The organism is Methanopyrus sp. SNP6 (assembly GCF_002201895.1).
Lineage (GTDB): Archaea > JAADCQ01 > Methanopyri > Methanopyrales > Methanopyraceae > Methanopyrus.
On the sequence record NZ_CP019436.1, the window covers coordinates 1150541 to 1208078 of the forward strand.

General features: G+C 59.2%; 63 protein-coding genes, 1 tRNA gene and 1 other RNA gene (2 of these 65 cut by a window edge). 42 read left to right on the forward strand and 23 right to left on the reverse strand.

The features are described from left to right. Window positions 1-1477: the 3' portion of a radical SAM protein gene (locus BW921_RS06360; protein WP_148689041.1), read on the forward strand. 104 nt of this gene lie to the left of the window's left edge; only the last 1477 of its 1581 coding nucleotides appear in the window; its start codon lies beyond the left edge, outside the window; its stop codon occupies window positions 1475-1477. 143 nt (window positions 1478-1620) lie between these two features. Here the strand turns inward: BW921_RS06360 and BW921_RS06365 are convergent, their stop codons facing one another. The 3 genes from BW921_RS06365 to BW921_RS06375 are packed head-to-tail and all read right to left on the reverse strand — an operon-like array spanning window position 1621 to window position 4328. Continuing rightward, entirely contained in the window at window positions 1621-2664 is a 1044-nt protein-coding gene (locus BW921_RS06365) for an MBL fold metallo-hydrolase (protein ID WP_148689042.1), read from the reverse strand. 4 nt (window positions 2665-2668) lie between these two features. Beyond that, window positions 2669-3505 carry a 16S rRNA (adenine(1518)-N(6)/adenine(1519)-N(6))-dimethyltransferase RsmA gene (gene rsmA, locus BW921_RS06370; protein WP_148689043.1) on the reverse strand — a complete coding sequence of 279 codons (837 nt, stop codon included), beginning with the start codon at window positions 3503-3505 and terminating at the stop codon, window positions 2669-2671. After that, window positions 3492-4328 (reverse strand): THUMP domain-containing protein, encoded by an 837-nt coding sequence (locus BW921_RS06375; protein ID WP_088336056.1) that lies wholly within the window; start codon window positions 4326-4328, stop codon window positions 3492-3494. Before BW921_RS06375 ends, rsmA begins: the two co-directional genes overlap by 14 nt. A gap of 38 nt (window positions 4329-4366) precedes the next feature. Here BW921_RS06375 and BW921_RS06380 point away from each other — a divergent pair, with 38 nt between their 5' ends. Further along, window positions 4367-4768: a CBS domain-containing protein gene (locus tag BW921_RS06380; RefSeq protein WP_148689045.1), complete on the forward strand. Its 402-nt coding sequence runs from the start codon at window positions 4367-4369 to the stop codon at window positions 4766-4768. On the opposite strand, the gene BW921_RS06385 is transcribed toward BW921_RS06380, so the two are convergent. Then, window positions 4759-6021 carry a hypothetical protein gene (locus tag BW921_RS06385; RefSeq protein WP_148689046.1) on the reverse strand — a complete coding sequence of 421 codons (1263 nt, stop codon included), beginning with the start codon at window positions 6019-6021 and terminating at the stop codon, window positions 4759-4761. The genes BW921_RS06380 and BW921_RS06385 overlap by 10 nt on opposite strands. A gap of 18 nt (window positions 6022-6039) precedes the next feature. After that, window positions 6040-6621 carry a flavodoxin family protein gene (locus BW921_RS06390; RefSeq protein ID WP_088336059.1) on the reverse strand — a complete coding sequence of 194 codons (582 nt, stop codon included), beginning with the start codon at window positions 6619-6621 and terminating at the stop codon, window positions 6040-6042. A gap of 39 nt (window positions 6622-6660) precedes the next feature. Here BW921_RS06390 and BW921_RS06395 point away from each other — a divergent pair, with 39 nt between their 5' ends. Then, window positions 6661-7491, forward strand: coding sequence for a D-aminoacyl-tRNA deacylase (locus BW921_RS06395; RefSeq protein ID WP_236953824.1), 831 nt, complete (start codon window positions 6661-6663; stop codon window positions 7489-7491). Beyond that, the gene (locus tag BW921_RS06400) at window positions 7492-7998 is read left to right on the forward strand and encodes a hypothetical protein (RefSeq protein WP_148689048.1); all 507 of its coding nucleotides are present in this window, start codon (window positions 7492-7494) and stop codon (window positions 7996-7998) included. Here BW921_RS06400 and BW921_RS06405 read toward each other — a convergent pair. Together BW921_RS06405 and mtxX are read right to left on the reverse strand one after the other, a co-directional pair. Beyond that, a complete protein-coding gene (locus tag BW921_RS06405; protein ID WP_148689049.1) occupies window positions 7962-8792 on the reverse strand; it encodes a class I SAM-dependent methyltransferase family protein in 831 nt (276 codons plus the stop codon). The genes BW921_RS06400 and BW921_RS06405 overlap by 37 nt on opposite strands. Window position 8793: 1 nt before the next feature. After that, a complete protein-coding gene (gene mtxX / locus BW921_RS06410) occupies window positions 8794-9558 on the reverse strand; it encodes a methanogenesis marker protein Mmp4/MtxX (RefSeq protein WP_148689050.1) in 765 nt (254 codons plus the stop codon). Window positions 9559-10741: 1183 nt separating this feature from the next. Between mtxX and BW921_RS06420 the strand changes: the two genes are divergently transcribed. Continuing rightward, window positions 10742-11926, forward strand: a complete 1185-nt coding sequence (locus BW921_RS06420; protein WP_148689052.1) for an argininosuccinate synthase — start codon at window positions 10742-10744, stop codon at window positions 11924-11926. A gap of 73 nt (window positions 11927-11999) precedes the next feature. Here BW921_RS06420 and BW921_RS06425 read toward each other — a convergent pair whose 3' ends face one another. The 3 genes from BW921_RS06425 to BW921_RS06435 form a co-directional block, all read right to left on the reverse strand. Beyond that, complete coding sequence (locus BW921_RS06425; RefSeq protein ID WP_148689053.1) at window positions 12000-13118, reverse strand: ABC transporter permease; 1119 nt, start codon at window positions 13116-13118, stop codon at window positions 12000-12002. Further along, window positions 13103-13810 carry an ABC transporter ATP-binding protein gene (locus tag BW921_RS06430; RefSeq protein ID WP_168168818.1) on the reverse strand — a complete coding sequence of 236 codons (708 nt, stop codon included), beginning with the start codon at window positions 13808-13810 and terminating at the stop codon, window positions 13103-13105. The genes BW921_RS06425 and BW921_RS06430 overlap by 16 nt, the downstream gene beginning before the upstream one ends. 1388 nt (window positions 13811-15198) lie before the next feature. Further along, window positions 15199-15747, reverse strand: coding sequence for a macro domain-containing protein (locus BW921_RS06435; RefSeq protein ID WP_148689055.1), 549 nt, complete (start codon window positions 15745-15747; stop codon window positions 15199-15201). Between the two features lie 498 nt (window positions 15748-16245). Here BW921_RS06435 and BW921_RS06440 point away from each other — a divergent pair, with 498 nt between their 5' ends. The 3 genes from BW921_RS06440 to BW921_RS06450 all read left to right on the forward strand — a co-directional run bounded on the left by BW921_RS06440 (window position 16246) and on the right by BW921_RS06450 (window position 19359). Then, a complete protein-coding gene (locus BW921_RS06440) occupies window positions 16246-17175 on the forward strand; it encodes a calcium/sodium antiporter (protein WP_148689056.1) in 930 nt (309 codons plus the stop codon). A gap of 173 nt (window positions 17176-17348) precedes the next feature. Further along, window positions 17349-18374: an AmmeMemoRadiSam system radical SAM enzyme gene (gene amrS, locus BW921_RS06445; RefSeq protein WP_236953734.1), complete on the forward strand. Its 1026-nt coding sequence runs from the start codon at window positions 17349-17351 to the stop codon at window positions 18372-18374. 169 nt (window positions 18375-18543) lie between these two features. After that, window positions 18544-19359: a geranylgeranylglycerol-phosphate geranylgeranyltransferase gene (locus BW921_RS06450; RefSeq protein ID WP_148689057.1), complete on the forward strand. Its 816-nt coding sequence runs from the start codon at window positions 18544-18546 to the stop codon at window positions 19357-19359. Here the strand turns inward: BW921_RS06450 and fbp are convergent. The 3 genes from fbp to BW921_RS06465 are packed head-to-tail and all read right to left on the reverse strand — an operon-like array spanning window position 19348 to window position 21372. Continuing rightward, window positions 19348-20466, reverse strand: a complete 1119-nt coding sequence (gene fbp / locus BW921_RS06455) for a fructose-1,6-bisphosphate aldolase/phosphatase (protein ID WP_148689058.1) — start codon at window positions 20464-20466, stop codon at window positions 19348-19350. The genes BW921_RS06450 and fbp overlap by 12 nt on opposite strands. A 54-nt stretch (window positions 20467-20520) precedes the next feature. Then, the gene (locus BW921_RS06460; protein WP_088336074.1) at window positions 20521-20871 is read right to left on the reverse strand and encodes a nascent polypeptide-associated complex protein; all 351 of its coding nucleotides are present in this window, start codon (window positions 20869-20871) and stop codon (window positions 20521-20523) included. Between the two features lie 48 nt (window positions 20872-20919). After that, complete coding sequence (locus BW921_RS06465) at window positions 20920-21372, reverse strand: PUA domain-containing protein (RefSeq protein ID WP_148689059.1); 453 nt, start codon at window positions 21370-21372, stop codon at window positions 20920-20922. A 15-nt stretch (window positions 21373-21387) separates the two neighbouring features. Here BW921_RS06465 and BW921_RS06470 point away from each other — a divergent pair, with 15 nt between their 5' ends. The 4 genes from BW921_RS06470 to gatB all read left to right on the forward strand — a co-directional run bounded on the left by BW921_RS06470 (window position 21388) and on the right by gatB (window position 26042). Beyond that, on the forward strand, window positions 21388-22725 hold the full coding sequence (locus BW921_RS06470) for a TldD/PmbA family protein (RefSeq protein ID WP_168168819.1): 1338 nt from the start codon (window positions 21388-21390) through the stop codon (window positions 22723-22725). A gap of 5 nt (window positions 22726-22730) precedes the next feature. Then, a complete protein-coding gene (locus BW921_RS06475) occupies window positions 22731-23954 on the forward strand; it encodes a TldD/PmbA family protein (RefSeq protein ID WP_168168820.1) in 1224 nt (407 codons plus the stop codon). A gap of 160 nt (window positions 23955-24114) precedes the next feature. Then, window positions 24115-24615, forward strand: a complete 501-nt coding sequence (locus BW921_RS06480; RefSeq protein ID WP_148689062.1) for a hypothetical protein — start codon at window positions 24115-24117, stop codon at window positions 24613-24615. A 41-nt stretch (window positions 24616-24656) separates the two neighbouring features. Beyond that, on the forward strand, window positions 24657-26042 hold the full coding sequence (gatB, locus tag BW921_RS06485) for an Asp-tRNA(Asn)/Glu-tRNA(Gln) amidotransferase subunit GatB (protein ID WP_210400449.1): 1386 nt from the start codon (window positions 24657-24659) through the stop codon (window positions 26040-26042). Here gatB and BW921_RS06490 read toward each other — a convergent pair. Further along, entirely contained in the window at window positions 26039-26722 is a 684-nt protein-coding gene (locus tag BW921_RS06490) for a spermidine synthase (protein WP_148689063.1), read from the reverse strand. The two genes, gatB and BW921_RS06490, sit on opposite strands and share 4 nt — an antisense overlap. Window positions 26723-26750: 28 nt before the next feature. Here BW921_RS06490 and BW921_RS07815 point away from each other — a divergent pair, with 28 nt between their 5' ends. From BW921_RS07815 to BW921_RS06530, 8 genes are read left to right on the forward strand one after another with little or no spacing between them, the layout of a single operon-like run. Next, window positions 26751-26999, forward strand: a complete 249-nt coding sequence (locus tag BW921_RS07815; RefSeq protein WP_168168821.1) for a DUF2095 family protein — start codon at window positions 26751-26753, stop codon at window positions 26997-26999. A gap of 21 nt (window positions 27000-27020) precedes the next feature. Further along, window positions 27021-27872, forward strand: coding sequence for an AmmeMemoRadiSam system protein B (amrB, locus tag BW921_RS06500; protein WP_148689330.1), 852 nt, complete (start codon window positions 27021-27023; stop codon window positions 27870-27872). Between the two features lie 6 nt (window positions 27873-27878). Continuing rightward, complete coding sequence (locus BW921_RS06505) at window positions 27879-28301, forward strand: hypothetical protein (protein WP_148689064.1); 423 nt, start codon at window positions 27879-27881, stop codon at window positions 28299-28301. Next, on the forward strand, window positions 28268-30289 hold the full coding sequence (locus BW921_RS06510) for a minichromosome maintenance protein MCM (protein ID WP_148689065.1): 2022 nt from the start codon (window positions 28268-28270) through the stop codon (window positions 30287-30289). The genes BW921_RS06505 and BW921_RS06510 overlap by 34 nt, the downstream gene beginning before the upstream one ends. Window positions 30290-30303: 14 nt before the next feature. Continuing rightward, window positions 30304-30960, forward strand: a complete 657-nt coding sequence (locus BW921_RS06515) for a hypothetical protein (RefSeq protein WP_148689066.1) — start codon at window positions 30304-30306, stop codon at window positions 30958-30960. A gap of 3 nt (window positions 30961-30963) precedes the next feature. Further along, window positions 30964-31380: a translation initiation factor IF-2 subunit beta gene (locus BW921_RS06520; protein WP_088336084.1), complete on the forward strand. Its 417-nt coding sequence runs from the start codon at window positions 30964-30966 to the stop codon at window positions 31378-31380. Beyond that, window positions 31381-31725, forward strand: coding sequence for a DUF424 domain-containing protein (locus tag BW921_RS06525; protein ID WP_148689067.1), 345 nt, complete (start codon window positions 31381-31383; stop codon window positions 31723-31725). Continuing rightward, window positions 31722-32780, forward strand: coding sequence for a class I SAM-dependent RNA methyltransferase (locus tag BW921_RS06530; protein WP_148689068.1), 1059 nt, complete (start codon window positions 31722-31724; stop codon window positions 32778-32780). Before BW921_RS06525 ends, BW921_RS06530 begins: the two co-directional genes overlap by 4 nt. Here BW921_RS06530 and BW921_RS06535 read toward each other — a convergent pair. Beyond that, window positions 32766-33467: a TIGR02253 family HAD-type hydrolase gene (locus BW921_RS06535; RefSeq protein WP_168168822.1), complete on the reverse strand. Its 702-nt coding sequence runs from the start codon at window positions 33465-33467 to the stop codon at window positions 32766-32768. The two genes, BW921_RS06530 and BW921_RS06535, sit on opposite strands and share 15 nt — an antisense overlap. On the opposite strand from BW921_RS06535, the gene cofE reads away from it, so the two are divergent. Both cofE and thrC read left to right on the forward strand, forming a co-directional pair. Next, a complete protein-coding gene (gene cofE, locus BW921_RS06540; protein ID WP_088336514.1) occupies window positions 33466-34224 on the forward strand; it encodes a coenzyme F420-0:L-glutamate ligase in 759 nt (252 codons plus the stop codon). The genes BW921_RS06535 and cofE overlap by 2 nt on opposite strands. 51 nt (window positions 34225-34275) lie before the next feature. Continuing rightward, entirely contained in the window at window positions 34276-35487 is a 1212-nt protein-coding gene (thrC, locus tag BW921_RS06545; RefSeq protein WP_148689070.1) for a threonine synthase, read from the forward strand. 108 nt (window positions 35488-35595) lie between these two features. Here the strand turns inward: thrC and ffs are convergent. Continuing rightward, an RNA gene (gene ffs, locus BW921_RS06550) (signal recognition particle sRNA) lies at window positions 35596-35917 on the reverse strand. 54 nt (window positions 35918-35971) lie between these two features. Continuing rightward, the gene (locus BW921_RS06555) at window positions 35972-36454 is read right to left on the reverse strand and encodes a gamma-glutamylcyclotransferase family protein (protein ID WP_148689071.1); all 483 of its coding nucleotides are present in this window, start codon (window positions 36452-36454) and stop codon (window positions 35972-35974) included. A gap of 25 nt (window positions 36455-36479) precedes the next feature. Here BW921_RS06555 and BW921_RS06560 point away from each other — a divergent pair, with 25 nt between their 5' ends. From BW921_RS06560 to BW921_RS06575, 4 genes are read left to right on the forward strand one after another with little or no spacing between them, the layout of a single operon-like run. After that, window positions 36480-38138, forward strand: a complete 1659-nt coding sequence (locus BW921_RS06560; RefSeq protein WP_148689072.1) for a DUF2070 family protein — start codon at window positions 36480-36482, stop codon at window positions 38136-38138. Between the two features lie 10 nt (window positions 38139-38148). Continuing rightward, window positions 38149-39231, forward strand: coding sequence for a UDP-N-acetylglucosamine--N-acetylmuramyl-(pentapeptide) pyrophosphoryl-undecaprenol N-acetylglucosamine transferase (locus BW921_RS06565; RefSeq protein ID WP_148689073.1), 1083 nt, complete (start codon window positions 38149-38151; stop codon window positions 39229-39231). Window positions 39232-39238: 7 nt separating this feature from the next. Continuing rightward, complete coding sequence (locus tag BW921_RS06570) at window positions 39239-39805, forward strand: diacylglycerol/polyprenol kinase family protein (RefSeq protein WP_168168823.1); 567 nt, start codon at window positions 39239-39241, stop codon at window positions 39803-39805. A 1-nt stretch (window position 39806) separates the two neighbouring features. Next, entirely contained in the window at window positions 39807-40739 is a 933-nt protein-coding gene (locus BW921_RS06575) for a hypothetical protein (RefSeq protein ID WP_148689075.1), read from the forward strand. Here BW921_RS06575 and BW921_RS06580 read toward each other — a convergent pair whose 3' ends face one another. The 3 genes from BW921_RS06580 to BW921_RS06590 are packed head-to-tail and all read right to left on the reverse strand — an operon-like array spanning window position 40740 to window position 43471. Then, window positions 40740-41192: a hypothetical protein gene (locus tag BW921_RS06580; protein ID WP_148689076.1), complete on the reverse strand. Its 453-nt coding sequence runs from the start codon at window positions 41190-41192 to the stop codon at window positions 40740-40742. Next, the gene (locus tag BW921_RS06585; protein ID WP_148689077.1) at window positions 41189-42400 is read right to left on the reverse strand and encodes a radical SAM protein; all 1212 of its coding nucleotides are present in this window, start codon (window positions 42398-42400) and stop codon (window positions 41189-41191) included. Before BW921_RS06585 ends, BW921_RS06580 begins: the two co-directional genes overlap by 4 nt. Window positions 42401-42406: 6 nt before the next feature. After that, complete coding sequence (locus BW921_RS06590; RefSeq protein ID WP_148689078.1) at window positions 42407-43471, reverse strand: M50 family metallopeptidase; 1065 nt, start codon at window positions 43469-43471, stop codon at window positions 42407-42409. 34 nt (window positions 43472-43505) lie between these two features. Between BW921_RS06590 and BW921_RS06595 the strand changes: the two genes are divergently transcribed. The 3 genes from BW921_RS06595 to BW921_RS06605 are packed head-to-tail and all read left to right on the forward strand — an operon-like array spanning window position 43506 to window position 45227. Further along, window positions 43506-44180 carry a nucleotidyltransferase domain-containing protein gene (locus BW921_RS06595; protein WP_236953825.1) on the forward strand — a complete coding sequence of 225 codons (675 nt, stop codon included), beginning with the start codon at window positions 43506-43508 and terminating at the stop codon, window positions 44178-44180. 4 nt (window positions 44181-44184) lie between these two features. Continuing rightward, entirely contained in the window at window positions 44185-44808 is a 624-nt protein-coding gene (locus tag BW921_RS06600) for a hypothetical protein (RefSeq protein ID WP_148689080.1), read from the forward strand. A gap of 5 nt (window positions 44809-44813) precedes the next feature. Continuing rightward, window positions 44814-45227, forward strand: coding sequence for a MarR family transcriptional regulator (locus BW921_RS06605; RefSeq protein WP_157666104.1), 414 nt, complete (start codon window positions 44814-44816; stop codon window positions 45225-45227). Here the strand turns inward: BW921_RS06605 and BW921_RS06610 are convergent. Then, on the reverse strand, window positions 45181-45552 hold the full coding sequence (locus tag BW921_RS06610; protein WP_148689081.1) for a hypothetical protein: 372 nt from the start codon (window positions 45550-45552) through the stop codon (window positions 45181-45183). The two genes, BW921_RS06605 and BW921_RS06610, sit on opposite strands and share 47 nt — an antisense overlap. Before the next feature lie 97 nt (window positions 45553-45649). On the opposite strand from BW921_RS06610, the gene lysS reads away from it, so the two are divergent. Genes lysS through BW921_RS06635 form a run of 5 tightly spaced genes read left to right on the forward strand, consistent with a single transcriptional unit; the run spans window position 45650 to window position 50671 of the window. After that, complete coding sequence (lysS, locus tag BW921_RS06615) at window positions 45650-47317, forward strand: lysine--tRNA ligase (protein ID WP_168168824.1); 1668 nt, start codon at window positions 45650-45652, stop codon at window positions 47315-47317. Between the two features lie 50 nt (window positions 47318-47367). Then, window positions 47368-48399 (forward strand): radical SAM protein, encoded by a 1032-nt coding sequence (locus tag BW921_RS06620; RefSeq protein WP_210400450.1) that lies wholly within the window; start codon window positions 47368-47370, stop codon window positions 48397-48399. Next, window positions 48381-48908 (forward strand): hypothetical protein, encoded by a 528-nt coding sequence (locus BW921_RS06625; protein ID WP_148689084.1) that lies wholly within the window; start codon window positions 48381-48383, stop codon window positions 48906-48908. The genes BW921_RS06620 and BW921_RS06625 overlap by 19 nt, the downstream gene beginning before the upstream one ends. Further along, window positions 48877-50196, forward strand: coding sequence for a radical SAM protein (locus BW921_RS06630; protein WP_236953736.1), 1320 nt, complete (start codon window positions 48877-48879; stop codon window positions 50194-50196). The genes BW921_RS06625 and BW921_RS06630 overlap by 32 nt, the downstream gene beginning before the upstream one ends. A 19-nt stretch (window positions 50197-50215) precedes the next feature. Then, on the forward strand, window positions 50216-50671 hold the full coding sequence (locus BW921_RS06635; protein ID WP_088336104.1) for a 30S ribosomal protein S19: 456 nt from the start codon (window positions 50216-50218) through the stop codon (window positions 50669-50671). On the opposite strand, the gene BW921_RS06640 is transcribed toward BW921_RS06635, so the two are convergent. Then, on the reverse strand, window positions 50672-51340 hold the full coding sequence (locus BW921_RS06640) for a hypothetical protein (RefSeq protein ID WP_148689085.1): 669 nt from the start codon (window positions 51338-51340) through the stop codon (window positions 50672-50674). A 57-nt stretch (window positions 51341-51397) separates the two neighbouring features. On the opposite strand from BW921_RS06640, the gene BW921_RS06645 reads away from it, so the two are divergent. Beyond that, complete coding sequence (locus tag BW921_RS06645; RefSeq protein WP_148689086.1) at window positions 51398-52849, forward strand: B12-binding domain-containing radical SAM protein; 1452 nt, start codon at window positions 51398-51400, stop codon at window positions 52847-52849. On the opposite strand, the gene mvk is transcribed toward BW921_RS06645, so the two are convergent. Continuing rightward, window positions 52800-53786: a mevalonate kinase gene (gene mvk, locus BW921_RS06650; RefSeq protein WP_168168826.1), complete on the reverse strand. Its 987-nt coding sequence runs from the start codon at window positions 53784-53786 to the stop codon at window positions 52800-52802. The genes BW921_RS06645 and mvk overlap by 50 nt on opposite strands. Window positions 53787-53813: 27 nt before the next feature. On the opposite strand from mvk, the gene BW921_RS06655 reads away from it, so the two are divergent. The 7 genes from BW921_RS06655 to BW921_RS06680 all read left to right on the forward strand — a co-directional run. Next, window positions 53814-54671 carry a DUF2226 domain-containing protein gene (locus BW921_RS06655; protein ID WP_236953826.1) on the forward strand — a complete coding sequence of 286 codons (858 nt, stop codon included), beginning with the start codon at window positions 53814-53816 and terminating at the stop codon, window positions 54669-54671. Window positions 54672-54701: 30 nt separating this feature from the next. Continuing rightward, a tRNA-Arg gene (locus BW921_RS06660) sits at window positions 54702-54776 on the forward strand. A 43-nt stretch (window positions 54777-54819) separates the two neighbouring features. Beyond that, window positions 54820-54987 carry a hypothetical protein gene (locus BW921_RS07820; protein WP_157666110.1) on the forward strand — a complete coding sequence of 56 codons (168 nt, stop codon included), beginning with the start codon at window positions 54820-54822 and terminating at the stop codon, window positions 54985-54987. Next, the gene (locus BW921_RS06665; RefSeq protein ID WP_168168827.1) at window positions 54980-56281 is read left to right on the forward strand and encodes a Mur ligase family protein; all 1302 of its coding nucleotides are present in this window, start codon (window positions 54980-54982) and stop codon (window positions 56279-56281) included. The genes BW921_RS07820 and BW921_RS06665 overlap by 8 nt, the downstream gene beginning before the upstream one ends. Before the next feature lie 6 nt (window positions 56282-56287). Beyond that, window positions 56288-57022 (forward strand): proteasome assembly chaperone family protein, encoded by a 735-nt coding sequence (locus tag BW921_RS06670; RefSeq protein ID WP_148689090.1) that lies wholly within the window; start codon window positions 56288-56290, stop codon window positions 57020-57022. Between the two features lie 81 nt (window positions 57023-57103). Further along, window positions 57104-57487 (forward strand): DUF473 family protein, encoded by a 384-nt coding sequence (locus tag BW921_RS06675; protein WP_236953827.1) that lies wholly within the window; start codon window positions 57104-57106, stop codon window positions 57485-57487. Beyond that, window positions 57484-57538, forward strand: partial view of a transglutaminase-like domain-containing protein gene (locus BW921_RS06680; protein WP_148689092.1) — the 5' end (the start) only. It continues 734 nt past the right edge of the window; 55 of the gene's 789 nt are visible here — the first part of the coding sequence; it begins with the start codon at window positions 57484-57486; its stop codon lies off the right edge, out of view. The genes BW921_RS06675 and BW921_RS06680 overlap by 4 nt, the downstream gene beginning before the upstream one ends.

Sequence of the window (57538 nt, forward strand, 5' to 3'; positions counted from 1 at the left end):
ACTGGAAAACGATTATGAAGTGTCGTTGATTACTTATGAGGATTTACAAAAATTAGGACTAAATAATGTTATGGATTACGATATCGTAGGTGTCAGTATAATGACCGGTGACGAGCGGGCCGCCCGAAGGGTCTTCGATCACACACGGCCGCAGACGTTTCGGTTCATCGGTGGTCCCGGAGCCGCCGATCCGAACGCACTCCTCAAAACTGGGGCCGACGCGGCCGTGATCGGTGAAGCTGAGGAGACCCTACCTGAACTCTTGGAGGAGCGTGGACCCGTCCGCGGCGTGTATTTCCGGCGAGGAACTGAGGTGGACTTTCCGGGTCCTAGGCCCATTTCCAGGCGATTCACTCGTGTCAATCCGGAATACATCCGAGCCTACTCAAACCGGTGGGCTGCACGCGTTTACGTCGAGATCGTCCGCGGATGCAGCAACTCCTGCAGGACGACTCTTGAACTACCCGACGGCCGCAAATGTTCTGGATGTGGGAACTGCCGGGAAGGTGAGGGTGGAGAACGGTGGGAGTGTCCCGAAGGTATTCCACCGGGTTGCGGGTTCTGCTCAGTACCTTCGATCTTCGGGCCGGCTAGGTCGAGACCGTTGAACGAAGTGGTACGAGAAGTACGGGGACTCGTCCGGGAGGGGGTCCGTCGAGTAGTTCTCAGCGCATCCGATGTACTGGATTACGGTCGAGACGACTTACTGACGGATCCTCGGACTCCACCTCCGAACGTCGAGGCTCTAAGGCGCCTCCTGCGACGAACATCAAAGCATGTGGACGTGCTCTTCGTCGAGAACGTGAAAGCGTGCCTACTGAACCGGGAGGTCGCGGAGCTCCTCGGTGAGTACTGCCGAGATACTTCGGTAAGCGTAGGGGTAGAGACCGGGGATCCGAGGCTGCTCCGCGCGATCGGGAAACCCTACACGTTGAAGGAGGCGTTGCGCGCGATCCGCACCCTGCGGAGGGTTGGTTTACGGCCTCATGCGTACTTCGTTTACGGACTACCCGGGCAAACGATGAGGTCCGCGAAACTCACGGCTAAGGCCATGAAACGGGCCGTCGAGATGGGGGCCGAGAAGATCACCGTGTACAGGTTTCGACCGATTCCCGCCTCGGCCTTCGGAGATTTCCCTCCAGGTCCCAGTCCACGTAACGACGAGGCGAGTCGGCTCATCGCGGATACGGCGCGTCGTCTGAACGAGGCGCTGAAACGTAGGATGGTCGGGAAGAGAATCCGCGTCTACGTCGCCGAGCCCGACCTACGCCATCCTAGAGACGCGATAGGTTGGCCGGTGAAGGGTGGTCCGAAGGTCCGGCTTAAAGGATCTCGAGAGTTAGTCGGAACGGAGTGTGAAGTGGAAATTACGGGGGTGGTGTCGGACAAGGTGGTTTCAGGTAAAGTAGTGAAAATACTAGAAGAGATCGACGTGGAAGCGTTAGAAGGACGAGGAATTCCTAGCCGAGTCGGGTAGTATGGAGCGTAGGTATACCACCGCGCGGGCCACTACAGATGGTAAAGTTCACGTCTGGGTCTTCCCGAGCTACCGTGCCATCCGCCCACTCCTCTTCATTATCGTCGTTAGGTTCCACTAATGGATTCGGTTTCAGGAAAACGTTAAACGTTTCGGTCCTCGCCGCTCTCGGGCCGTGGTGAGAATTCCTTTAGCCGACACTCGGATGACGAGTACTCCCCAGGCCGAGCCTCCGCCGGTTTCCAATCCTCAACGTCCGAGCGCTCCACAGCGTACTCCGCGACTGCCTTGATGATCTCGGCGTAATCTACAGTACTCGAGCGTGCACAACATCGGGGACACACGAGCCTGACGGACTCGGAATCCTCTCCGTCGAGCGTAGGTGGATTCCCACACTCGGGACATCTCAGGTGTCGGACGAACCTGAACACCGGGCACCCTCTACCGCGCTCGCACCTCGTGCACATGTGGTACTCCCGGGCGCAGGGTACCTCCGCGCTAAGAGCGGGCTCGAGGTCGACGGAAAGCCCTAGGTGAGGCTCGATCACAGCCGCGTCGACGTCCAACTCCCGGATGAACCACGGGTCGTAGGCGATCAAGTGCACTGGTACCACGATCCGCGGCTTCACCTTTCGACACAGCAATTCCAGACCCGTTCGGTCCAGGTGCCCTGGCACGCCTGAACACTCCGAGATCAGGACGTCCGCCCGCGGTAGATGGGCGTCTAAGAACGTTTCGGTATTCACATCCCCTGTGAAGAATACTCGGATACCGTCCAGTTCCACCAAGTACGCCATGGCACCCGGACAGTGGCCGGTCTCTACGGTTTCTACCACGACTTCACACCGGCTTGGATCTTCCGGTCTGTAGCCGAACCTCCGCTCGATCCTCTCGGCCGCATCGGGGTGCGCGAAGGACTCCCCGTACTCGCCTCCGTGTTTGGCGTGGTCCGTATGATGATGTGTGATCAGTGTATAGTCTGGATCGGGCTCCCCGAACAGTGAGAACAAACCCGGTGCCGACTTCAAATCCTCTGGTAATTCGGCCCACGGAGGCACTCTCTTGTCGTATCCGGGACGCCAACCGCCCGGATCGAACAGGACCTCGGTGTCCGTCCGGGAGATACCCACGACGGCGCCAGGAGTAGCCCCGAACAATCGGACCGGTGACCAAATTTCGAGCTCCATCTACCTACCCCAGTGCACTCTCGATAGCGGCGGCGAGCTCTGCCACACGTTCTGGAGGTAGATGGAGCGGACGCTCGGATAGTATGTCTTTAGGGAGCCTTTCCAGTACCTTCCGAGCCTGCTTGCGATCGGCTGCCCACTCATGAGCGGAGAGAAGTAACGCGTTCCTCACCGTTTTGTTCTTGTGCTGGAAGAGGGCTCGACATACGGATTCCAAGGTGTCCAGATCCACGTCGGGACGCTCCTCCTCCGGCTTGGGTGTCAGTCGGACCACGGAGGAGCTCACGCGTGGGGGAGGGATGAAGGCACTACGTGGTACTCCCCTGAGGAGCTCTGCGTCCGCTAGTAAGTTCACCATCACGGTGAGTCGGCTGTATTTTTTTGATCCGGGTTCTGCCACCATTCGCTCGGCGAATTCCCGTTGGTAGGTCAACACCGCGACGTCGATGTCCAGCTCCAGAAGCTTGAACGTGATAGGAGATGAGATGTTGTAGGGAATGTTGGCCACGACCTTGTTCACGTCGTCCGGAACGTCGTACTCCAAGAAGTCGGCCCGTACTATCTCGAGGTTAGGAGCCTCACCTAGCTCTCGCTCCAGAATCTCCACCATGCGTCCGTCTAGCTCGACGGCGATCACTTGACCCGCTCGGGTCATCAGGTAACGGGTTAGAAGTCCGGGTCCGGCTCCTATCTCCAACACGACGTCGTCCTCGCGTATCCCAGCTGCCTCCACCATGAACTCGAGGATATTGTCGTCTACCATGAAGTGCTGACCCAAGCGTCGCCTTGGACGGATACCGTACTTGGATCGCAGGTACGCCAGGTACTCAACGCTTCTCAACGCCGACAGACACCCTCGGCCCCAAGACGTCTACGGTGACGACTGTTCTCGGATCGTCCAAGTCGACCTCGTGACCAACGGATGTGAGTACGTCCCCTATGAACACCTCGGCTTCACGTGAAGAGGAGAACGTCCCGGCTCGTGCGATCCGGGCCTTGACGGCAAAAGGATCGAGGATGTGGGGCTCAATGTCCTCGAGGATTCTTTTCCTGAGCCCGTCACGGTCGAATTCGCCGCTGATCAGGAACCGCCTGATACGGAACACGGGGAACTCTTCCTTAAGGAGCTCGACAGCCTCGTCCGGGTCGCCTCTAGTCACCATTATCTCGACTCGACCTGAGAGGTTCTCTGGGGCCGGGGCGATGTCTGCGTCTAGTCCACGCCCCGTCAGCAGGCAATAAACTCGGGCGGCTACGTCCTCCTCGGTGAGATACGGGTTACCCCCGAACGTAATGAGCACGTCCAGCCGGTCCACCGGATCGTAACTTAGCGGCTCATCAGGGTGGACTTCCACCACCTCCACGCCGCTCCTGGCCAGGTAGTAGGGGCCGAGACCTCGGCCTCGGCCGAGGTATACGACGCCCGCCACACCGGCTTCCGCTAGTTCTCGAGCGCAGTAAAGGCACGGTCTGGCGGTCACGAAGATGACCTTCCCCTCAACATCGTATCGTCGTACCAGCTTACGCTCGGCGTGCTCGTCGTTGGCTTCCTCGACAGCTACGATCTCCCCGTTCTCTAGCAGGACCGCTGTGACCGTGCGTTTCGGGATTTCGTTCAGGATTTTCTTCACATCCACTGTCTGTCCCGCTAGGCTCACCTTCATAACGTAACTCCCCTGCAACTGTCACGGGGAGATTCGAGATGCCGGAGCGCCTGTACGTTAGGGACTACATGGTCACAGGTGTCGTTCAGGTCCGGATGACGGACACCGTGCGAGACGCCGTTCGTGAGATGGTCCGAGCCGGCGTACATGGGTTGGCCGTTGTGGGGCCTGACGGTGAGCTAGTAGGAGTGCTGGAAGAAGAGCACATAATGGATCTCGTGGTGGAGCGGGGGAGGGATTGGGCGGACATCCTGGAGACGACCGTCGAGGAAGTGATGGACCCCGAACCGGCTATCGTAGAGCCGAACGACACCCTCCTCGACGCACTTGAAGAGATGGAGCGCAAGAAGACCACTCGAGCTTTCGTGTTGAGCTGCGAGGGAACGCCCGTCGGTGTCGTCAGCGTCACAGATGTTCTGAGTGCGATCGTTCAGAGCTGATTATCGGTAGTATACGCTCCTCCGCCATCTTCGCCACGGTGAGGTAAGTATCTAGCGACACTGGAAGCTCCGGTGCTGAACTTAGCTGGCTGGGTATCCGCGGGCTCTCCGGGATCACAGGGTGCCGGTCGTGTCTCCTCCCCGAGGGTCAAAGCTATCTCTTCGACGCGTAATCCCTCCCGTTTAGTATCCCCTTCGAACACCTCCACCACCCTCACGTTTGTGTCCTCCCGTATACACTCTGCTACCCAACCTTTGCATTCCTCACGCGTGCACAACAATACGATGTCCTCTACGCCTAGCTTCTCGAAGGCCTCCATCTGCGTCCAGAAGACGTAGTGACACTCGCCCTTCTCGTCCTTCCAGAGCTTCCTCTTGGACAGCTTGGTCCGTCGATGTAGGAACCACATGTACGAGAAATCGAACAGTGGCACGTTCAGGAGCGTCGACAAGAAGTACGCGTACAGACTACTCTGAATATCCACGTACCCTACCACGAGGTCCGAACTCCTCCATCCTATCTCGGCCGTGATCCCGTCGATGCCCCAGGCCATGACCCTCGGCAGGTACTTCCAGTTGAGCCACCACACTTTAACGTCTTCCGGTATTCCCTTGAGTGAGATCACTTTCTTCGCGGGGATCGCATCGAGTTCGACTATCTCCCGGCCAACACGCAGGTATGGAGAAACAACGGTGTCGGCTTCCACTTCCTCCACTAGGTTCGTTGGAGATGAGACTGCGTTCCTTGCGGCACAAATCGTCGCTGTCTTGGCTAATGCGAGCGCGAATAGTGCTCGTTTCAGCTCGGTGCGGCCGAACACGTACGAGATGCGGCCCATCGAATACTCCAGCTCGAGTAACGTGGGCGAGTCGACTTCGAAAATCGGTGGGATGGCTACCTCCGTCGGGGTCCCATCCCGCCTACTCGTCGAAACAGACATCTCACGAAGTCTGCGCCGGAACTCACGGACCGCGGAAAGTAAGCGGTCTTCCAGTCCGCGCTCCGGCTCTTCCTCTCTCTCAACGTGGACCCGGATCTCCGTCGGCCCTTCGGCGACCCTAGGTGAGATCGTTACGTTCTCGGGAACGTTAAGGCGGACTTCTATGGACTCGTCCTTTGAAAGTACCAGGAGATGTTCCCCGTGCCAAACGACTCGGCAGTCCTCGGGAACCTTGATTTCGGTAGAGTCGAGTGAGTCGAAGGCGTGAAAAAGGCAGGCGACTAGGTCGAGTAGTGGGTTATCCTCCTCCATTCCCAGACAGCCCGGTCCTTATCGACCCTTGATCAATTTGACAACTTCGCCCACACGACGACCGGTATTACGAGCCGTTTCGACGCCAGTTTCATCCTTCTCCACGTCTCCTGGCTCAAGTCCCACGCCCGCGCCACCGAAGTGTGCCGTGGGATCCGAGTCCCCGACCACGATCATGGCGTGGATCATGAAGAAGTTCTGGATGTCCCGTAGTGTGTGTTCTTGACCTCCGTTACGAGCACCTCCTACGGCGATGGCTCCCCCGACTTTGTCTTTCAACTCCCAATTCACTCGCAGTGGACGTGTTCTGTCCATCAACGCCTTCAGTTGCGCACTCACGCCGCCGTAGTACACGGGGGAGCCCACGATCATCCCGTCACATTCGAGCATCAGCTCGTAAACGTCGTGCATATCGTCATCTATGACGCACTCGCCAGTTCTCAGACACTCGCCACACGCCCTGCAGGGTGAGATGTCCATGTCCCGCACGGTGATGAATTCCGTCTCCTCACCGGACACTTCCTCCGCAGCCTCGAGGGCAACCCTCACGAGGTACTCCGTGTTCCCCTCTCTCGGGCTTCCGGATATGCCTAAAATCATCCCACATCGCACCCCTCAGGGGGTTTCGGGTTGAGACGTGTGGTGGTACTGTGGAACCCGGACGACCCAGCCTCTAAAAACATCGCGGAAAGCCTGACAGAGGACGCCGAAAAGCTCGATACCGAGGATCTCCAACACTACACCGTCGAAACCTGGGAACGTGACGGTGTCCGCTTCCACCTGACCGTCGCCCTCGGCGACCTCATCGAGGAGGACGAGGCACGAGAACTCTCCCGTAAATTCGACGTCATCGTGTTCGCCTCACGCCACGAGAGCAGGACCGAGAAACCCTCACTCACAGTGCACGTACCTGGTAATCCGACCCCTGAGGCCAAGTTCGGCGGTAAGCCGTTGGAGGTCTGTACGGCCGATCCTGAGGGTATGAAGGCAGCCCTCCTCGAGCTCAAACGCTTCCGGGATAAGCGTGGCCTGGATTACGACGTCTGCTACGAGGTAACGCACCATGGTCCTCGTGATCCGGGAGCTCCCTGCTTTTTCATCGAAATCGGTTCCGACGAGAGGCGCTGGGCAGATGAAGAAGCCGGAGAGGCGTGCGCCCGCGCGATACTCGCGACCGTCGATCCACCAGACGTCAAAGCCGTGGTCGGCTACGGCGGCGGGCACTACGCCCCCGCCCACACCGACGCGGCCCTCTCAGATCGGAAGCTCGCTTACGGTCACATCGTACCGGACTACGCCGTAGATCACGACTATCTACGGGATCAGTTCCTCGAGGTGGTAGACAAGACCCCTAGGGCCCGCGAGATCATCGTCGACGACCGTAACCTCGATCCTGGGATCGTGGAGCGGCTCGAGGATCTCGCCCACGATCGCGGTCTCCATCTCCGTGATGTCGAGGAGGTAAAATGAGTGATCCGTCGAGGTCAGAACTTCGAGGGCCCACCTGGACAGTATCGACGGATCGGCGCGATCGTTCGAGTCGGTCCTTACGCCCTATTCCTCACCGTCCGTGGCCCGAGACCCGCTCCTAAGAAGGTCCGCGTCGACGGGATCCGTTGTCCATTACTTCGCGAAGAACCCAAGATCAACGTCGCCGTCTACGCCTTCGAGTTCCCCGAGATCGTCGAACCGGACGAGATCGCCGAGCCCGAGCTCGGTGAAGCTACGCTCGAAGCCGGGGATGAATACCCCTGCCGTATCGAGGACGTCGACAGGAACAACCTCCGGATCACCATCCCTTCCTACCTCCCACGGCCCGGCGACGCCGGCGCCCCAATAGTTCAGAAAGGTCGTGTCGTCGGCATGCTCGCTTCCTATTGGATCAACGATATGCTCGGGATGGGACCACGCGCCGACATCGCACTCCGCGAGATCGTCGATTACTTCCGCCGTCGGACCCGTAGTTCCACCGCGTAGTGGTCCAACGCCGGGGAGAAACTCTTCACGCGCCGTACTTCCAGCACTTCGCCTTCAAAGCCATCCGGCAGCGCGTCCAGCACTTCTCGGGCCACCCGGTCCTCACCCCATCGCTTCTGGAACACCTCGTGTACGACCAAGATTCCATCGTCCCGTACCGCCCGACAAGCGTACGGAAGGAACTTCAGCGTCCCCTTCAGGTACCCCATCAACACCCGATCCACTCCCTGCACGAACCGTGCCACCTCTCGACAGTCCCCTAAGAACGCCTGTACCCTTCCCATTACACCGTTCAGCCTCACGTTCTCCACCAGGTACCGGTACGCCACTGGGTTCAGCTCCGCCGCCACCACCTTCGCACCCGCCAGTGCCGCCGGTAGCGTGAAGTGACCGATTCCGGCGAACATGTCGAACACCAGCTCCCCCTCCAGGTCCGATTCCAGCAGCCGGCGGCGCTCTTCCAGGTTCCCCCGAGCGAACATCACCCGCGTCGGATCCAATTTGAACCGGATTCCCAGCTCCTGGTGTATGGTCTCTGCGTTCCGATCTCCCGCTACGACTTCCCCCACTGGCTCCCGAAACGTTCCATTCACGAAGCGTAGCGCCACCACCGATCGGGCTCCGGTCACTTCACGAAGGATCCGTCCAACCTCCCGTCGGTACTTCCACGCCCGCTCATCGAACAACCGAATAATCACCACATCACCAAGCTCCTGCCAACGGCGTGGTACTGAGTCCGCAACCTCCGAAAGTTCCTCCTCCAACCTACGCACGAACTCCTCGCGGGACAGCACTTCATCCCCCCGCCAGCTCGGCCGCCAGTCGCAACGCCCGTACGTAGCCCGACGCCCGCTGCACTCGCGAGGTGTCCACGAACACCACGCCCCGTTCGAGCGCCGCTAGCACCGGCGCTCCGTAACTCCTGAAGCCCGCCACCAGTGACAGGCATCGGAACGCTAGGTTTCCCAGAACCCCGTTCACGAACAGTACGACGTCCCGTTCCAGTGCTTCTTCAACTAGAATTCCGACGTGTTCAACTTCCATCCCGCGCTCCTTCAACAACCGCGCGACCAATTCCCCATCCGCCAACCACCGATCGATCTCCGACCGCCTACCGAAGTCCTCCAGTCGTCCTGATGATACTACCGCGACCGATGGTTCCCGCTGAGTCAGCCGTCGATGGAACCTCGCGGCTAGTTCCCCCAACTTCACCAAGGATCCCACATCCCACCCCTCGTCGATTCCCACCGGGGTCAGCAACACCCGTCGATCCTCCGTTTCGAGCACCGTCGATCGACCAGTGAACGGCAGGTTCAGTGCGTCGATCAGCTCCCGTACACACCGTCCCGATACCGCCCCCCGCACCGCCGCGTCTAACCTACCCTCGACGAGGTCCTCCACTAACGCTCTTCCCGGGTCCTCCGCGCGTACTTCCTCCACGTCCGCGTCGAGTTCGACGTCGTGATACACTACGACGTCGATACCCGCATGTTCCACGGCTCTCAACACACGCTCCGTAGCTCCCGGCACCTCGCCGGACAGTGCTATCCCGATCCTCACACGAACGCCCCCGGCTCACCCTCCCTCCCCGGTGCACTTACCGTACACGGTTGGACACCACCGGTCCGTGGGTGGCACGCGACCGGGCGCTCCTCCGAGATCCCTACGGAGTGCCTGCCGACACGCGCGGTATAGTGGAACGATATCCCCACGTACGCCGGTTTTGAGACCGAGAGTCTTACGGTAATCACTTTAGACGGACGGGCACCGGTGGACCCAGTGGACTCCATCTACTGGCCGGAGGGTGAGGAGAGACGGCCCTGGCCGATGTCGATGATGAGGCTCGGGCAATTCCGATACCCTCGGTTGCTCCCGTCAAACCCTCACGAGCGAGGGCGGTGGGTGGTACCCGTAACGTACGGTCTCCGCACGGCTATCGTGGGTCATATGGCGATTCAATATGTTATATTAATCATGGAACATGCATGACTTGCGCACCGTCCATCGCCCGACGGTCCCACGTACCATCGATCACCGCGGAAGATGATGGGAGTGACGGGATTACGGGTCATTACGTGCGATCGCCCTGCCAATCGCCCGAAACGCTGTGTGTTTGTCGGAAAAGGAATCTGTTTCTGAAAGCTATTCGCACCGTGGCCGGTATAGTCCTTGAGTCGGCGGTACGATGGGCCCTCAAAGAACCTCCCATTGTCGGTCGAACGCATTCCACTGGAGATGAACGCAACGTCTTCGGGCCCTCCGGACCGCTCGCTCAGCTTCCTCGGGTTCCTCGGCCTCGGATCACCGAACAGGGAACCGTCTGGAAGCGGTGTCGCACGGTACTGGGTGGCGAGACTCCAGGTCGACCTAAAGGATAGCGATCGGGTGGGTCACGGGCCACGATGGTGGGTGTACCCTCGGGACCGGTCATCTCGAGGCCGAGCTCGACGGCTCTCATCACGGTCTCCGGCTCTACGTCGACGAGTAGCACGGAGGCTAGGAGCAGGCGGTGTCGGTACACCAGGGCAGCGTGTGGTCGGATGTCGAAGGTGAGATGGTGCTGGAGGAAGCGGCCGAGAAACGTCGCCACTACTTTTCGAGCTCCCGGCGGTTGTTCTCCCTCGATTCTGTCACTTCAAACCCCTGGAATCACGTCGCAACAGGATTCGGAACAGGCTAGCTTCCCCCATGGAACGGTGGACGTTTTAACGTCCGAGGCTACGGGACGTCGGGGGTGCGTGCGGTGTCGCGAGTAGTTCTCGCGTACTCAGGAGGCTTGGACACTTCGGTTTGCATCGAACTCCTGCGGGAACGGTACGGTTACGACGAGGTGATCACGGTGACTGCGGACGTGGGCCAGCCGGAGGAGGAGCTGCGGGAGGCGGAGGAGAAGGCACGGAAGCTCGCGGATGAGCACTTCACGGTCGACTGTGTGGATGAGTTCGTGCGCGAGTACTGCTGGCGAGCCGTGAAGGCGAATGCGACGTATGAGGGGTACCCCCTGAGTACGGCGCTGGCCCGACCGCTGATCGCACAGAAGGTCCTGGAAGTGGCGCGCGAGGTGGACGCGGACGCGGTCGCACACGGGTGCACGGGGAAGGGCAACGACCAGTTCCGCTTCGAGTCCTACCTGCGGGCTCACGGCGGTGAGGAGTTCGAGATCGTTGCTCCGGTTCGGGACCTGGACCTCACGCGCCACGAGGAGATAGCGTACGCCGAAGAGCGTGGGATTCCCGTCCCGGTGGACGTCGACAGTCCCTACAGCGTGGACGAAAACCTATGGGGCCGGTCGATCGAAGGCGGTGTCCTGGAAGATCCATCCGAGGAACCGCCAGAGGAGGTCTTCGAGTGGACCGTCAGTCCAGCGGAGGCCCCGGACGAGCCCGAGGTCGTGGAGATCGAGTTCGAGAGAGGCGTGCCCGTGGAGGTGGATGGGCGGGACGACCCGGTCGAGATCGTCCGGTACTTGAACGAGACCGCAGGCGGGCACGGTGTAGGCCGCATCGACATCGTCGAGGACCGAGTAATCGGATTGAAGTCACGTGAAGTGTACGAGGCTCCGGCAGCGGTGACGCTGCTCGAGGCGCACCGGGCGTTGGAGGCGTTCACCCTAACACGCCGGGAGCTGTCGCTGAAAGCATCACTGGAGGAAGAGTGGGCGCGACTCGTCTATGACGGGCTGTGGTTCGATCCCCTGCGCGAGCACCTGGAGGCCTTCTTCGACTCGACGCAGCGGCACGTGGAAGGGACCGTATGCGTGAAGTTGTTCAAAGGTTCCTCGATCGTAATCTCACGGGAATCCCCGCGGGCGCTCTACGAGGAGGAGTTGATATCGTACGAAGAAAAGCAGTTCGATCAGCGGACTGCTGAAGGTGCTGTAAAGCTACACGGGATCCAGGAACGGCTGGCTTTAAGACGTCGTGAGTGAGGCTCGGCGCGCTCCGTTCCGGTCATCTCCGCGGGTCCTCGATGCCGCCTTCTCACCTGAACGTCGCCCGACGTTACAGGTGCTCCCGTATCCTGTCGTACAGCATCGCGCCCGCCGCGATGAACACCGTCGCGAACCCCGTCAGGACGACGATGTCGATGGGATCCAGGTACCCAAGGAGGGCCGCCTTCCTGGCGGCGTCCCCCATGTAGTACATCGGATTCACCTGCGCGATCCTGTAGGCCCATTCCGGCATGACGCTGGGTGGCATGAAGATTCCCGATAGGAACATCATTGGGAGCGTCAGCGCCCCGGTGAGCATCTCGGCCACTTCGGACCTACCCGCCAGCGACGCCATCAGGAGGGCGAACCCTATCATGGTGGCGGCCGACAGGATCCCAACGCACAGCAGGAGGAACGGATGCGGTACCTTCGCGCCCAAGGCGAGTGCCGTCACCAGTACGATCCCGCAGCGGACGGCCCCCCAGAGACTCATGTTGAGGAACCTTCCTATCACGACGTCTCTGGGTCTTATAGGGGCGGCGAACAGCGCGTAAGTGACGCCTGTCTCTATTTCCTCCATCATGACGCGACCCATGCCGAAGATCGATCCCATGGTAGCCGCCAGCACCACCAGTCCCGGCACCAGGAAGTCGAAGTACTTGAGCCCCTTTACCGGAGCCTCGAAGTCGAACGGGTTCACCAGCACTCCCGAGGTCGGCAGCGGTGATGGTGCCGGCGTCCAGCGAAAGGCGGCTTGGAGTTCGCGCACTGTCTTCTTCATCTCCTCCGAGACGCGCTTGGCCCAGGCGCGTTGGATGACACCCCGCACGTAGGACGACCCCATAGGGTCCGAGGGGTCGTAGTACACCACGGCTTTCTCCAACGGGAACCCCTTCGGCACGTGCACGAAGACCGTTGCCCTTCCATCTTTGACCATCGTCTTACCTTCGCCGATGCTCCGGACGTAGACGACACCCATCCGGTGGTCGGACTTCAGCGCATCGATGATCGGGTCGAAATCGGAACTGTGGCTCAAGACGGCGACGGTCACGTGTCTGGGTTTGACGTCGTGGAACGCACCGTACATCACCAGGATCATGATCACGGGCATGATCAAGGTGGGTGCGAGCCTCCTGCGGTCCTTGAGCCAAGCCCTCAGGTCGCGGGCGGCTATCACTCGCCAGGACAAGAGGCGACCCCCTCGTAAGCCTCGAGCAAGGAGCCGTGACGTTCCATCACCCTGTCGAAGGGTTCGTCGAGCTCCTTGCGGCCCTCGAGGAAGATCAGCACTCGGTCGGGTTTCAGCTGCTCTACCTCGTAGACCTCATGGGAAACGTATAGTATGGTGACCCCACGCCTGTGGAACTCCCTCGTCACCCGTATCACGTCCTTACGCGCCATGGGATCGAGCTCGTTCGTGGGTTCGTCCAGGACGAGCATCTCCGGCTCCAGGGCGAGGGTGATAGCGATCGCGGCGCGCTTCCGCATACCGCCGGAGAGCTGCCCCACCTTCCTGTCCATGAACCGGTCCACATCGAGCATTTCAAGGGGTTCGAGGTTCGGTTCCCGACCGTACAATTTGGAGTAGAACAGAAGGTTCTCCCGGACGGTTTGCTCAGGGTACATACCTCCCTGCTGCGGGACGATACCGACCCTGCGCTTGGTCTCGGGGTCGGCGGGATCGCCTCCAAGTACCTCGATACGACCCGAGGTGGGACGAGTGACCCCGCAGACGATCTTGATGAACGTGGACTTACCGGCACCGTTGGGTCCCAAGATGGCTACCAACTCTCCCGTCTCTATCTCCACGGACACGTCGCGCAACGCCACGACCTCGCCGTATTCCTTCCTTAGGCCCTCAGCTGCTACGGCGGGTGGCACCCAAGACCCCCTCCGAGCCAGCACATGGTCCTCCTTCAGGAAGGTTTCACTCCTTCCACTCCGTGGAATCGGAGGATTGGGATTACCTAGGAGTACCGTGAAGTAAGTTGCTGTAAACACCACTACATATGATAAGTTACGTACTATCGCCAGCAAGCGCTCTGCTAAGTATCGCACTGTTTATGTACTATCTATTGATGATTGTCCTATAATAGTAATACGACCGTTCAGGATTAATGGAAGATATAGAACGTTTGAAGTTATGGACTGACGCATCCGCAACTCATCCCATTCAACACCTGTTATAACTTCGTTCGAATGTGAGGAACACTCCGCCGCTTTCGGGTTACCGATCGGACCGGCGTAACCCGTACGAATTCCCTCAGGCCATCCGGATCTGGTCTCGCTCGAGTCTTGAGTGGGTCCAGTAGTGCGCGGGCTCATTCCCACGGGGTACTGACCAGAGAGGGTGCCGGTCGAGTAGTTCTCCTATGGAATCCATGATCCTCGGTGAGTCGCCGGGCGTTGAGAGCTGGGCTCGACGGGTCAGCCCGCGTCGAGCCCGTTGTACAGGAAGCTTACCCGGAGAACTCGGATCCGTCCCATGGGATCGGATATGCGGTGGGGACGCCGTGACACACTCCGACCGGTAATGCCTAACTCGCGCATCTCGAGCCTGGAAAGGGTCCCCGGTACGACCTCGTCTCGACGGAATCCTCGGAACCCGAAAGAGTGGCCACGGCGTGCGATCACCCTTGGACGACTCTGAGGCGGTCGGGGAGATCGTCCGCGGGAGAGTGTATTCTCCACGCCATTACAGGTGAGGCGCTCGAAGAAAGCTCTGGTCGAGGTTGGACCGGAGCACGTAGTGTGGAACCGACCGGAGACGATTCCCGAACACTACTCTCGATCATCGCCGGGTGCCCCGACCTACGCCGGGACGAGAGTGTCACCGTCGTACCGGTCGAGATGGTGATGCGGCACCGTCGAGGAAGCGTCCCGATGACGCCGACGTGGGTACACCGGGTCACACGGTGATCGTGGAGGCTGCTCCGTAGGGCAGATCCGTCCGACGACACAGTTGAGAGTCGATGGCCCGGCATCAGTGTAGAATCGTTGATGTAGAACCGTCCGGAGCGACCGTTCCCGAGAGTATACGGCACTTTCACAGAGTTAATTTCCCCGGTGGAAAGCCAGTACTCTAACTAGTTCTCATCAGACGAGCCGGGAGCTTCCACCGCCGCGACGATAATGCTATCGATATTCGGTAGGGGTACTCCTGTCTATCCGTCCGGATGCAGTGATTATCGATGTCGTATCGCTAATGCGTCGTTCATGCACGACCGTCCGATAATAGTGATACGAGCGTCCGGAGTTAGCGATGTCGGTTACCCGACCTTTCGTTCCAACGCTCTTCGGAACGCCTTCGCCAACTCCTCTTCGTACCCTACCAGGTACACCGTCTTCACTCTCTCCAAGTTGGGTGCCAGCCTCTCGATGACCTCTACCATTGTCTCCGCGGCGTCCTCGTACGGCACACCACCAACCCCCGTGCCCATCCCCGGGAACGCGACTGACTCGACGCCGAGTTCCTCGGCCTTCCGAAGCGCGGCCTCTGTGGCCTTGCGTACGTTCTCGACACCGATCTTCTGGGCCGGTCGTTCCATCGTAGGCGAGTGTATCACGTAATCGGCGTCGAGATCACCCGCCGTGGTCTCGGCAGCTTCTCCGACCGGAATTGGTGCTTTCTCCATCGCCTCCCGCTCGATCTTCTCCCCACCTTTCGCCCTGATGGCGGCCGCCACGCCACCTCCCATAACGCCGCGGCTGTTAGCTGGGTTGACGATAGCGTCGGCGCTAAGCTCTGTTATATCTCCCCTTAAAACTACTACCTTTATACCTTCTAACTCGGACTCGGCGATCCTCTCGAGCGCCATGCGATCTACCCCCGGCTTCGGTGACTCCCGCCGTTTCCCCACACTTTTTGAACTGGCACGATAGTCTCCACCGGTCGGTCCCGGACTCCGTCGCAATCGTCAGCGGGCGTCCCCCCGTCGGGCGATGCTCGTCACCGGCCTGGACGCGCCCGGTGGTCGAACGCACTCTAAGACGCCGTCCTCACCGACCCGACTGGATGGTGTACGACCTTGGGTGCGAGGGTGGATGGTGATGGGTCACCTTTCCCCAGGTGAGGGGTCGGGACGCTCGCAGTTGGTCCTTTCCGGGTGTGCCCGGCGGCTTGCTCGCCCCTTCATCCCGCCCGGAACGGGCCGTCAGGGACGGCCTCAACCGATGTGACCGGGCTACCGACGGGCCGGATCATCGGAGGCGGCGGGGGGAGGCCGCCCGATCCTGACCGGCCGTGTTCTCAAGCCTCTGTAAACGGCTTTAAACGGTGTTCGGTCACCGCGTCCTCGGTCCGGGGGAACGGTCGGATGGATCCCTGGTTAGCGTTGGCGGTCATGGTTGGGTGTTTCATCGGGTTCCACTTCCTTTCGGAGCTGCTAGTGGACGCCACGGTGGCCGTCGCCCGGAAATACGGTCTCTCGGAGTCGGTCGCCGGGGCCACCCTCGCGGCGATCGGGACCAGCGCACCCGAGTTCGGCTCCTCGTTGAGCTCGATCATGCTCGAACACCCGAACGTGGGTGTGGGTACAGTCCTGGGATCGGCCGTGTACAACATCACCGTCATACCCGGGCTCGCGGCGCTCGCCGCTGGTGGTCTGACTCTCGAGCGTGCCGTGTACCTTCGAGACGTTCTCTTCTACCTCCTCGCGCTCGTGGCCGTGCTCGTCTGTCTCTGGGATCGGGTGATCCTCCGCGTCGAGGCACTCGCATGGGTGATACTGTACGGACTCTACGTCCTTCTGATGAAACGGACAGACGGGAACGCCCTCGAGGCCGAAGGTGGTACCGATGAAATCCAGCTGCGGAACCTCGTCGTCCGGATATCGGTGGCAGTGGTCGGAATCGCTGTACTCTCCGACCTGATGGTCCGGGCGACTGTCGATTTCTGCTGGGGGTTCGGTCTGTCAGAGTCGAAGGTGAGTCTGCTCTTAAACGCCGCGGGTACGTCGGTACCCGACACCTTGGCCTCTGTGCACGCGGCCCGTCGTGGTTTCGGGAGCTTAGCTGTCTCGAACGCCGTCGGAAGCAACACGTTCGACCTCCTCGTCTGCTTAGGGGTTCCACTGTCGCTCGTGCCCCAGATCTCAGTCCACGGGGAGTTGGGGCCGACGGCGCTGGCACTGGTCGGCTGCGTGGTGTTCCTGTACCTGATCACGGCGGACGGGAAGCTTCGCAGCGTGGAGGCACTGGCGTTGCTCGGGGCGTACGCGGCGTTTGTGGCGTATTTACTAGTATAAAGGATGGGCACTCTCGGCGCACCCGGGCACTTAAAGAACGGCTCCGGTACTCCGGTGGATCCGAAATCACGTACCCCGAGTGGGTTGCACCGGGGGATTAGTGCTAACTCGCGGGGTTGTCAGTACCTTACGGAGAGGATGGCGTAGGCCACGGAGCCATGGGGAGTCGCACCATGCATGATGACGCTATCCGCGAGTGGAGAGGGAAAACCTGGGAGGAGGTGGACGGGAAGGTACGATGTCTGGTATGCCCACGGAAGTGCGTGATTTCCGACGGGGAGCGGGGGTTTTGTCGAGTCCGAGAGAATCGGGACGGTGAGCTCGTCTTACTGATCCACGGGAAGGCCAGTACGGCGGTTCCGGACCCCATCGAGAAGAAGCCCTTGTTCCATTACAAGCCGGGTACGGAGGTGTTCTCACTGGGTACCGTCGGGTGTAACTTCCGGTGCAAACACTGTCAAAACTGGCAGATCAGTCAGGCGGGGCCGGAGGAAGTTCCGCTGGAAGAGTGGCCTCCGAAGCGGATCGTCGAGGCCGCGAAGCGTACCGGGTGCGAGAGCGTAGCGTTCACTTACAACGAACCGATCATCGGTCTGGAGTACACGCTCGAGACCTTCGAAGTCTGCCGTGAGGAGGGACTCGGGTGTGTCTACGTGACCAACGGGTTCGCGACAGAACGGACTGCGAAGATACTCGGCGAGGTCCTTGATGCGGCTAACGTCGACCTCAAGGCGTTCACAGAGGACTTCTACCGCGACGTCGCGAAAGCTTGTCTGGAGCCTGTCCTCCGGACATGCAAGATCTGGAAAGGTATGGACGTACACGTCGAGCTGACTACCTTGGTTATCCCCGGATATAACGACTCGGAGGAGGAAGCACGAGAGATCGCGCGATGGATACGGAAGGAATTGGGTCCCGATACCCCGTGGCACGTGAGCAGGTTCCACCCGGACTACAGGATGCTCGACGTACCACCGACACCCGTCGAGACCGTCGAGAAATTCGTCGAGATAGGCTACGAAGAAGGCCTCTACTACGTGTACGCGGGTAACGTTCCGGGCCACAAGTACGAGAACACGTACTGCCCGGAGTGTAAGGAACCGGTCGTAGTACGCCGTGGGTTCTCGGTCGTGAAGACGCACTTCACCGACGACTTCCACTGCAAGCACTGCGATGCTAAACTACACTTCGTGACCTGAGTCGGCCAATCGAGGCGTCTTCATCGCCTCCTCCTCGGCTCCAGACGGCCCACACTCGTCATCCTTCACGGTGAACCTCGCCGTTGGTCCGTTCCATGACTCCGCCAGTGTCGGAGAGCCGTCGGGCGGATGACCTTAAGGTAGTCGCTGTGGTGGTAGGGGTGAGAACGTGCGGGCTTACTTCGAGCTTGCCCGACCGGTCAACTGCACGATGGCCGCCTTGGGAGTGGTCGTAGGGGAGCTGATCGCGGGAGCCAGGCTCGACGTCGGGGCGACCCTCGCGCCGGTAGTCGCCGCGGTCGTATGTGCGGGGGGGAACGCCATTAACGACTACTTCGACGCCGACATCGACGCCGTGAACAGACCGGAGAGACCGATCCCGAGCGGTCGGGTGTCACCGCGGTCGGCTCAGATGTTCGCCCTCGGATGCTTTACCGCCGGAATCGGGATGGCTACTGTGATCAACCGGATGTGTCTCACGATCGCCGCCCTGAACTCTACCTTACTCTACCTATACTCATGGCGCCTGAAGGGGACGCCCCTCATCGGGAACGTCGTGGTCTCCTACTTGGTGGGTTCTTGCTTCCTGTTCGGAGCTGCGGTAGGTCAGCGGCCGGCGCCCGCGGTGTGGCTCTTCCTGCTAGCTTTTCTGGCGAACTTGGTACGTGAGGTCCTCAAGGACCTGGAAGACGTCGAGGGGGACGCGGCGCTCGGTCTCAAGACGCTCCCGATCGCGTGCGGCGAGAGGATCACTCTCCGAGTGGCGACGGTGTTCGCGATCGCGCTGGCCGTCCTCACGCCGCTACCATACTTGGACGGTGTCGTCGGGTGGCCGTATCTGGTCCTGGCCCTACCCGCCGCCGCGGTCATACTTCTGGCCTCGGTCCTCGCGGTCGTAGGGAACTGGGACGCGGGTAAGGCGCAGCGGGTGGTCAAGGTTGGGATGCTGTTGGGGTTGCTGGCCTTCCTGGTCTCACTCCTCTAGGTCCTCGAACCTGTCCTCGAGCTTCTTCAGTACGTCCGGTAGCGTCGTGTACTCCAGTTCCTCCTTAGACAGTAGGTGCGGCTGGAACGGTCCGTGTCTCCGGATGTAGTCCGCCACCTCGTTCGCGATCTCCCTCGCCCGGTCGAACGCCGGGTCCGCGAATAGGTCCTGCGGGCCGACCAGCTCTCCGTTCCTCAGCTGGAACCCGAGCGCTATGATCCTAGGTGGACCGTCGAACCTCGTCGGGTGCGCCTTCTCCTCCGACACGGGCATCAGCGGACCGTTGTGGCTACCCCTCATCCATCCGGCCACGAGGTGCGGGAACGTGAACGGTTCGAGCACCTCACCGACGGCCGGGAACCCGCTCTGGCACCTCACGATGGCGACCGGGTCGTCCTTACCAACGTACTCGCCGGCGATCAGGTTCAACCTCTCCGTGCTCGTCACGGCCGCGATGCGTTCGGCCTCGTCCTCATCCCCCTTCTTGTACACGCGCTTGATCGCGTAGCGCTGGGTTTGACCGATCAGGGCGAGCAGATCGTACATTTCCTCGGGACACTTCAGGACAACCTTCTTCTGGTCAATAACGTCGTGAACCTCGAACTCGAACCCGTTGTGCATGCTCGGATCCAGTACCAGACCGGCCGTGTTGTTCGGGTCCGCGAAGATCCGGAACAGTGGTAGGTTGAACGCGCTCGGCTCTGTCTTGTCGCAACAGAACACGATGATCGGCTCGCTCGGACGCTCCACCAGCTCCATCTCCGCCGCGCCCGGACCGAGCCCACGCACGTTGCCGCTGAACGCGTCGGACAGTAGGTCCTGACCTGCGCCGTACAACTTCAGGTCCTCCGCGACCTTCGTGGCCTCTTGGAACGCGTTCCATGCGAGCTCGTGCACCTTCTCGTCGTCTTCACCGCGCGTGTGCGTCATGATGAGATCGATGTCGTCGCCACACCGAGTCACGTAGTAGTCGATGATCACCTCGTCCACAGCGTCTTCGAGGACTCCCTCACAGGCCTCCAGTAGATCCGGATGTACCTCCGAGTGGCCCGGGAAACCTCCCACGTCCGCCTTGATCACGCTCACGGTGACCTTCTCCTCGGCCACCGAGACTACCCCCACCGGTCGGCCGTTACCGGTGTTAAAAGGGGCTTCGGTCGTTCACTCACCCTGCAACCGCATGATCGCCTCCGCGAGGTCTCCACCGGTCTCTTCGAGCGCCTTCCTCGCTTCTTCCTCGGAGACCCCGGCTTGTTCCGCGACTAACTTCACGTCCTCGTCTGTGAACGGCTCTTTCTCCGGCTTCTCCCGCTTCGCCTTCCCGGCCACTTGGTAAAATTCCTGATCCATGATCTTCATCCGTATGACCTGTGGCTTCTCGAAGACGAGCTTCGAACTGTCCTTTAGGTGGATCTCCACCCGCTCCACGCCGCTGACAGGTTCTTGCTCCATGCCCATCTCACGCATGAGTCTCTGTAGCTTTCTTGGGTCGATCTTGCCGCCTGGGAACAATTACAATCCCCCTCCCTACCCGGTCGGATCCGGTGATAAAATGGTTAACTAGAGGCCTCGACGCACACGGACCGCGACCCCGTGTTCGAAGTACTCGACCTCCCACCCCGAGAGCCTCATCTTGCCCACCGCCAGCAGCTCGTCGTCCTCCGAAACCACGAGGCACTCATCCCCCGGTCGAAGTTCCTCCCAGCCCCGGAGGGCGTACTCGCAGAAGAGGTCGCGACCCCTCCTCACGGCCTCGACCCACTCGTCCGCACAGACCACACGGTGCTCCGGCGGTTCCGTGGCGGAGTGTAGGCGTCTTGCTCCCTCCGGGGCCAGCGAGGCTAGACCGTCCGAGGCCCTTACGGTGCACAACCTTTCCCCGTCAACGAACACCTCGCGCGGGCGACCTCGGCGCACCCTCACCTTCACCTCGCCGTCGAGCATTGCGTCCGCGGCCTCACGCCCGAACTGATACGCCAGGATACCACGCACAATCTCCACGTAGCGGCTCATGGGGGAACCCACCCGTTGGATTCGGACGTCCTCCTGAGACACGCCGAGGAGGTTTCCGATGCCTGTGTCGTTTACGCCCTCGAGGGAGAACTCGTCGAGATCGAGGCTTCCAACGGAGAACTCAGGAAGGCCGATTCCGACCGCATCCGCACCTACGCCGTCCGTGTTCTCAAGGGAGGATCGTGGGGAGTCGCCTCCGGTCCCGATCCCGAGCGACATCTCATCGAGCGAGCTTTACGGTCCACCGGCGAAGGTTCCGTGAGGATCCCTGAGGACGTTCCGGCTGCCGAGGGATCGTACCGGTGGGAAGGAAAGCTCTCTCCGCTCGACTCCCTCGACGATGCCGCCGAATTATCAGTGGAGTTATCACGTGAGGTACCGTACGATTGCGAGATCACGTGCTCCGCCGGCTCCGTCCGGTACACGATCACATCCACTTGGGGGTCCGAGTGCGAGGCCCGACTCGACCGCGTGAACTTCTGGGTTAAAGTCAGCGGTAAGGGGACCGCAGGTAGGGAAGAGTATACGGAGCGGGACGGGGCTAATTGCGCCAGTATAGAGCTGTTCTTGGAGCGGGCGGAGGAGGTCAGAGACGAAGCGGTCCGGAGGCTCGAAGATTTGTTGGAGGCGGAGCCCGGTCCGGAGCGTGCGGAGTCGGTGATCACGGATCCCGAACTCTTCGGCGTGATAGTCCACGAGGCTTTCGGACACGCCGTCGAAGATGACCTCGTCGCGCGCGGAGAATCGGTGCTTCAGGATCGGGTCGGAGAGCGAGTCGCCTCCGAGATCGTGACCGTAGTGGACGACCCCACCGAGCGCGGTGCGTTCGGTTCTTATCCGTTCGACGACGAGGGAGTCGAGCCCAGACGGACCGTCCTCGTGGAGGAGGGTGTGCTGCGAGGCTACCTCACCGATCTTACTTCGGCAGCGGAACTCGACCTCGAGATCACCGGAAACGGTCGTTTGGAGTCGATCGGTGACCACGTGCAGGTTCGAATGAGCGTGACGTACGTCGAGCCCGGGGACGCGTCGCGGGAAGAACTGTTCGAAGAGGTTGGTGACGGCGCCGTCTATCTCCTAGGATCGAGAGGGGGGCAGACCGACACGGCCACCGGGAACTTCCAGTTCTCCGCCAAGCTCGGGTACGTGGTGGAAGACGGTGAGCCATCGCGCCCTGTCCGCGACGTGGGCCTGACTGGCGAGACCTTGGAGTTCATGAAGAGAGTCCGGATACTTTCTGATGAGCTCAGACTCCATCCGGGGTACTGCGGCAAGGGTGGTCAGTTGGTACCCGTGTCCGACGGCGGACCACACGCGCTCGTGGACGGTCCCTTCCACCTTAGATCGGGGTGATTACGTTGGACGACCCGTTGTCACGGTTCGAGCCCGGGCGGGCGGTCCTCCTCGATGTGAAGACCGAGCGGGTTGAGGTAGAACGTACCCACGACACGGGCGACCGCGGACGTGTATCCACCGACCGCACGATTGCCGTCCGCATATCGACCGACGAAGGGCTCGGTGTAGCGACGGTGGCCGACCCCGGAGATATAGACACGGCGATCGAGCGCGCACTCACATCGGCTGAGATTGGAACATCCGAACCCGTCGAGTACCCAGATTCCGTCGATCCCGCACATGTAAGTTCGTGCGACCTTTCTGCCGTTGACGAGGATGAGTTGTGGGATCTCCTCGAGGCCGTTGTGAGCGAGGTACCCGACGACGTAACCGTCACCTCAGTCTCAGTTACCGGCGTCCGACGTCGCGTGATCCTCAGGACTCCCTCGGATCAAGCCGAGCGTGATGAGTCTTCCGTCACCGTGAGTCTGGACGTCGTCGGCGAATTCTCCGGGTTTGCTTGGGATGCCTCCGTCGGTCCACAGGACATCGACCCGGAACTCCTTGCACGGGAAGCCTCGGAAATGGCCTCTGAGACCCCGAAGGGGCGGGTAAGCTGTGGCGAGCTCGCTGTCGCCTTCCACCCACGGGCGTTCTCGGAACTCCTCACTTACGTGCTGATACCGGCTCTCTCCGGGCTCGAAGTACTGAAAGGTACCAGCGGGTTTGATCGGGAGGATATCGGTCGTGAGGTCGGACCTGAGGGCCTGCGCGTCGTGAACGACCCGACGCTCGATCGCAGGCCCGGCTCTTACGCGTTCGACGATGAAGGCAGCACTCCGAAGCGTGTTGAGTTGATCTCCGACGGGATCCTACGCTCTTTCTACACCGACTTGTACTCCGCCGGACGGCTGGAGGTGGAGCCTACTGGAAGTGGGCTCGGAATTAGACGCCCGGAGCCGTCACCTGCGAACGTGATCGTCCACGGCGACGCCTCCACGGAGGAGGTGTTGGAGGAGGCTGATCTCATCGTGTATAGGACTCTCGGTGCTCACACGGCTAGTCAAGTGAGCGGGCGCTTCTCGGTGACCGCGCTGTGGGCGGAGACCGAGGAAGGGAGGGTCGCGCCTGTATCGGTTCGAGGTAACCTGTACTCGTCCTTGAGGCACATCCTGGTATCCGAGGAAACCGAGAGCACGGGTGTCGTCGAATCACCGTACGCGCTACTACGATGCCGGGTAGGATGAGTGTAGGTTGAGTAATCACTGTTTACTTCACGTGACCGTGCAAAGAGTTCAGTTCTACTTAACTACCAGGACCACACCAACAATCTTTCTATACCCACCGCCGGTCGCCGGCACCGGAACAGTAATTCCTGCGGGGGAATTTTAGTGGCGGGGGGGGCGAATGGGAACGTGTAGCCCGTACCGCGTGTACACCCTCCCGAAAGCCTTCGAGCGCTTTTATGAACCACGGTGGGGAAAATTTACTCGACGAAATGACCGGTGGTACTTCGGCACCCTTGAGCTAGAGCCGCTAACCGAGGACGATATAGAACTACGGGAGATGACCTTGATGGTGCCAATCTCCGAGGCCAATTTGATCAGCAACCACAAGTTCCGGAACAGGAAGAGGGACGCGGCCTACGCTTCGTACTTGGTGGGATCACCATCGACGGATGTGGACGACGTCATCCCAGTGACGGTCAGAATCCCGTGGCCTAAGGACGTGAAGGCGCCACGTGAGATGCCGTTGGTACCGGGGACGCTCACGCACCATCGCAGGTTCTGCTTCACGGTTCCTAACTCGCCGGAAACTAGGAGGCTCTCCGAGAAAACGCTCGTCACAGCGGCACTGCTCAGGACGCTGTCACATGAGCTCGATTTGATGTCAACCATCCGCTACTGATAAGTGCACGGCGGATCCGTCACCCCCCCAGGGTTCACCAGGTGGTGGACGTGAAGATAGGATTCGAGGTCCACGTACAACTCGATACCCGTACCAAACTCTTCTGTGATTGTTCCACGGATTACGAGGACGCGGAACCTAACGAGAATACATGTCCCATCTGCACTGGAGTGCCGGGGGCGAAACCACTTCCACCCAACAAGGAGGCCTTCCTGATAGCCCTTGAAATTGCGTATATGTTGGATTGCGAGCCCGTTCTGAATCGTCAGTTGTACTTCCAGCGGAAGCATTACGACTACCCGGACTTGCCCTCCGGGTACCAGCGTACCAGCGTGCCCATCGCGGTCGATGGTGAACTCGATGGCGTTCGGATCCGCGAGATTCATGTTGAGGAGGATCCGGGCCGCTGGGAACCCTCCACCGGGCGTGTCGATTACAACCGGAGCGGTGTCCCGCTCATCGAGATCGTAACCGAACCGGATATGCGTTCTCCGGAGGACGCCAGAGACTTCTTGCGTCGTCTCATGCAAGTCCTCCGGTACTCTGGTAAGGTGAAGAGTGATGGTGGCGTCCGCGTGGACGCTAACGTCTCGGTTGAAGGCGGGGCCAGGGTCGAGATCAAGAACATCAACTCGATCAAGGGAGTATATCGGGCCCTCAAGTTCGAGATTCAGCGACAACTTAACTTGATGAAACACGGGCGCAAGGTTCGCCGCGAGACCCGTGCCTTCCGCGAAGATCAAGGTACTACGGTCGCAATGCGTTCCAAGGAGACCGCGGAGGACTACAGGTACATCCCGGATCCTGACATACCGGTGTTCGAGATCACCGAAGACCTGTGGGAGAAGGCCGTCGCACGAGCCCCGGAGCCGCCACACCATCGTGCCAGGCGGATGGCGGAGGAATATGGTATCTCGTTGGAGGCCGCCGAAGCCCTGGTCACGGAGCGCGAGTGGGCCGATTTCTTCGAAGAAGTTGTGGACAGAGCCCCGGACGACTGGGAAATCGAGTTCATCGATCAATGGGTGCGCAAAGAGATCAAGAAGGTGCTCAACAAGAAGGAGATGACTTTCCGCGAAGCTAAGATAACCCCGGAAGAGTTCATCGAGCTGCTCGAGCTCGTCCGTGAGGACAAGATCACACGTCAGAACGCTCTCAACGCGTTGTGGGAAGCTGTCGACTCGGATAAGAGTCCCGTCGAGATCATCGAGGAGGACGGACTGCTCAAAGTTAGCGATGAGGATCGATTGGCGCGCGTCGTAGAGGAGGTCATCGAGGAAAACCCACAGGCAGTGGAGGATTACAAGTCTGGTAAGGATGAGGCCATACATTACCTAATGGGACAGGTGATGCGCAAAACTAGGGGACAGGCTGATCCGGAGGTCACCATGCGACTCCTCAGGGAAAGACTGAATTCCGGCGACTAGCGGCGTCCCTTGCATCGGAACACCACGGTCGGGGTATCCGGGAAAGATTCCGCTCTCACCTCCAGAAAGAGCCGACTGAGGGCTCGGTATATCCTGTCCTGCCACCGCGGATCCCGACCCGCGAATACCGATGCCGTACCATCGTCCTTTAGCTTCTCGGTCATGGTTCTCAGGAACTCGGGAGAAAACAGTCGTGGGTTGCGCCCGGGACACGGCCCCCCGTCGTGAACCACGTGATCGAAACCCTTCGGGAGTTCCGGCACGACTTCCACGGCGTCGCCCAGTAGTATCTTGACCCTGTCGTCCCTGAGCGCCTCTGAGAACTCCGAGACCGGGTTCCTGTATAACGCAATCGCGAGCATTCGAGGGTCTATCTCCACCGAAACGACCAGTTTCGGGTCGCCCCATCTCAACAGCGCCCAGGTAGTTCTGCCCAGCCCCGTGCCGATTTCAAGTACCATGCCTCTGGCCCGCTCGGGCCACGCTATCACGTACCCCTTGAGTCCCATTTTCCCGACCTCGAACCATTTTTTCCCGTGGCCCAGCCCTCCCGTCCGTTCCCTCACGTATCGGAACAGCTCCCCTTCGTCCAACGACTCCGCCCACTCCCGGTACCGCGCGGCGGCCTCACGTGCCCTCCTGTCTTCACTGAGTAACCCGCGACCGATATTATCGACCATCTCCCCTACCCCGCATGGGGGGCCGCTCTTGTCGGGAGATCCCCTTCGCGGCTACGAGCCTTCTGTGAGGGATTATTTGGCCCGGTGTGACACCGACGAGGAGGCGCTGGAGGTACTTCAGTACTTGGTGAGGCGTGGTGAGTTGGACGAGGAGCGTGCGTCCGAACTCGAACGGGAAATCCGAGAAAAAGGTGTTAGATCTCTGGTAGAACGTAGACACTTCGGTTATTATCTGGAGCGCTATTACGACCCGGATGGACGAAAGTATCGCGGGTGAGCCGTCGTGTCATCTGGGGCCGTGGAGCGGTCCCCGGCCGTCGCGGGTCAGTTCTACCCCGCCGATTCGAAGGAGTTGAGGAAGGTGATCGAGTGGTGCTTCCGACACGAGCTAGGACCAGGTGATCTACCCGAGGCTAACGACGGTCCCTGCGCCCTGCCCGGTGTAGTGGCGCCGCACGCCGGTTATCAGTTCTCGGGACCAGTAGCCGCCCATACGTACAAGGTTCTGGCGGAGTCAGGAACTCCAGAGACGGTGGTGATACTGGGACCGAATCACACCGGACTCGGGTCCGCAGTCGCCACGATGACGGACAGTGCTTGGCGCACGCCGCTGGGATCGGTGGAGATCGACTCCGAGTTCGCGACTGCGCTGGTACGGGAGTGTGGCGTGATGGACGACGACTTAACAGCCCACGCCAACGAGCACTCCATCGAAGTACAGTTACCGTTCCTCCAGTACGTATACGGGGCGGGTTTCCGGTTCGTTCCCGTTTGTATGGCGATGCACGACCTTCAGACCGCGAGGGAAGTGGGTGAGGCGATCGTGGACGTGGCGAAGGAGCTGGACAGGAACACAGTGGTCATCGCGAGCACCGACTTCACGCACTACGAGCCGCACGATCAGGCCCAGAAAAAGGATCGTAAAGTTATCGAACGGATCACGGCCCTCGACGAGGCCGGTATGATTGAGATCGTGGAGCGATACAATGTCAGCATGTGCGGAGTAGGGCCGACCGCCGCGACTATAGTGGCAGTTAAGGCCATGGGGGCTTCCGATGGAGAGCTCCTGAAGTACGCGACTAGCGGAGAAGTATCTGGGGATTACTCTCAGGTGGTCGGTTACGCCGCTATAGTTTTCCGCTGCGGGTGACTACGGATGCACCCGATCGAGTCATTGGATCTAGCGCTGACGGCGCTCATCGCGGGCTTGATCCTCACGTCGGAGGCGCTGCGTCTGTTCCCGTTCCTGTCATACCTCGTCAGAGTGCCCCTGAGGCCTATAACCCTGGCACTCGCGCTGGCGGCCCTTGTACTCACGCTCATCGCTTCCATCAAGGGGTACGTCCCGACGCTCCTGACTTTGTTGTGCTCCGTGCCGAAGCTCAGTATCGGAGGGTACCTCCTCAGCCGTGTGTGGTGGGTGGTCTCAGGCCTGCGTGAGGGCATGATAGGAGCACTCCGGCTTCTCTTAGAGATCCGGACCCTGCCCTTCGACTTGTCGGTAGGCTGTGCACTGACGGCTAGCGGAGTACTAGGGGTCTTCCGTTGGATAACCTCCGTTCCGGCGGTGCCGTGGTGACGGGGGCGGGGAATCCCGTGGAGATGGAGCGTGAGTTCGAAGAGGCTCTCAGGAACTCGAAAACGTTCCTGAGGTCGATCGACCGGGTGATCACTAACTACCCGAAGTGGCGAACCGTCGTCGTGGATTTGGAGGAGTTTGACGAACCGGACATAGCGTTCGCAGTGTCCGATGACGTTGTCGAAGCAATGAAGGTCGTCCAGCGGGTCGCCATGGAACTCATCAAGAAAGAGCGGCCGGACGTGGATCGTGTCTGGGTAGAGTTCCGTGGGTCACCGATCCGTCTCCGCGCTCGGGATATGAGCGTCGAGTTCAAGGATCGTCTCGTCACCGTTGAGGGAATCGTTCGTCGCGTGGATAACGTGGCGGCCGAGGTAGTTCGCGTGGAAGCCGAGTGTCCGCGGTGTGGTAATCGGTTCGAGGTCCGTAGGCGCGAGTACAGACCCGACGTGAGGTGTCCTAACTGCGGGATGCGGTGCGAGCCCGACGAGCTCTTCTACACCGATTATCAGCTCGTAGTGCTCCAAGAGGCTCCGGAGCACATGAGAGGTGGTGAACAACCGGCGACTGTCGAGGTGGAGTTTCGATACGATCATATCAACCGGGTTCGGCCCGGTGACCGGGTAAGAGTTACGGCGGTACCTCGGGTGCGGCTTCCGTCGAGTTCTCCACGACCGGGTGATACCGGGGAGATAGTCCTCGAAGCCCACGGTGTCGAGAGATCCGACAGCCCGCTTCCCGAGGAGGATTTCCGGTTCACGCAGGACGAGATCGAACAGTTCGAAGAACTGGCCGAAGGCGACCCGTTAGGTGAGTTCGTCGAGGCGGTGGCCCCTCATATTCACGGGCATGAGGTGATCAAGAAGGCTGTGTCGTTACAGCTGTTCTCTTGCGTGGAGGAGGGTCAGATTCGGGAACGTGTTCACGTTCTTATCGTAGGTGATCCGGCGACGGCGAAGTCCCAGATTCTCCAGCACGTGATCGAGCACCTCGCCCCCCGCGGCGTGTACGTGAGCGCCCAACACGTGACGGGAGCTGGACTCACCGCGGCCGCCGAGCGTACGGAGGACGGATGGACGTTGGAAGCAGGCGCCGTGGTCATGGCGGATGGCGGTGTGATAGCCATCGACGAGTTGGATAAGGCGTCTAGGGGCGATCTGAACGCGCTCCTCGAGGCGATGGAGTCGGGTAAGATCAGTGTCGCGAAGGCCGGGATAACGACGACGTTGAACGCTCGATGCGCGGTCCTCGCGGCCGCTAACCCCGAGGCGGGCCGCTGGCAAGGCGGTCACCCCATCGAAGAAATCAACCTGGATCCCGCCCTCCTCTCGAGGTTCGACGTCATCCTATTTACCCGAGACGAGCCGGATCCGGAGCAGGATAAGCTGGTCGCGGAACGGATGATGGAAGCATTCGACGGCGAGTTCGATAAAATCGAGGGTAAGTACGGGCTGTTACGCCGCTACGTCCTGTACGCTACGAAGGGGTTTTCGGACGTTACCATTTCCGAAGACGCTCGGGAAGAACTTCGAGACTGGTTCGTGTCCGCCCGACAGGAAGCGGCTGACCGGATCGACGACGGAGATCTGCGCACCGTGCCGGTCACACGGCGCCAGATGGGCTCCGTACTGCGGCTGGCTCGAGCTTCCGCCCGTATGCGACTCTCCGAAACGGTCAACCGGGAGGACGTGTCCGTAGCTCTGTCGGTAGTAGAAGAGTTCATGAAGGAGATAATGCAGGAGGACGGTGTACTGGACGCAGACGTAATCGAGACAGGTAAACCCAAGTCAGTGCGAGAGGCCCGCGAGTACGTTCTGAAGGTGGTGCGGAAGTTGGCGAAGAACCACGAAGACGGTGTACCCAAGCGAGAGATCGTGAAAGCGGTCAAACACCGCGTGAGCCGTGAGCGGGTCGAGGAGATTCTGGACGACCTCGTCGAGGAGGGCTTCCTTCTCCAGCCGCGGCCCGGAGTGTACCTCCCGATGTGAACGGGTGGTTGAACATGAGTGAAGAACTCTCCCGTAGATATCCTGCCGTCCGTGTGCCGGCCGGCGAACTAGCGCATTCCGAACCCACTGAGGATGGTTTCGTCACGCCTAAAGGTGTCAGGTTTCACAGGGCTCTGGTAGTCGGGGTGCTCTCTGGACGGTACGTGGACGAGGAGCGGGAGTTCGCCGTGATCACGGTCACCGATGACACGGGCTCCGTCGACGTGTTCGCGTTCGATGAATGTTACGAGCCTGCCCGGACACTAGATAAGTGGAGGCAGATCAAGGTGATCGGCCGTCCGATGGAGCCACGTGAAGAGGGCCGTCCCGTAGCGCTTAGGGCTGAAATAATTCGACCCACGTCGTACTTCGAGGAACTCTTCCGCAGGTTGGAGTACGAGATAATGTCTGGAGGCGAGGTGCCTACCGTCGAAAAACCCCTGACACTCGACGAGGCGATCGAGATAGTGTACAAGGAACTGCTTGAGATGGAGGAAGAGACGTTCTCGAGGGAGGAACTATACGAGGTCATCCGCTCCGTTGTTCCACTCGCGGACGAGGAGTTCTGCGAGAAGATCATTAAAGAGATGGAGGAGCGCGAGCTCCTGTACCCGATGGACCTGCCCGGGGGGAAACGTTGGTCCGTAATCGAAACCGGCTGGGGGCTGTGAACCGTGGCTGAGTACGACTACGAGGAACTCCTCGAGCGTGCTTACGAGCAGCTTCCCGAGGAGGTTCTCGAAGACCGCCGGTTCGAGATGCCAAAGCCGAAGGTCTCCGTGGAGGGTAAAACCACGGTCATCCACAACTTCAAGGATATATCCAAGAAACTCGATCGCGATCCTGAGCACGTTACCAAGTACTTCCTGAAGGAGCTCGGTACCGCTGGACACATCGACGGTGGTAGACTCATCCTGCACGGGGTTTACCATCCTAAGCTCATCGAGGAAGAACTCAAGAACTACGTTGAGGAATTCGTGCTATGCCCGGAGTGCGGGAAACCCGACACCAAGCTCGTTAGAGAAGATCGGCAGTGGATTCTTAAGTGCGAAGCTTGCGGTGCTTGGTCTTCGGTTCGGAGGCTGAAGTGAATGGCCCGAGTATTCTTGAACATCCACGGGACCGGTGACACCGTAGTTCTCGCCCTGTGCGACGAGGATCTCCTGGGTGAGGAGCTGAAGTACAAAGGGCGGAGCCTACGGATCTCAGAGCACTTCTACGGTGGAAAGTCCCTCGAACCGGATAGCGCCGCGAAGAAGATCCGGAAGGCCGTCTATGAGTATGAGGACGAGAAGACGGTCGCGATCAACGCCTTAGGTGAGCTCGCCTGCTCCGTCGTCGTCGACGCGGGTCTCGTCAATGAGGATGAAATAGGAGAGCTGGGAGGAGTCCCACACGTCCAAATATACATCCTCCCGCGGGAGCCTTTCCTTTGACTTCGGGAGTACTATGCACGACCGCCCCGGGCCTCGAGGACGTTTGTGCCCAGGAACTCGGTGAGATCACCGGAAAACCCGTTCATGAGAACTACCTCGGCGTACGCGGTCGTGTACTCGTGAAGTGCTCGGAGTACGAAGCCCTCGACCTCGCCCGTGAGATCAACCGCAGATCCTTAACCATCCACCGAGCCGCGGTTCTCCTGGGTGGCTTCGAGATCGAACACCGCGACGAGCGTGGCCTCGAGGAGATACGTGAGCGCTGCCAGGAACTACCTTTCGAGCGTTACATCCACGAACACGATACATTCGGTGTACGGCCATCGCGGCTCGGGGAGCACGATTTCACCAGCGTGGATGTAGGGGCCGCCGTCGGTGACGCAGTCATCGAGCGGATAAAGAGGGAAGAGGGATTCAGACCTCAGGTGGATCTCGACGCACCCTCGGTGATCGTTAGGGCTGACGTCGTTGGAGACACCGTCATCGTCGGAGTTTGCACGACAGGTGATCGATCCCTCCACCAGCGCGGTTACAGGGTATACGATCATCCGGCGTCACTCAACCCGGTGATAGCTCAAGGCATGCTGGAGCTGGCCGGGAACCCGGACTCTCTCATCGATCCCACCTGCGGTGGCGCCACGGTGCCCATAGAGGCTCTACTTAGAGACCCGGAGACAGAGGCCGTAGGTGTGGAGAAGTTTCGAACACATTATGAGGGAGCTCGTCTCAACGTCCTGGCCGCCAGGGTAGACGTGGAGCTCTATCTGGCAGATGCGACCCGATTGTTCGAGGAGGTTCCGGAGCTCCGAGATTGCGAGTTCGACGCCGCCGTCTTCAACCCTCCGTACGGCCTCAAGATAGCGAATCCACGCGTCGTGAAGACACTCTACCGAGGTCTCGCGCGCGTTCTCTCGGATCTCGTCAGTGTCGCCGTGACGGTGACGCCACGTGATAATTGGATGCGGGCTGCGATGGAGGAATATGGGTTCAGGTTGAGCCATGATCGCTGGGTGAGGCACGGTGGTCTAGACGTGAGACTCCTAGTCTTTCGCTAATTCCCTGATGACGTCCAGTAGCTCCCGTGGCCTGTCGATCTCGAAGTCTGGAACATCGTCGTCACTTTCCGGTTCCATGTCCCGGTATTTGCCCCTCCTGATCCTCACCGTCACCATCCCTGCGCGGTTTGCCCCCTTGATGTCCTTGTCCAATCGGTCTCCCACGTACACGGCTTCCTCCGGTTTGACCCCCAGTCTGCGTGCCGCCTCGATGAAGATCTTCGGGTTGGGCTTCTCCACGCCGATTTCCTCGGAGACCACCACCTCGTGGAAGAAGTGGTGAATACCCAATCGGATTAACTTCTCCCACTGCTTCACCGCTAGCCCGCTCGTGACCGCTCCCAGTTTAAACCCCATTTCCCGCAGCCGCATCAGTGTCGGAATAACGTCCGGGTAGGGCTTCAAGTAGGCGAACTTGGTGTCGTGGTACGCCACTACGGCCGCCGCGACCAGCTTCGGTTCTGGATCCGCTCCTATCCTTCTGAGCAACAGATCGAAATGTCTAGGGTGGTTCGAGCCGTACTCCTTTACCACCTCCTGTAGCTCCCGATACAGATCCTCTTCCGACAGATCAGTTTCTAAACCCGCCTCGATCATAGCGCGGATGGCGTTCCTACGCGCTTCCTCCGCCAGCTTGGAAGACGGGTACAGCGTGTCGTCCACATCGAACAGTACGGCTTTGATCATGGGGGGACTCCCCACGCTTCGCATCGAGCCGGTTCCGCTGGAGAGGAAGGTACGACCAGGAGACGACCTCGCGGAACTCATCGCGGAGTTCGCGGAGCTCGAGGAGGGAGACGTCCTCGCGGTCGCCCACACGGTGGTATCTAAGGCCGAGGGGGCCCTAGTTAGTCTCGAAGAGGTCGATCCCAGTCCCTTCGCTGAGACCCTAGCTGAGCGAACTGGTAAAGACCCGCGCGTGGTTGAAGTCATCCTCCGGGAAGCAGAGTCCATCGTGCGGGTCGGTCCGGACTTCATCATCACGGAAGTCCGAGGTGGAATGGTATGCGCCAACGCCGGTGTTGACGAATCGAACGCACCACCCGGGTACGTGATCGTTCTGCCCGAAGATCCCGACCGCAGTGCCCGGGAGCTCCGCCAACGTCTCCTCGAACTCGTCGGAGTTGACGTGGGTGTCATCATCACCGACACTCAGGGTCGACCTTTCAGGGAAGGTGTTATCGGCGTAGCGATCGGGGCCTCCGGAGTACCCGTACTGGTCGATCGGCGTGGGGACCGCGATCTCTACGGTCGCGAGCTGAAAACTACGATTGTAGCGCTCGGTGATCTTCTGGCCTCCGCTGCTGAGCTCGTAATGGGACAGGCCGACGAAGGTACACCGGCGGTCATCTTCCGCGGGCTCAAACCAGAGCTCGAGCGATTCGAGGGTCCTCGGGAGGCCCGAGCCATCGTCAGGGATTCTGACCGCGACATATTCCGGTGAGCCTCATCCTTATCAGGGCTAAGGTCTCCTCGACCAGGCGGGGCAGTCTGAATGCACTATACCCTGGAGTGTGTCGAATGCAGTTCGGAGTTCGAGGACGATTCACTGGTACGGTGCCCCGAATGTGGAGGGCTCCTGGAGGTGGCACTGCACTACGACGAAATCGAAGTGAGTCGGTCGACGTTCGAGGGTCGTCGCCTCGGCGTATGGGCCTTCCGGGAGCTTCTACCCGTGAACACGGACGATCCCGTCACGATGTCCGAAGGTGGTACAGGCTTACACCCGTGTCCGAGACTGGGCGAGGAATTCGGTGTTAGGGGGTTGTTCGTGAAGAACGAGGGCGAGAACCCCACGGGCTCCTTTAAGGATCGTGGAATGACCGTGGGAGTCACCAAGGCCGTGGAGCTCGGTGTGGAGGTCGTTGCATGTGCCTCAACGGGCAACACATCGGCCTCGTTGGCTGCCTACGCTGCCCGCGCGGGCCTTACCTGTGTCGTTCTCCTCCCGGCAGGTAAGGTGGCCCTAGGTAAGCTCGCCCAGGCTCTCTTCCACGGTGCCCGCGTGGTCCCTGTGGACGGCAACTTCGACGACGCCTTGGACGTCGTGAAGAAAATGGCAGACGAGGGTATCGTGTACATACTCAACTCGGTGAATCCGTTCCGCCTCTTCGGTCAGCGTACCATCGCGTACGAAATATGCTTACAGTTGGGTTGGGAGGTTCCCGACGCGGTCGTCGTGCCGGTCGGCAATGCGGGCAATATCAGCGCGATCTGGCAGGGATTCCTCGATCTCTACAGGCTGGAAATCATTGACGAGCTCCCGAGGATGTACGGAGTACAAGCGGAAGGCGCTCGACCGATCGTCGAAGCGATTCGGCGGGGCAAGGAGAACATCGAACCGGATCCCGAGCCCGAGACTGTCGCCACCGCAATCCGCATCGGCAACCCTGTGAACGCCATCAAGGCTCTCCGAGCTATCCGATGTTCGGGCGGTTGGGCCGTGGAGGTTTCCGACGGGGAAATACTCTGGGCGCAGCGTGAGCTTGCGACGCGGGAGGGAATCTTCGTGGAGCCCGCGAGTGCTGCTTCGATAGCGGGACTCAGGAAGTTCGTGGAGGAAGGTGAGATCGACGCCGACGAGCTGGTGGTTTGCGTGACCACAGGACACGGTTTGAAGGATCCGGAGGCGGTCATGGAAGTGTGCGAGCTACCCGAACCCGTGGAACCGGATCCCGAGATCATCCAGCGTTTAATAGCCGAGTGACCTCTACGGCTGCCTCGAATGTCAGTCCTAATTTGCAGGACAAGGTCGCTCCGCGATCCTTCCAACGTAGGAAAACGTTATGAACACGATAACGAATCACCAAGGCGGCGGCGGGCACGCCGAGGGGTGGATCCGGCCCCCCGGGCCCGGCACTCCCCAGACCGACCTGCCTCCGGCGACCCCCGAGCGGCCGCGGGTCCGGGGTGGGCTGCTCCCTCTCGGGCCTGACCCGGTGCCCCGGCAAAGGCGGTGGCGCGCCGCCCTCCGGCGGCGGCCCCCGCCACCCCGGGCCCCCGGGGGGCCGGAGGGTCACCGGTCGGATCCGGGGAGCCGGTACCCCGAGGGACCGGACCGCCCCCTCGGCTTCGGCCCCCGCATGAGGCGGATTTCGGGTTACAGCGGACCGCCAGCCCGCCGGCCTAGCCCGCCGCCACCCGGATCAACGTCAAGGATGGTACTTATAGTTTAGGTCATGCGGTCAGTGTCACTCCCGCGCGATGTACACGTATGCCTCATAGCAACCCAAAGGTGTTTTCACCTCTACCCGCTCGCGCTCGTAGAGTACTGGGTACCCCTCGTACCTGTCTATCGCTCGGACATCCTCATCACTCAGCCCTGCGAGCAGTGCTCCCTTTACCTTCGATCCTTCCCGTTCGCGGATCGTGTTGTACCGGCCCTCAACGTCCTCAAGCGCTAGCTCGTACCCCTCCAGTACCGCTGGGTAGATGATCATAGGCAACCTGTTGAGGACACCGACGACCATCTCGGGGTCAGTAAGGGTTCCGTACGCGAAGACCCGCTCCGGGGGAAGGTCTTTTGACGGTTCCTCCTCGGTCGGAGTGACTACCAGTGCTCCGCAGGATTCCGTGACCTTATACGAGAACACGGCCTCTTCTTCCTCCTTCGGGTCCCTCTCCGGCAGGAACATTTGACGACCACCTCTCCCCACGTACACGTACACTTCCACACGGGTCCCCGGGGGAACCCACCCGTTGGCCCATCTTATGCGTTTGTCCTTCCGACTACCCTCTCTCCGAGATTGCGTCCTAGGATGGATCCTCCTCCTAGGAACCTCCGCACTGTACTCGCCCCACTTGACGATCTACGTAACGTTGACCGCGCTCGCTTCATTCGTCACCCTACTATTGGACCGCCTCGCTAAGCGGGACGTGCCCCCGAATCGGTGGCCTTTCGTCGGTTTAGTCTACGCGGCACCGCTAGTCCTGAGCGTCCCACTAGGGACCGTTGCGGTATCCGTCGTAAAAGGCGTAATGTCGACGTTCTTGACCTTGGCTCTGCTCGGTACGGTTCGCTCCGGTGTACTTCGAGTGGTTCCCGTGCTCGCGTACCTCGTGATAGATTCGTTGGTCTTAGCCACCCTGACAGGAGTCCATCTCCCACCGCTCCTTCTGGCGTCGCTTACGGGGGGAACCGTAGGCGCCTCTGTAGTTGCAGTTGTCGACGCACTGACCTTGGCATCACTTGGCATCCGGACAACCGACGCTCTCGGGGAGTTCCTGTCCTTCAAATCGGGCCGAGATCATTCTCTGCACTCCCTTTTCAAGGGTATGGAGACTCGAACGCGGGTTCGGGTCCCAGTTCGGGTATTCGCGTTTGTGGCGAAGAACAACGACGTGAAAGGTTGTTTCGTGATTCCTTGGATTCACCCCGGCCCGTTAGGTGACGTTGGGGGAGGGGATCTCCCAGGCAGGATCGTGCGACGATTGCTGAGAGAAGGTATCGTACCACTCGTTTTCCACTCCACGACAACACACGACTTCAACCCGGTGGATCGGCGGGAAGCTGGCAAGATCGTGGAAGAGACGGTCAAGCTGGTGCGCGAGGCCGTGGATCGAGAGGGCTGCAGTGTAGGTTCCGCTCCGGTCCGCGGGGAAGAGACGGATTCTGTCGGACAAATATTGGGTGGTAGACTCTTCCTTGTACTGTCGAAGTATCCCGAGCCCAGTGACGACATAGATGCTGCCACTGGGGTAGCCCTCGAACGCGATACTGGTGGCTGGGTTGCGGATTGTCACAACAGCTTCGGAGATCCCGATCGTGGTAGGGTTTACGTGTTCTCCGAGGATTTCTGGCGGCTCATGCGGGACGCTCGCAGGATCTCTGAGAGAGTGAAACCGATCCCAGGACTCAGGGCGGGATTCGATCACGTCGATCCAGGTCTTGACCCTGAAACGGGCTTGGGCAGCGGTGGTGTCTCCGTGGCGGCAGTGGAGGCAGGTGGGGCGCGCACACTATACGTAGTGTTCGACTCGAACAGCATAGTACGCGAACTCAAGGAGGAGGTAGAGCGAACGCTGCGGGATCTCGCCGAAGAGGTCGTGGTCTGCACCTCCGACTCCCACGAGGTTAACCCTAGGGGTTATAATCCGCTCGGGCAGATCATGGGACGTGACGATAAGAGGAGGTTACTGAAGGCCGTTAGACGTGCGGCCGAGGGGGCGATCGAGGACCTCGAAGAGTGCGAGGTCGTTCCCGTGGAGGGATGGGTGAAAGTAGAAGTCACGGGTCCGGGGAGCTTCCAGCGACTAGTCCACTCCGTGGAGACTACCAGGACTGTGATCAGAGTACTCCTCCCGACGGCGTTCCTGGGGGTGACCCTTCTTTCGCTCCTCTTCGGTATCCGCACGTGATGACACGAATGTGTACTGTACGGCCTTCGGCCTCGGGTTCGGTCACGCTTCGAGGATGGTGGGGCTCGGTAGGGAGCTACGTCGGATCGGGCTTGAGCCCGTGTTCAGCTCCTTCGGTGAAGGACGCAAGATGCTCACCCGTGAGTTCCCAGACGCACCCGTGTACGGGCTTCCTAAGATGGAGTTGTTCTCAGAGGACGGTTCATTCGATCTGTTCCTACTTCTACGCCGTCATCCCGACTTGCCGCTGAGATTCTACGCTGGTGTAGAGGCCGATCGGCGCGTGATTCGGCGACACGGGTGCAAGGTCGTCGTTTCTGACTGTCAGTTCCACGCCCTCGTCGCCGCTCAGATTATGGGTATACCGGCAATAGTAATCTCGAATATGCTTAGAATACCAGGCGAAGGTTCTCTTGTGCGACTGATTAACGGAACACTTCGACGCATGTTCGAACTCGCCGACATCGTCCTCATACCCGACACTTACGACGACACCTACGACGTTCCGGAGATAGACACGGAGGTCGTGTGGGTGGGACCCGTCCTGAAACGTCGACCCGATGAGTTGCCGCCCAGAGACGCGATACGTCGGAAGTACGGGATTCCGGACGATGCGACGGTGGTCTTAGTCACGGCCGGAGGGTCCAAATACAGCCGTCAGATAGTTCGGGTCGCAGTGGAAGGCCTTAATCTACTCTCCAAGTCGATCGACGTGTTCCCGGTGATCGTCTCGGAAGAGCGTGTCGGTGGCGGGCTCGGGCTTCAGTTACGGTACGTGGATAACCTCCTAGAACTCATCAAAGTCTCGAACGTGGTCGTTACTCACGGGGGCCACACGACCCTCTCCGAGTGTGCCTGCTTACGGACGCCTGTAGTTTCGGTACCTCTGCCCAATCATCCCGAACAGCACGTGAACGCCGAGCGAGTTCTCCAACGGGGATTAGGGGTCGCTGTGCTTCCTGAAGAACTCTCATCGGAGCGGATTGCGAAGGCCATAGAGCAAGCCATCGACTGGAAGGTACCTAAAATCAGGATGATGGATGGAAGGGGGGCCGAGCGCGCTGCGCGCATTGTCGCAGGAATGCTCGATTAACAGGGAGTTGGGCCGCCAGCTTATCCACGCTACGTTCGGTCTTCTGTTCCTCGTCCCCCTTCACATGCTCGGAGTGTACGAGTTCGCCTTACTACTACTCTCAGATCTCATCGCTGGTATATCCGTATCCTTAGCGTTAAGGCGCGGCTTTCACGTTCCAATAGCGAAAGAACTCGTAGACGCCTTCGAACGGCCCGACGAGATGCACATACCCGGTCAAGGTACGCTCCACTTCGTGATGGGTCTCTTCCTGGCGACAATCATCTGTCCCTATACAAAGGTCCTCGACGTTACGATCATCGTCCTATCCGTCGGGGACAGTGCCTCCACGATCGCGGGCAAGGCCATCGGGCGTACCCCTATACCTTACAGTCCCAGGAAGACCGTGGAGGGCAGCCTCGTGGGTTTCACCACCGCCGCCTTAGCCTCACTGGCTTGGACCGGGGATGTGGTGATCTCTATCCTAGCGGCAGGGGTCGGAATGCTCGTCGAAAGCTTGCCCACGCTGAATGACAACGTGACGATACCGGTGGCCGTCTCTGTGGCGCTAGGTTTCTGGTGGGGACTACTGTAGATTGCGCTGGAACATGGCAGTAGGGATCACCGCTCTAACTCTTATTCTCCTCGCCACCGCGCTAGCACCATCCTACGTCCCGGCCGCGTGCCTACTGCTAGAGGGTGGAAGCCGCTCTAAACTCATAGCTTTCCTGGGACTCCTCTCGATGCTCTCGGTAGGATCTGTAGTTGTAAGAAAGCGTCCCGATCCACTTGTCACGAGCCTCCTCCTCTTGGCACTCCCCTTCATCTCGAACTTGCTCCATTGCGTCGCCGCTAAGTCGATCGGTGTGCCGCCAGGCTCGGAGTTTTTCGTGTTCAACGGCCGAGTACTCGAAGGAGACTCGCCCCTCCACACCCATCTGGGCAAAGCAGCGCTTACCTGGGCGCTCGAACATGTCTGTAGGATCCCCCTGTACATTCACTGTGGCATGTCACTGGTGGAGACGTACCCTACCTATGTCCTCGCCGCCGAATTCGTGGTAGTGTCTCTCTCGATTCTGTTAGGTGTGTTTAACACCAGAGACCCTCTGTCTTGCCTGGCTTCCTCTCTGTTAGTCTTGAGTTCTATCGACGGCGGGGCATTTTCTCTTCCGTACGTCCATGGTAGCTGGATGTTGGCGTTGAGATACGTACGTGAACCTGAATTGATGATCGTGCTTCTATGGTTCGCTGTACTGTCCCCGTACTGCAAACTGGTCTTGGGAACTCTCCTGACCCACACGTATTACGGGGATCGGTGGGATTACGTTCGCCTCCAGGTACTCTCGGGCTCGCTCGACGGGCCGTTGAAGTCGCTAGGAGGTGTTCGATGCGACGGGTACTACATACTCCCGGTGAGGAGTTGTGCGGAGTGGAAAGAATTCCTCCGAGACCTCGAGGATTCACTTCTGAGGTCGAATGTCCGATGGGTCGCCTTCTGCACGTTTCCTAACATGGCTATATACGTTTAACTAGTTAACTAGTCTATCTCGTAGCATCTTCTCCAAAATCGACTTAGTGTTCAACCTTAGAGCTTTCTGTAGGAGCGACGAGGCCTCCTGAACGTAACTTTCGAGGAGTTTCTCGTGCCTCTCCTCCAGGTCATTCACTTTGCTCTCGAGCTCTTCGGTTTCAGAGCTTAGCTTCGAGCGTGCCTCTTTCAACCTACTGCGTAGCTGTTCGATCTCATCACGCAGTTCTCGGAGCTCTTCCCTGACGCCCTTCTCGCGGTCAAGCGTCTTTAGTACAAGTTCAACGTCGAAATCCGCCTGAACCAGTTTGGTGAGCACGCGGTCGTACTCGTCCTCTGGAAGTTCTTCCCTTAGTCGCTCGGTCAAATCCTCGAGGAACTTCTCAAGGCGCCGTGCGGTCTCCGGATCTAGATCTCGAAGGATCTCGCCTAAAGGCGCTGTATACGCCTTCAACTCCCGTCCCCTTCGAGTTCGTCAATGCGGACCGGCAACGTAGCGTCTGGTGGAATCTTGCGGATGTACCTCCGCCTGACCTCCGGATCCTGCATCCTGCAATGAGGTCTCCACCTCCCCCACTCTGGGTGTGAAGTAATTCGCTTCCACGCCGCCTTTAGTCCATCCTCGCGGATGTTTCCGAAGGAAATCGGAGTGAAGTCACACGGTGTGACTTCTCCGTCGTTAGTCACGTGGCACTGCACGTACCCGGCGAAGCACCCGGCTCCGTGCTCGCTGTTCACGTAAGACATCGTGGAGACCCGTGGTCCACTCCTCTTTTCGCGGTTCCACTTGAGATGGAGGTTAATGAGATCTTCCCGGTGCTCGTCCGATAGCATCACACTCTCCTCGTGAAGCAGCCGGCCGGTCGGTACGGCATCGAAAATCGTAACCTCGTGCGCTCCCAGGTCGGCGGCGAGACGGACCACGTCCTCCACCTTGCCAGTCTCCACGGTTTCCTGTGTCGCATAAGTCGAAACTCCGACTAGTAGCCCCACATCGAGAGCGGCTTTGATACCACTTATACACCGCTCGAAGAGTCCGGGGACACCCCTAAGTTCGTCGTGCTCCTCGGGATCCGGACTGTCGATACTGACGTGTATTGCGTACAACCCGGCTTCTTTTAGCTCCTCCACTCGGTCTTCCAGAGTGTACCCAGATGTGAACGCCGTGGCGACAGCTCGGTTGCCGTCCACGGCTCGAATGAGTTCGGGTAAATCCTCTCTGAAGAGCGGATCTCCCCCGGTGAAAGTCACGTTGTAGGTGCCGAGGTCGAGCGCATCCTGAATCGCTCGTTGCCAGTCCTCTGTTGAGAGTTCTGTAGGTTTCCGTCTGTCGGCACTACAATGCACGCAGTTACATGGACATTTACGGGTCACGGCCATGGTGACGGCTTCTGGAACGCGACGGCCCAGGACTTCAGACTTCAGCCTCGCCCGGAGGACACGCGTGAACGCCCGACTGGGGAACGGTGGTAGATACAGTGAGAACACAATCCTGTCCTCGAGGACGGCCGCCGGCTTCTCCTCCTCTAGGTGTTTGAACAACTTCTTGAGTGGTCTTAGGAGTGAAGCGAGCTTACCTTCCATTTCGAATCTAACACTGCCTTGTTCCACCCTAGCTTTGACCCGGATCCCAGGCTTCTCGAGTACCGTAATGGCTGTCAAAGGCTGTTACGTCCCCAGTACTTGATAAGGTACTCTCAAGTTGAGTACGAGGAGGATCAGTGCAACTATGGAGACTGTGGTCGAAAGACGGGAAGCTAAAGGCGGATCCATCACCTCACGAAACACCTCGTGAACTATCCGTCCACCGTCTAATGGTTTGACGGGGAGCAGGTTAGCGACACCGACGCCCAGTGATAGCGTCCCCAACATGTTCAGGAACATCACGAGCGTCACCATTACCTCGGAGATGAAGTACCCTCCGAAGTTCGGTATGACGTAAACGCCGAGCACCGGCCGGCCTCGATGCTCGTGTACCTCCACCGACTTGGTTCCTGAATCCGTGACCACCTGAACCACGTTACCGGGCTTATGGTTTGCCAATGCCCGTCGGAGGTCGACGATGGTTTTAACCGGTTGTCCGTCGACTTCTCTGATTATCTCTCCTGCATGCAGTGGTACGTCCTTGAACATCTTACCGTGGACCACAACACCCGACGTCACGTGTCCCGGTATCGTGCTTAAGCCGAGTACGGCCCCCATAGCGATGAACGATGTAAGCACGTTGAACGCCGGTCCGGCACTGAGGACCTCTATTCGCCGCCTCAGTGGGGCGCATCGGAACTCTTCCTCTTCGAGTTCTACGAAGGCACCCGGGAGAACGACCACCAGGAAGAAACCTATTCTCTTGATCCGGATCCCTGAGAGTCGCGCGGCGACTGCGTGACCGAGCTCGTGGACTGTCAGGATGACCGCCAACGATGCCAGGCCCGAGATGAGTGGTAAGGTGATCCCCGGAAGGAGTACGGTGAATCCGCCAGAACCTTCCGAGGCTCCCTTTACGAGCGTATATATTGCGAACGTTAAGCCCGCGAAACCCAGGATCGGGGATGCGCGTACCGAAACTTTCAGAACGGGGCCCAAGAGCGTATGTTCCAGCCAACGATCCATGAAATCGACGCTCTGAGTCGCACGGTAGAGGATACCGTAGCGGAACTTCATTCCCGCTGCCCGTCCCAGGATCATTGAGGCTAGGATGATTGTGAGTGTGATCGCGACCGTTTCAGCTTCCAATGGAATCCCCCGGTGTGAGTGAACTTTGAGGGAAGTGAGGTATACGGAAGAGCATTGGGAGTTGCTACGCGCGCTCAGGGATCGAGCCAGAAGGGTCGTGGAAACTCTATCACAGCTGGGGTTGGAAGGTTGGGTACATGGAAGTGTTGCCCGCGGCGACGTGAGACCTGGTAGCGATGTGGACGTGTTCGTACCGACTCTTGTCTCACCTCACGTAGTCGACGCGTTCATGGACACGGCACCGTTCGAGGTGGTTGGAGTTACCGCGGTACTACCAACACCCCGGGACTGTGTCCGTATCAAGGTCGCGATGGAGGAAGACATTGAAGTGACATTCCCCATCACGCCGCCGACGGACCGTGAACTAGAGTTTTTCGACTTTTCGGGAAAGCTCACCCCCGACTCGCTGAAGCTGGACGAACGGGTTCCAGGCGTGGATAAGCGACTGAGGATGATCGAGCCCGAACCCTGGGGTCATGTGGAGTACTCGATCCTAGGCCGCGAGGGAGAGGCTGCTACGAAACTCGGGGTGAGCACGCAGCTGGTTCACGAGAGGATTCGCGCCTTGACGCGCAGGGATAAAGTAGGGGTACAGGGGGTGCACGCGAAGGTCGAAGGTCGACCGGGAGAGCCAGTCATCGAACTCCTTCGAGAGCTCGGAAGGCGTAACCCGAAGGCGGCCGAGAAGCTATCCGAACTCGGGGTGTAAGCCGTTGACGAAGCCCGTCGAGCCGGACGACCCTAGGATACGACTGCTCCTGGCGTACGTGAACCGAGTGAAGGAACGTGCCGCTTCCGGCGGCTACAGCGGTGTCAATCGACGACGGTTCACGGAAGTTCTGCGATCCATAGAGTCGACGCTCCAGGAGCTCAGGTACTCGTACTTGCCGCCGGAGGACGTCTCGGAGAGGCTGAAAGACTCACTGCCCGACCTGAAGGACGTCGTCGATTCGGAGGAACCCGAGCTCAGATGGCTCGTTGAGTACTTGGAGCACGTCGATGAAGTCTTCGAACGCGAGATAAGGGACGAGTCCGACGCCGTACTGTGCGTGGTCGGTGAAGTCGGAAACGTCCGAGAACACCCGGACGCGGACAACCTCTACATCACGGTGGTAAACACGGGCCGGTTCGGCAAGCGTACCGTCGTTACGAACCTTACCGACGTGGAGGAGGGCGACTCTATGTCCGTTGCTTTGCTCCCACCTAGGGAGTTCTCCGGAGTTGTCAGTGAGGGGATGTTCTGCGGGGAAGCCGATGGAGAGCCGGGGGAAATCATAGAACCACCCAAGCGCGGTGAGGTGCGGAGTATCGTATTGGAATGGATAGAAGGGGTATGAGGACTATGGTTAGCACTGACGACCTCACGTACCGCGAGAAGCTGGTACTATTGGCGCTATACGAGGAATTCGACGGTGGTCCCGCTGGAGTGAAGAAACTGGCTCCGGTCGTACACATGGACAAGACAAAGGTCTCTAGAGCCCTGAACGCGCTCGAAGAGAAGGGACTCGTGGAGTTCGAGCACATGGAAGGACGTCGCCTTACCGAGGAGGGCGAGGAAATCGCCGAGAAGATCGCAAAAGATATGGAACTACCGGAGGATGAAGGTCCTTACCAGTGCTCCGACTGCGGCAGGAAATACAAGCATCTACGACTTAAGTGCGCAGTATGTGGCGGCGAAATCGAAGTGAACAAGGACCACCCAGATGCGGCTAAAGCCGAGTGGAACCTGGAGCGTGCGAGGATGGGCTACCTGTAGAGTTCTTGCGACGAAACGTCAAAACCCTTCTGTTCTTTTCCCATGACACGTGTACTTCTCCAGAGTCAGCGAACTGAATGACAACAATTTCTCGTCTCTTCACGTCATCCCGAGCGTTCACCGTAGTAACTTCGGCACGGACGTACGTCACGTTACCCGCCTCATCCTCGAACAACGGTCGAATTCCCACGACAAGTTCCCCTTCCTCCCTCGCCAAGATGGAGTTGGCGTAGTATACTAGGGGACGATACTGCTCCCACTCCTTGTTATAAACCGTGATCTCCTCAGATCCCACGCCCATCGCCTGGAGAATCCTCGTCAGCACGAGATCGGCCCCCGAAGTTACCGGCGGGAAAGGCGTCGACACACCCGCTCCGTTATTTATCGACCTCGAGTGAACAAGCCCACTGGGGAGCTGTCGCTTGACTAAGGAACACTGGTCGGAGATTAAGGCGCGGGAAGTTATCGAGCACTGTCAGGAGCACGCTGACGAACTCCAAGACGAGATAGTCGTGGCCAGCGGGGCTTCGACATCCGGACGTCTTCATGTGGGAAATGCCCGAGACGTTCTCACCGCAGACGCCGTGGCCCGAGTCCTGCGAGAGCGTTACCATGAAGATGTTCGGGTCGTATGGGTTTCCGACGATGTGGATCCTCTACGTCGCATCCCACGTGACCTCGACGGTAAACTCTCGGAGGATTATCTCGGTATGCCATACAAGGCAATTCCAGTCGGCGACGAACCCTATTCCGACCGCTGGGCTCGTAACTTCGTGGAGGAGCTTCGTGAGTTCGGTGTGGAGGTTGATTGGATATCGTCGGCTGAACTGTACACAGACAGTAGCTTCGCAAAGCTGGTCCGAGAGGTCGTGAACGATTACTATGGCGGCGGTAGGAGGCTCGCGAGCGTTCTCGAACGTTTCGGACTGGAGGATGCGCGGGTCTACATGCCAGTCTGCGAGGAGTGCGGTCGCATCGCTACCACTAGGGTGGTCGACGTAGACGGTTGGCGCGTCGAATACGTCTGCGAAGGGCAACATGAGATAGGGGACGCCGTTCTGGAGGGATGTGGACACCGTGGAGAGCTCGACCTTAAGGAGCCGATCGAGGTCAACGGGTTTGAGATCCCACCGGGCAAGCTCGGATGGAGGATCGAGTGGCCGACCCGCTGGGTTTACCTGGGTGTCGCCTGTGAACCCTTTGGCAAGGATCACTACGTGGCCGGAGGCTCGTACGAGGTGGGATCGGCGATCGCCGAGGAGTTCTTCGGGTTTCCAGCCCCGGTACCGGTCCCCTACGAGTGGATCACGCTCGACGGCAAGGCGATGTCCTCCTCCAAGGGGCATTACGTGACCCTGTCCGATTGGGGTGAAGTATGCCATCGCGAGGTACTCCGCTACCTCGTCCTGCGCGGCAAACCGCTGAAACATCTCGACCTGGACTTACGGTTCGGTCTTTTGCAGGCGGTGGACGACTACGATGAGTTAGAGAAGCGGTATTTCACCGGTGAATCCGACGAGAGGGAGCGGCGTATATATGAGCTCTCCCGAGTCGATAGGATCCCGGATGAGTGTCCACCCCACGTACCGTTCCGGTTCTGCGCCGTCGTGGCTCAGGTGGTGGGTATCGAGGACGACGTCTCGGAGGAAGAGTTCGAACGGGCGCTGGAGATATTCCGGAGGACCGGACACCTCGAATCTGAGCCAGAGGACTTCGGTCGGGAGTGGCTCCGTGAGAGACTTGAGAAGGCCTCGCGATGGGTGGATAAGTACGCCCCGGAAGAGGCCAGGTTCAGGGTCCGGGATGAACCGGAACCCGTGAAGCTGTCAGACCGGGAGCGGGAGTTCCTCGAGGACCTGGCCCGCCGGTTAGAATCGGAAACAACTAAAGAAGATCCGGAAACATTACAGCGGGCTGTGTTCGAGGCCGCCCGTACCGCCGGATTACGCCCCGCGGACGCCTTCAGAGTGTTCTACAATGTCGTGATCGGGAAGGACCGAGGTCCACGCGCTGGCACCCTCATCGCGGCCGTGGGGGTGGATCGGATTTCGAGGCTGATCCGAGGCTGCCTCGAGGCTTCCGAAGACTAGACACCGGAAACGTGATCCTTGGTGCCTTCCCGGAGGGTTGTAGGCTCTGCGTGTGCGGAGCTAAGCTGGTGGTATTCGTGACCGGGGTGTGTGACTGTGGGTGTTGGTACTGTCCTGTATCGCCGAGGAAGAAAGGGAGCGACGTTTCCTTCGCCAACGAGCGTCCGATACGGTCTGAACGTGATCTAATTGAAGAAGCGGAATTGATGAACGCTGAAGGAGCGAGTCTCACCGGTGGCGATCCGTTAATGCGTTTCGAGAGGACCGTCGACGTCATTCGCACGCTCAAAGACGAGTTCGGCGACGATTTCCACATCCACCTTTACGTACCTGCGGAGTCCGTCAGGGAAGGAGCGGTTGAAGAACTAGATGGAGCGGGACTGGACGAGCTGCGCGTGCATCCATCCTCAGACTCGATAGTCAACAGGCGTGCGGCCGAGGTCCTGGAGGACTCCGGGATGGATCTGGGGTTCGAGATGCCCGCCATCCCCGGGGAAGAAGACTGGATCCGGGAGGTGGCTAAACTAGCGGACGAGTACGGGTTCGAATTCCTCAACGTCAACGAGCTGGAATTCACCGAATCCAACGCCGAAGAGCTCAGAAGACGTGGGTTCGAGCGCGTAGATGACGATATGTCCGACGCTGTCGCCGGGAGCGAGAGGACTGCCCTCACCGCGCTGTCGGAGGTTGCTAACAACGTCGGCATCACCCTCCATTACTGTCCTTCCGAGGTGAAGGACTCCATCCAGTTCCGGGAAAGGATCAAGAGAATGGCGAAGAACGTGGCACGTGACCACGAAGAGATCGATGAGGAGGGACTCATAGTGAAGGGGATTTTCGAGGTGGTATCTGGCGATCCGGAGGATCTCGCCAACGTACTGATCAACATCCTCGAGGTGCCCGAAGAATGGGTGCATGTGGATGGGAACCGAGTAGAGACGAAGCCGTTCGTCGTCGACGAGCTCGCCGACGTACTTTCGGATTTGGAGGAGGCCTCTCGATGTGAGATCAGGGCTTGGATCATCCGTGAGTACCCGACATGGGATAGAACTGTGGTGGAACGATGGCCGGTGCGGGGGTGAGCGCGTCGCGTGAAGATATCGCACTCCGGCTACGACGCGTGATCAGGGTCTGGGGGGCAGCGCTGTACGTAGGCTCCGTACTCCTCATCATTCTGATCGCCGTGCTAGGACTCGAAGCTCTAGGCCAATACAGCTACCAGGCTCAAGTGCTGCTTTTCGGTAACTACAGGGGACAGCTGGCGGAGATCAATGAAAAGTATCAAGTGCTCAAGACGGAGTTCGATCAAGCTAATCAGAAGCTACAGGCACTACGTGACTTGTACCCGATCTCGAGTACCGACCTCCATCAAGTCGAGAAAATTCGCGCTAAAGCCTCCCTAGAGATCCAGTCATTGAAATGGAAGAAGGAAGACGCCGAATTCGCGGTCTACGTGCTGAAAGATCCGGCAACCTCCGATCTGAAGCTGAAGGAATGTATGGCGGAGCTACGACGCGCGGAAGCCGCGGTAAAGGCGTTCATGCGGGCGGTCAAGGGACTTGAAGACAAGTACGCCGGCAGGGTCCGCTGAAGTCGATCTGAACAACCTACATCCAGATCTAGAAGTCGATCGACACTCCGGCTACTTACGGTTCAGACTCTACAGGCTGATCGAGTTTGAGGTGGAACCCGAAGAATTTCACAGAATGGTAGCCGCCGTAATCTCCAAACGTGAGCGGCGCACGGTGCCGGTCACCCTGCACGACACTCGTGTAGCTGCTCCGGTACCCCGTGAGGTGTTGGTCGGCGTTTTAACCGATCTCATATCCGGACTCGCCGGCGAGTCCGGGAAGAGCGTCTACACGGGTCGTAGGGTGTATTACATCACCGAGACCACGGGTATTCCGCTGATAGGTCACACGGCTTTCGGTATCATCGACCGTGGAACCAACGTAATACAGGTGCGCCCGCTCTCCGGGTGCAATCTATGCTGCATATACTGCAGTGTAGACGAAGGGCCGATCTCCCGCACGCGTTGGCGTGATTTCATGGTGGATCCCGACTACTTGATGGAGTGGTTCGACGTCGTAGCCGAGTTCAAAGGTCAGGGGCTCGAAGCACACCTCGACGGTCAAGGTGAACCCACGCTGTACCCTTTCCTGCCCGATGTGGTCCAAGCTCTCAAAGAGCACCCGAATGTCGTCATCGTCTCCATACAGACCAACGCCGTACCTCTGAGCGAAGACCTGGTGGACGAGCTTGTCGAGGCTGGAATCGACAGGTTCAACGTGAGCGTTAACTCGCTCGATCCGAAGAAGGCTCGGGCCATGGCGGGTCGGAAGGACTACGACGTCGAGCATGTGAAGAAGGTAGTCGAGTACATAGCCCAAGAGACCGAGGCCGACGTACTGGTAGCGCCGCTGTGGTTGCCGGGCTATAACGACGACGACATTGTGGAAATCATCAAGTGGGCGACGAGAATAGGTGCGGGGAAGCGGTGGCCGCCACTCGGAATCCAGAACTACTTAGAGTATAGGTTCGGCCGACGACCTAAGTTCCTGCGTCGGATTGTACCGATGAAAGAGTTCTACAGGTGGCTCAGAGAACTTGAAAGCAGGACGGGAGTTCGCCCACTGGTGCTCAAACCAGAACACTTCGGGACCGAGCCCAGGAAATCACTACCGAAACCGTTCCGACGGGGAGACGTGATCAAAGCGGAAATAGTGTTGGAAGGACGGTTACGGGGTGAGATGATAGCCCGAGCGGCCGACCGCGTTATCGCCATCCCGGACTCCGCCAAGATATTAAACGTGGGAGACAGCGTCCGGGTGAGAGTGACGAGGGACAAGCACAACATCTTCGTAGGGACCTTGGTCTGAACAAGGGGGAGAATCACCGATGGCGGAGGAACGTTCGAAGGATGACATACCGGACTGGTGGGAGAAGGAGTGGGTTGAGTTCAGGTACCGTGGCTACACCCTGGATGAGCTGATGAAGATGCCCATCGAGGAGTTCATTGAGCTACTCCCCGCACGCCAGCGTCGCTCACTGAAACGCGGCTTGCCTTCCAGACACAAGAAGCTGCTACGCAAAGTCCGGCGAGCTAGGAGGCTCCTTAGGCTCGGTAAGAAGCCCCCGGTGATCCGGACCCACTGCCGGGATATGATCATCCTGCCCGAGATGGTAGGACTGACCATTGCGGTGTATAACGGAAAGGAGTTCAAAGAGGTGAAAATCGAGCCGGAGATGATCGGTCACTACCTTGGTGAGTTCGCCAAGACCAGGAAGACTGTCGAGCACGGAGATCCAGGAATTGGTGCTACACGGAGCTCGTTGTTCGTGCCGCTGAAGTAATCACCACCTAGCATCGGGCACCTCGACGTGTACGCCGTATAGGGACAGTTTCCTGTCCACCTCCAGCACCCTTCTCACTGCGGATAAAGCTATTGAACCCGATTTCAGCGCGACCCAGTACTCGAAAAGACCGTCATACTCCGTGCCCACCTTGCTATCCTCCATTTCCAGTATACCGGGCTCATCAGGTCCTGAAGAAGTGATCCTCCGGACTATCTCCCGGAACTTGTTCGTGACCTTTCGCACGTTCCAGTCCCGCTCTTCATCGTACTCCCTCAAGTGGCGCAAGGCGATTTTTAGGACGTCAACCAGCGACCGTCCCCGTCGTTTCACGGGTTCATCGATCGAGGCTGATCCACGAACCTTAAGCTCGTCCAGCGGCCCTCGTGAGCGTGCCTCGTGCCTTTCGAGGATCACTTCTACGATCCGTGGGAGAGACGTGGAGTCCGCCTGGCGTACGGTAACTTCGAACGTGTACCTGGTATCGGACGTCACGTACTGCACGATGCGATTGGTGGGAAGCTTCTCCTCGGCACGTACCCACACCATCAGCGAGCATCTAGCTTCCGAATACTCCTTCAGAGGGACGTGTTCGGCCATTTCTTTTAAGGTTTTGTAAATCTCCTTCACGCGTCCACTTTTGAGCTCGGGGGCACACTCCCTGGTCAATTCCATCCCGGTCCTGCGAGGCGAGGTCTGTACCCCCCGGACGGAGGTGATCTCAACATGATCGATGTCCTCCTGATCAACCCCCCCGATGTCACGACTAAGTACCAACGATTCTTGGGAATTACAGCGCCTCCGCTGGGACTAGCCTACATCGCCGCGGTGCTCGAGGAGGCGGGATACACGGTTAAAATCCTCGATTGTCCCCCACTGGACATGTCCTTCGAGGACCTGAGACGAGCCGTACGGAAGCTCCGTCCTAGAATCGTGTCTATCATGGCCACGACACCGATCATTCACCAAGCTTACCAGGCGGCCAAGATAGTCAAGGAGGAACTAGAGGATGCCATCGTATGCCTTGGTGGTTATCATCCCACTTTCATGGATATCGAGTGCCTTAAGGAGTGCCCCTATGTCGACGTTGTGGTACGGCGTGAGGGCGAATTCACGCTCCTGGATCTGGCGAAGGTGTTCATCGACGGCGTAAAAACGCTCTCGGAGGTACTTGGGATCACGTATCGTGAGGAGGACGACATAGTTAGAGCCCCTGACCGGCCCCTCATTCGCGATCTCGACGCACTACCGTTCCCCGCGCGCCACCTTCTTCCCATGGACAAGTACACTTTCTTCGGGGCTAAAACCACCGCCACCACGATGGTATCGAGCAGAGGTTGTCCCGTAGGATGTGACTTCTGCGCTTCTTCAGCGATGCACGGCCACAAACTCCGGATGCACTCGGCCGAGCGTGTGGTCTCCGAGATGGCGCATGTCCATGAGAACTACGGATCGAACATCATAGCCTTCGTCGATGACACATTCACGTACGATCGGCGGCGTGTTGAGGAGATATGTCGGCTCATCGTGGAAAGCGGTTTGGACGTAACCTGGGGCTGTGCCGCGCGTGTCGACACCATCGACAGGGAGCTGCTCGAACTCATGCGCGAGGCGGGATGCTCGGTACTGTTCTTCGGAGTTGAGTCGGGCAGTCAGGAGGTTCTGGACAACGTAGGTAAGGGATTCACGGTCGAGCAGACGAAAAAGGCGTTCCAACTCTGTCGCGAGTTCGGTATAGTAACTGTGGCGTCGGCCGTGATCGGCTTACCAGGAGAGACCCACAGGAGCGCCCGGCAGACGATAAAGTTCCTGAAAGAAATAGACCCCGATTACGCCGTGGTGTCCGTCGCGACGCCATATCCCGGCACTAAGTTCTACAAAGAGGCTGTGGAGAAAGGGCTCATCGAGGAAGAGTCGTGGGACAAGTATACCCTCACGGATCCAGTGGTTAGGACGACCGAATTGTCCCTCGAGGATGTGAAAAAGTACCAAAAGCGCGCCATGATCGGGTTCTACCTCCGTCCCAGGTATCTCATCCGACGGCTGAAAGAGGACGGCATCGACGCCGTCCGCGTAACCGGGACGATGATCGCCGAGGTCGCGTTCAAGAAGATGAAAGCGTTGCTGGCTAAGATCCCGAGCCCTCGGTTTTCACACCGCAAGGGCTCGGACGAGTGACGAACGCCTCGTAACCTAAGGCGCTGAGCGTTTCGACGGCACGTTTCGCGTCCTCCTCCCTCTCGAATAACGCGACCGCGCATCCTCCTCCTCCGGCGCCGGTAACCTTCGCCCCCAAGGCACCCGCGTTCCTGAGCACGTTCACGATCTCCTCTAGGGCACGTGTAGAGACGTTCAGGGCCGCCAACAGCCCATGGTTGACGTTCATGAGCTCCCCTACAGTCCTTAGGTCTCCATCGTGTAGTGCTACTTCGAGATCCTCGACGAGTTTCCCTATCAGCTTCATGATCCCGTCGACGATACCCAACCTCTCGCGGAACTCAGCCACTCGACGCACCATCTCACCCGTACGGCTGGGTTCCTGAGAATGCGCCACGACCAACACGGGGTCACGCTCCGGTTCGATTGGTTTGAACTCCCGTCCTGAAACTCTCACGAACCCGCCGTACGTGACCACCGTGGCGTCGGTCCAACTCGCCTTCCCCTGCACTTCTAGCTCCACCTCACGAACTAGTTTCCGTATCTCTTCCCTGGAAACATCTACGTTCGACACCTCAGCTAGTGCGAGTAGCACTGCCGCTGTGATCGCGGCCGATGTGCCTAGACCACTCGCTGCAGGGGCCTCCGACATAATCCTCAGGTTGGATGGGTGGGCGTCGAATTCCTCCGATGCCTTTCGCACCGCCGTAGCCACGTACGTCAGTTCCTCGCGCAGGCTCTCGGATCGGAAGTCCTTTACATTTCCATCACGTGTGATATCGGCCATTACGTCCCCCTCGCAGCTAAGCTCGGTTTCCACCCTGAAACTATCATCCCCGGGTTCCGCTACGACCCTGACGTAGGTATCTAATGCCACCGCGACCGCCGGATACCCGTAAACGACGGCATGTTCACCCGCCAAGATAGCCTTCAGTGGAGCTTTGACGGAAATACGCAACCACAGTCCCCCGGGTGACTGATCTTGATGTTGCCGAAGACCCTCAATCCTGTGGTGAAGGATAAGTACGTTGAGAGCCTCGAAGAACTGGCTGACTTGATCGCCAGCGCGGATCTAAGGACCGGAGTTGTCAGAATCACCGCACGGTCCGGTGACGCCCTGCTCGACGCATTCATCGTGGTCCTCAACGGTAAGGTAGTCTACATTGAAGTCGAAGAGGTGCGGACCGGAGAACGATGGCGAGGAGAGGAAGCGCTAGAACGCCTGAAGGAGATCTTGAGTGTAGTTGAGAAAGGCCAATCTGCCGTCGTCGACGTGTTCGAAGCCTCGGAAGAGGACGTCGAGATGATCTTCGAATACCACGGTATACGTCCGAAGGAGATCGAACTGGATGAGGTGCTACCGGTCCCCGTACTCGAAACCGATATCGAGCTCGAGACCGAGAAGCTCGAGGGTGCCGAGAAAGAGGAAGCCCCGGAGGAAACCGAGATCGAGGTAGGAGAAGTCGAAGAAGCTTACGATGAGGAACCGGAAGCCGTAGAGTCCTACGATTTCACGGAAGAACTCGAGAGAGAATCGGAATCACTATCGCGGGAGGAGATACTGAAGAAATACGGGATCAAGGAGCCTGACGAATCCTTCGTCAAGAACATCCTGAAGGAGTTCACCGGAGTGGAGACGGACCTTCGAGAGCGGATCTCGAGAGTCCTTCGTAGCTACGGCATAACGGTATTCAAGGCGGAAGGTATCGTCGAAGTCCTCCTGGGAGACGATACCGACGAGGAGGATGTCGTCGAGACAATTCGGGACTTCATGAAGGATGTCGGCGTTGACGAATTGGAGGTCCGCACGTACCGGCCCGAGTGGTTAGGGAGAAAGATTTAAGGTGACCCAGTCGGGTTAGGATTTGGGCTCGGGCCGGCAGCTCAGTCTGGACAGAGCGCGGGCCTTCGGAGCCCGTGGTCCCGGGTTCAAATCCCGGCCGGCCCACACGTATCATCGTTACGGTATCCGTAACAATGGGGTTTTCGGGTTGGACGACGAACTCCGGAAGCTCGTAGAAGCAGGTCCCCTCGAGGTCGTGATCGCGAAGCTGGAGGAGATACTGATGCGCCTTGACCGTCTTGAAGCGAAGATCGACGAGACTCTCGCTCGTATCGAAAGGTTGGAACGGGAGCTGAGGAAGGATGAGCGTGAATGAGCTTCCCTTCGACAGCATCGCCATCATCGGGCTAGGAGTGGAGGGACGTACCTGCGCGATGAGGTTAGCGGAACTGGGACTCAAGATCTACGCCTCCGATATCAGGGAAGACGTCGACGTCTCATCGCTCGAGAGGCTTCCCAACGTCGAGGTAGAGCTCGGTCATCACGACCTCGACAGAATCTGCGAGTGTGACACCGTATACTTCTCGCCCAGTATACCGAACGACGCGGAGATAGTCCGCGAGGTCCGCAACGTCGGGGTTCCGCCACTCGAGGAGCTCCTCACATGGCCAGATTCCTCCGAATTCGTCGTGGTCAGCGGAACCAACGGCAAAACAACGACAGTTCATATGATCAACTACCTACTCGACAAACTCGGTATCGATCGGGAGGTCGGTGGAAACGCCGGAGGGGGATTCGACGGGTACGCTACTCTCTACGTGCGAGCCGAGTTGGCACGTCCAAAGGTCGTGGTCTGTGAAGTGTGTGACATGACGCTGGATTATTTCTCCGACCGAGCTCCACGGTACGATGTCGCAGTCTTCTTGAACCTGGGTTTGGATCACCTGGACTACCACGGTTCGATCGAGCGGTACGCGGCCCGTGCGGCCCGTTTCTGTGATCGGGCTCGAGAGACGGCGATTGTCAAGTGTGATGGAGAGGAACGGAAGGTAGTCGAAAGGATGGAGGGCACTCCCAGATGTTATGATAGGTTAGACGTGGAGGTCGACATACCGCTCCGAGGGGAGTTCTACAGGCTGGACGCCAAAGCCGCTCTGCTGGCCGTCGCCGAGATAACCGGTGAATCACCCGAGGAGCTGGCCCAATTACTCTCGGACTTCACCGGTGTCCCCGGGCGCATCATGGAGTACAGGCTTGGTGAAGGTCGGCTGGTCATCGGGAAGACCGACAACCTCTCCGCCCTGAGAGCCGTCTTGAAGGACTACGGACCCCTAGACGTCGTCTTCTGGGGGACTCCGAGGCCGGGCGAAGATTACCGGATCGAAGGAATCGGCCGAGCCCTCCGAGAGGCGGAAGTGGAACGCGTTTACGTGTTTCCCGGCCTGTCAGAGGAGACCGTAGACGACGTTATCGAGGAGCTCGCGAGCTCCGGAATTGAGGCGTCCCGGGTAGAGACTTCCGAGGTCGCCTCGAAGGCCTTGGAACTGGCGCGACGTGGTCGGGCTGTGGGAGTGCTCGGAAACGGACAGAGTGTTATAACCTCGATACAACACGATGTCGAGCATGCGGTACGCTTTTTGACCGCTGGATCGGAGCGATCTCGGGGATGAGCTGGGATGGAAGTTGAATTCATACGGTTGGCGGATGAGATCCCGGAGTGCGAGTTCTTGATTGAGGGGTACCCGGGAATAGGGATGGTGGGCGTAATCGCCATCCGCCACGTGGTGACTGAGTGTGGGGCTGAACCTGTCTTCGTAATGAAAACCAAGGACATGCCGACGGCGGCGATCGTGCACGAGGGCCGTGTGTACCCATCAGCCGGAGTTTTCGTGCTAGACGACCTATCTTTCTTCTACTCGGAGCAGGCCGACATGCGTCCCGGAGTCGTTCAGAAGATCTCGGAGTCAGTGGCCGACCTATCCAGGGAGATAGGCGTGGAGTGCATCGTGTGTTTGGCTGGTATCAGAGCGCCCGACCTCGAGGGTGAGCCCTCACTGTACTACGCCGCCACCTCGGATAAAGCCGCCGAGCTTTTCGATGGTATCGCGGAGCCACTCGAGGGAGGTACGATCACTGGGGTCAGTGGTCCGTTGCTCTTAGAGGGTAGCTTGCGCGGTCTGGACGCGGTCTGCCTTCTCGTCGAGACTCCGGGTACATATCCTGATCCCAAAGCGGCATCTCGGGTCGTAGAAGCCCTCAACGAGGCACTGGGACTCAGTGTAGACGTGTCGAAGCTCGAGGAGGAAGCGGAGCGCATCGCCAAGGCTGTTGAAGAGACTGTACACCGTCTCCGGGAACAGCAACGAATAGAGGAAGAAGAGGCAGAACCGACTGAGAGGATGTTCGTGTAGCAATCTGACACCTTCTCGCATCTTGACCTCGCACCTTAAAGGGCGGTGGTTTCACTTAAGGGGTCGTGAATCGGGTTGAAAATGCTCGCAATTACTGGGGTGAGCTTCCGAGTCGTCGAGCAACTCCTCACACAAGGACACACTCAGATAATAGTACGTAGCGGTAACAACCTCGACGCAGTCGTCCGCCTTCAGCCTGGTGATTTAGTCTTCGTGACCACCGTCGGCAAGCGAGAGCTCAAGGAGGGTGTCAATGGTGTCGTAGCCACGGTGCGCTCCGTCAGCGTGGTCCACGAGCACGTCGTAACCGGGGGCGACGAGCACTTCGAGCGGGAATTCGTGGCGGCCAGACTCATCCTGAGTCAAGTCGGGTCCGGTCGTGTTAGGGAGTACAAGGACCTCGGTGTAGGTCGTCGCGTTGAAGTCGACGTGGAAATGGAGTCGGCGGTTTCGGAGGCCTATTGAAGGGGTGGAGTAGGATTAGGGGGATCGCCACCGGGACCCTAGTACTCCTAT

Bases quoted from the DNA above. Each gene is read 5' to 3' on its own strand.
- BW921_RS06365 (WP_148689042.1), bottom strand. From the start codon at position 2,664: ATGGAGCTCGAAATTTGGTCACCGGTCCGATTGTTCGGGGCTACTCCT.
- BW921_RS06375 (WP_088336056.1), bottom strand. From the start codon at position 4,328: ATGAAGGTGAGCCTAGCGGGACAGACAGTGGATGTGAAGAAAATCCTG.
- BW921_RS06380 (WP_148689045.1), top strand. From the start codon at position 4,367: ATGCCGGAGCGCCTGTACGTTAGGGACTACATGGTCACAGGTGTCGTT.
- BW921_RS06385 (WP_148689046.1), bottom strand. From the start codon at position 6,021: ATGGAGGAGGATAACCCACTACTCGACCTAGTCGCCTGCCTTTTTCAC.
- BW921_RS06390 (WP_088336059.1), bottom strand. From the start codon at position 6,621: ATGATTTTAGGCATATCCGGAAGCCCGAGAGAGGGGAACACGGAGTAC.
- BW921_RS06435 (WP_148689055.1), bottom strand. From the start codon at position 15,747: ATGGCGCTCGAGAGGATCGCCGAGTCCGAGTTAGAAGGTATAAAGGTA.
- BW921_RS06440 (WP_148689056.1), top strand. From the start codon at position 16,246: ATGGATCCCTGGTTAGCGTTGGCGGTCATGGTTGGGTGTTTCATCGGG.
- amrS (WP_236953734.1), top strand. From the start codon at position 17,349: ATGCATGATGACGCTATCCGCGAGTGGAGAGGGAAAACCTGGGAGGAG.
- BW921_RS06465 (WP_148689059.1), bottom strand. From the start codon at position 21,372: ATGAGCCGCTACGTGGAGATTGTGCGTGGTATCCTGGCGTATCAGTTC.
- BW921_RS06480 (WP_148689062.1), top strand. From the start codon at position 24,115: ATGGGAACGTGTAGCCCGTACCGCGTGTACACCCTCCCGAAAGCCTTC.
- BW921_RS06490 (WP_148689063.1), bottom strand. From the start codon at position 26,722: ATGGTCGATAATATCGGTCGCGGGTTACTCAGTGAAGACAGGAGGGCA.
- BW921_RS06505 (WP_148689064.1), top strand. From the start codon at position 27,879: ATGCACCCGATCGAGTCATTGGATCTAGCGCTGACGGCGCTCATCGCG.
- BW921_RS06515 (WP_148689066.1), top strand. From the start codon at position 30,304: ATGAGTGAAGAACTCTCCCGTAGATATCCTGCCGTCCGTGTGCCGGCC.
- BW921_RS06525 (WP_148689067.1), top strand. From the start codon at position 31,381: ATGGCCCGAGTATTCTTGAACATCCACGGGACCGGTGACACCGTAGTT.
- cofE (WP_088336514.1), top strand. From the start codon at position 33,466: ATGGGGGGACTCCCCACGCTTCGCATCGAGCCGGTTCCGCTGGAGAGG.
- BW921_RS06535 (WP_168168822.1), bottom strand. From the start codon at position 33,467: ATGATCAAAGCCGTACTGTTCGATGTGGACGACACGCTGTACCCGTCT.
- thrC (WP_148689070.1), top strand. From the start codon at position 34,276: ATGCACTATACCCTGGAGTGTGTCGAATGCAGTTCGGAGTTCGAGGAC.
- BW921_RS06605 (WP_157666104.1), top strand. From the start codon at position 44,814: ATGGTTAGCACTGACGACCTCACGTACCGCGAGAAGCTGGTACTATTG.
- BW921_RS06625 (WP_148689084.1), top strand. From the start codon at position 48,381: ATGGCCGGTGCGGGGGTGAGCGCGTCGCGTGAAGATATCGCACTCCGG.
- BW921_RS06635 (WP_088336104.1), top strand. From the start codon at position 50,216: ATGGCGGAGGAACGTTCGAAGGATGACATACCGGACTGGTGGGAGAAG.
- BW921_RS06645 (WP_148689086.1), top strand. From the start codon at position 51,398: ATGATCGATGTCCTCCTGATCAACCCCCCCGATGTCACGACTAAGTAC.
- BW921_RS06655 (WP_236953826.1), top strand. From the start codon at position 53,814: ATGTTGCCGAAGACCCTCAATCCTGTGGTGAAGGATAAGTACGTTGAG.
- BW921_RS06670 (WP_148689090.1), top strand. From the start codon at position 56,288: ATGGAAGTTGAATTCATACGGTTGGCGGATGAGATCCCGGAGTGCGAG.
- BW921_RS06675 (WP_236953827.1), top strand. From the start codon at position 57,104: ATGCTCGCAATTACTGGGGTGAGCTTCCGAGTCGTCGAGCAACTCCTC.